Here is a 55035-nt window from a genome sequence, read left to right as displayed (position 1 = left end):
TGCCGCAGCAAGGGCGAAAAGCACCGTTGCGCCGGAATAAAGCACCACCAGCGCCGCTTTCGTCCAGGACCCGAACAGCCTTGCGGTGGAGCGAACCCCCACCAGCGCATCGTCTTCCTTGTCCTGATGGGCGTAGATCGTGTCATAGCCGATCGTCCAGAGAATGCCGCCGGCATAAAGCAGCAAAGGCGCCGTATCGAGCTTGCCGAACAGGGCGGCCCAGCCCATCAGCGCGCCCCAGGAGAAGGCAAAGCCGAGGAACAGCTGCGGCCAGTTGGTGTAGCGCTTCATGAAGGGATAGATGGCCACGACGAGCAGCGAGGCGAGGCCGAGAACGATCGTGAACAGGTTGAACTGGATGAGCACCAGCCCGCCCACGAGCGCCTGCAGCGCCATGAAGAGCTTGGCCTGTGCGCGGCTGACCTGTCCGGCGGGGATCGGCCGCGAGCGGGTGCGTTCCACCTGCGCGTCGATCTTCTCGTCCACAAGGTCGTTGTAGGTGCAGCCCGCCCCGCGCATGGCCACCGCCCCAATGAGGAACAGCAGGATGTGCCAGGGGTTCGGATAGGCATTTCCGGCCGCGACCGCCGCCAGCGCGGAGGACCACAGGCACGGCCACAGCAGCAATTGCCAGCCGATGGGCCGCTCCCAGCGCGCAAGGCGCGCATAAGGCCGGGCCCAGGCGGGCAGTTTGGTGTCGACCCAGTGACGCTTCACAGCATCGGAAACCGGGCCCGTGTCGCGGGTGCCGAAGATCTTGAGACTCATGCCCCTTCGTTACCACGGCCCTGCCGCCTCTGGCGAGCCCTTGGCGGCGGACAGAAGCCTTACGTCCGCCATGTAACCAGATCTTCCAATCCCGTTCCCGGCTGCCAGCCTCATCAAGCATGGGCAGTCATGGCGCCAGATCGTCTTCCTCACCGATCTGCCGCTCATAGACCGCAAGCGGGCTGCGGCCAAAACCCTCGGACAGGATCAATCCGGCCGCCACGGAATTCTGCGGCGCAGCAGCCTGGAAATGGCGGATGCCGAAATCGGCAAGATCGGCGCAGGCCCCGCGCAGAAGACGGCGGCCCAGCCCGCGCCCGCGGGCTTCCGGAGCGATGTAGAACTCGCCGAAGAGCGCCAGACGGCCGGCCATTTCCACCGAATGACGGAAGAATGCCACGGCATAGCCCGCAGGCTGATCCCGGAAATTGGCGAGCCACGCCCGGCCGAGATTGGCATCCACCATCAGCATGCGCAGCGCGCTTTCCTGCGCCCGTGTCATCGGCAGCCCCGTTTCACCGCGCATGCGGCCCGCGAGTTCGACAATACGCGGCGCCGTGACAGCCGTTCCGAGCATCAGTGAAAAGCCGCCGGGCCGCCTCATTCTGCCGCCTCCTGCCGCTCAGCCGATTGCCGCACCCGGCCCGCCGTGCTAATCCGCGCCGCAACTCTGGAAGGCCCAGCGGCGATGCCGCACAGACGTGAGAGCTTGCCCATGAATATTCTCCTCATCGGTTCCGGTGGCCGTGAACACGCCCTCGCCTATGCCATTGCCAAGTCGCCGCTGACCTCCCGGCTCTACGCCGCGCCGGGCAACGCCGGCATTGCCGAAGAGGCCGAACTCGTTGCTCTGGACGTTGCAGACCACGCTGCCGTGATTGCCTTCTGCAAGGAAAAGGCCATCGATTTCGTTGTCGTCGGCCCGGAAGGCCCGCTGGTTGAAGGCATCGTCGATGATCTGGCGGCGGCCGGCATCAAGGCCTTCGGCCCCTCAAAGGCCGCTGCCCAGCTGGAAGGCTCCAAGGGCTTCACCAAGGATCTCTGCGCCGAAGCCAATATTCCGACCGCTGCCTATGGCCGCTTTGCGGACAAGGACAAGGCGCTGGCCTATCTGCGCCAGCAGGGCGCGCCGATTGTGGTCAAGGCAGATGGCCTTGCCGCCGGCAAGGGCGTGGTCGTGGCCATGACGCTGGACGAGGCCGAGGCCGCCGTAAACGCCTGTTTCGACGGCAGCTTCGGCGCAGCCGGGGCGGAAGTGGTGATCGAGGAGTTCCTCACCGGCGAAGAGGCCAGCTTCTTCGTGCTGTCCGACGGCAGGACCGCCCTGCCCCTCGTGGCCGCACAGGACCACAAACGCGCCTTTGACGGCGACGAAGGCCCCAACACCGGCGGTATGGGCGCCTACACGCCTGCCCCCGTCGCCAGCGATGCCGTCATCGCCCGCACCATGGACGAGATCATCCTCCCGACCATCGAAACGCTGGCAAAACGCGGCACCCCGTTCAAGGGCGTGCTTTTCGCAGGTCTCATGATCGGCGAGAATGGCCCCAAGCTCATCGAATACAACACCCGCTTCGGCGACCCGGAATGTCAGGTCATCACCCTGCGCCTCAAGGAGGATCTGCTGCCGCTGCTGATCGCCACCGCAGACGGCACGCTGGACCAGCACACAGCCACCTGGAGCGATGACGTGGCCCTCACCGTCGTCATGGCCGCCAAGGGCTATCCGGGCGCCTATGAGAAGAACACGGAGATCCGCGGTCTTGAAGCTGCGGGCAAGGTCGAAGGCGTCAAAGTCTTCCACGCTGGCACCAAGGCCGACGGCGGGCGCATTCTGGCAACGGGCGGGCGCGTGCTCAACGTCACCGCCACCGGCAGGACCGTCGCCGAAGCCCGCGAGCGGGCCTACAAGGCCGTGGACCTGATCGACTGGCCCGAAGGCTTCTGCCGCCGTGACATCGCCTGGCGCGCCCTCTGAGGGCAGATGGCTCAGCACCGGACTGAAGAAGCCCGGCACGGCATCCGCTGTGCCGGGCTTCTTGTTTTCGTGAATAGGCATCTCCCTTGCGCCTGTCCCCCGCTGCGGCCATCCTGTCTTCAGCACAGGAAGGAGCCGGATGATGACAGCACCCGAGGCAGATCTTTTTCCCGGATTTGACGCCAGAATGATTGAGGCTGGCGATGTCCGCCTGTTCTGCCGCCTCGGCGGATCAGGGCCTGCCCTGCTGCTGCTTCACGGCTTTCCGCAAAGCCATGTAATGTGGCACCGCATTGCGCCGGAGCTTGCACGGCACTTCACACTGGTGATCCCGGACCTGCGCGGCTATGGCGCCAGCGAGGCCCCCAAAGGGGATGCAAGCCTTTATTCCAAGCGGCAGATGGCGCTGGACGTGGCTCAGCTGATGCGCGGCCTTGGCCATGACCGCTTCATGGTCTGCGGTCACGACCGGGGCGCGCGTGTCACCTACCGGCTGGCGCTGGATCATCCGGAAGCCGTCAGCCGCGCGGCCGTGCTGGATATTCTGCCCACCCATGACTACTGGGCCCGCATGGACCGGCAATTCGCGCTCAAGGTCTACCACTGGGCCTTCCTTGCCCAGCCTGCGCCCCTGCCCGAAACGCTGATCGGCGGCAGCCCGGACTATTACATCGATCACACCATGGCGAGCTGGACGGCGGAGCGAAGCCTTTCCGCCTTCAGCCCTGCCGCCATGAAAGCCTACCGGGACGCCTTCCGCCAGCCCGCCCGCATCCACGCCATGTGTCAGGACTACCGGGCAGGCGCCACAATGGATCTGGAGCATGACGGCGCCGACATCGCCGCAGGACGCCAGATCGCCTGCCCGCTGCTCGCCCTGTGGGGCACGTCAGGCATTGCGCCGGGCGCAGGCACGCCGCTGGATGTGTGGCGCCGCTGGGCACCGCAGGCGGAAGGTGATGGCATGACCGGCGGGCATTTTCTCGCCGAGGAGAACCCGGATGGAACGCTGGCGGCCCTTCTGCCGTTTCTGCAGGGAGGATAAACGGCGGGCGGTCCTGTCATCTTCCTGCCGGATAAATCACGCAAGACAGGCACAACCCTGATACAGGAATATCTCCCCGCGCAGATGCAGGAAGCGAGTTTCAAGATGACCTACCCCCGGATCGGCCTTGCCCTTGGCGGCGGCGGAGCGCGCGGCATGTCCCATATTCCGGTGTTTCAGGCCTTTGACGATCTGGGCGTGAAGCCCTGCCACATCACCGGCTCATCCATCGGAGCGCTGCTGGGCGCCGGTTATGCGGCTGGCCTGTCTGGCACGGAACTGCATGACTATGCGCTTGAAACCTTCCGCCACCGCAACGCGCTGATTGCCCGTCTGTGGCAGCTGCGGCCCAAACGCTTCACCGACATGTTTACCGGCGGGATTGCGCAGTTCGATCCGCTGAAGGTGGTCAATCTGTTTGCCGCAGATCTGATCCCGGATCACTTCGAGGATCTGAAGATCCCGTTGACGGTGCTCGCCACTGATTTCTATGGCTGCAGCGAGATTGACATCACCACAGGTCCGCTGCGCCCCGCCATTGCCGCCTCCATCGCCATTCCGGCGGTGTTCCGGGCGGTCGAGATGGGCGGCAAGGTGCTGGTGGATGGCGGCATCGCCAATCCCCTGCCCTTTGACATACTGCCTGCCGATTGCGGGATCACCGTTGCCGTCGATGTGGTAGGCGTGCCCGTGCCGCGGCGTACCCACAAGAACGCACCGGCCACTCTGGACTCCCTGTTCGGATCCTCACAGATCCTCATGCGTACAATTACTGCAGAAAAGCTCAAGCAAAAACGGCCGGATATACTTGTGCGGCCAGCCGTCGACGACATCCGCGTTCTCGACTTCATGAAGACCCGGATGGTGCTTGAATCCGCAGCTCCGCTGCGTGAGCTTGTGAAGAAGCAGCTCTCCGAACTGCTCGAAAAAGCGGCGTAACCCGCCAGAATTCGCGGATCCCGTGTATTCACAGAGTGTTTTGATATCTTTTCCTGCCATTATTTGACGCGGAATGCCAAATTAACCATTGTTTAATATGCAAGATTGAGAATTTTTTCTGTATCCAGAAGGAGAAACCGCATGACCCGCGTTGCACCCCGGTCCTTGGATGAGGACACCTGCCCGGTCTCGGAAGAGACCTTCCAGCACCTGATGCACCTGAATGCAGCCTCGGCCGCAAGCGCTGCCGGAGATCTGCCGGAGGAGCAGAAAGCCCGGCTTGCGGTGTTCTGCTACCGCAAGGCGCATCTGCGGCCCATCGGGCTGATGATCGCAGCAGGCTGCAGCCTGCGCGCGCTGCTCGACGAGGCCGGTCATGCCGGTGAAATTCTTTACCGCCAGTCCCGCGAGATGCAGGCCAGCCTGCCCTGCGACAAGTTCCAGCCTCAGCGCGGCACAAGGCCGCCGGTAACTCTCTGTGTAATCAAGGGGTAAGGTCTTTCCTCCCGCCTGCCCCCGACTAGCGCCGCTCCGTCTTCCCCCCAGCCAGACATCCGGAGCGGCGCTTTTTCTTTGCCTTCCCGCCCGGCTCTGACGCAATTGTGAGCTTGTCTGCGAGAGAAACTGGCCTAGGCTTTCCTGTGTCAACGCATCAGGACGGGGTGCGCCATGGTCAGGAAAACCTCCACAAGCCGCAGCAGGTCAGCCCGTTTTGAAGAGCTCCGCGGCAAGAACGAAGCCACCTGGCGCAAGCCGATCGCCCATGTCCGGTCTGCCGCGCTGCTTCTGGCGGGCCTGAGCCTTGCCACTCCGGCTGCCGCAAGCTGCCAATTGATCGCTTCCGGCCCGCAGGCGCCTCAGACCAGCGGCTGGGCGCTGCCCTCCGGCATCAAGGTCGCCAGCGCGTCGCCGGATCTCGTCCTGCAGTTGGCGCAGGCGCCCTCTCTGGCACTGGACGAGGTGGGGCTGCGCTACATCGGCCATGCGACTTTCGAAATCACCAGCCCCAAGGGCGTGCGCATCGCAACGGACTACAACGACTACGAAAAGCCCGCTGTGCCGCCGCGCGTTGCGACCATGAACAACGCCCATTCCACCCACTTTACCCCCAACCCGGACCCGTCCATCGAGCATGTGCTCACGGGCTGGAACCCGGAAGGTGGCCCCATTGATCACGACATCCGCGTTGAAGACGTGCGCATCCGCAACCTGCCGACCAACGCCCGCGGCTGGGATGGGGAAACGCGCGCCTTCGGCAATTCCATCTTCATCTTCGAACTGGCTGACCTGTGCATTGCCCATCTCGGCCACCTGCATCACCAGCTGACGCCGGATGATCTGGCCACGCTCGGCCGGATCGACGTGGTTCTGGCGCCGGTGGACAATGCCGCCACCCTGCGCCTCGACAGCCTGATGGCGGTGCTGGACGGCATCAAGCCTAGCGTCGTGGTGCCGATGCATTTCCACTTCGCCGGTGCGCTGGAGCGCTTTCTCTCCCGTGCGGCAAGCGACGGCTGGGCCGTGACGCCTTATCCGACATCTGCTGCCGTCCTTTCCCGTAAGACAATCCCCAGTGAGCGGACGGTCATGGTGATGATGCCGGGCGGCGGATAGTCCCCTTAATCCTCCCGCCTGCTGCGGAAGAAGTCCTTCAGCAGTTGCGAGGCCTCAGCTTCGGCAAAGCCCGAATAGACCTCCGGTGCGTGGTGGCACGTAGAGCTGGCGTAGAAGCGCACGCCATGATCCACGGCGCCGCCTTTTTCATCCCCCGCCCCGTAGTAGAGCCTGCGGATGCGGGCGAAGGAGATGGCGCCTGCACACATGGGGCAAGGTTCCAGCGTGACATAGAGATCGCACTCAGGCAGCCGCTGGGAGGCGAGTACCTCGCAGGCCATGCGGATGACCAGCACCTCGGCATGGGCCGTGGGATCATTAAGTTCCAGCGTGCGGTTGCCCGCCCTTGCCAGAACCTCCCCCTGGCGCACCAGCACGGCCCCCACCGGCACTTCACCGCGCGAGGCGGCCAAACGCGCCTCTTCCAGTGCCAGATCCATGAAGGACTGCACGGGGGCGGTGCGGTCTGCTGCCTTGGGTGGGTTCATGTCCGGTTACGCTGCTATCTGCCTGTCTTTCTGGTGCTTTTAGAGCAAAGCAAGGCGCGCGTCAGCCGCTCCATCGCTTGAGGCGTTTGCCAAGAGCTGCGAATTTTGTGCGGCAGCCGCATTTGCTTGATTCCTAAACCGTGCAAGCTCTGCTATGAGGCGGCCATGACCGGCAATAAAACTCCTTCCCGGCCCCGCGGCAATCGCCCCGGCGGCCCGTCGCGCCGTAACGATGGCGCAGGCTCTTCCTCTTCCGGACGCAACGGCAACCGCGCGCCCGGCAAAGGCTTTTCTGGCCCCCGCTCTTCCGGCCCCCGCTTCGGTGGCACGAGCGGCCCCCAAGGCGAACGTCAGGGTGACCGCCAAGTTAACCGTCAGGGCCGCGATGGCGGCTTTGGCGAACGCGGCTATGGCCCGCGTGGCGGTCAGCGCGGCGACCGTAATGACGGCGCCCCGCGTGGTGACCGCCCGCAGCGCGATGGCTGGACCCCGCGTGGTGGCGGCCGTCCCTATCGTGATGACCGGCCGATGCGCAACGACCGGCCCAAGCGCGCGGACAGCAAGCCTGCGCCCAAGCGCCAGGCGGCGCCCAAGCCGCAGGCGGTGCGCGTTGCGCCCGAAGTGTCGTCCCATGACGGCGAGCGTATCGCCAAGGTGATGGCCCGCGCCGGACTGTGCTCGCGCCGCGATGCGGAAGTGTGGATCACGAACGGCCGCGTCAGCGTCAACGGCACCGTGCTGACCACTCCGGCCATCACCGTGACGGAAGACGACATCATTCTGGTGGATGGCGAGCCGCTGCCGCAGAAGGAGCGCACCCGCCTGTGGCTCTATCACAAGCCGCGCGGCCTGGTGACGACCAACTTCGACCCGGAAGGCCGTCCGACCGTATTCGAGAAGCTGCCCGCAGACCTGCCTCGTGTGGTGTCCGTCGGCCGCCTTGACATCAACACCGAAGGCCTGCTGCTGCTGACCAATGACGGCGGCCTTGCCCGTGTGCTGGAACTGCCCTCCACCGGCTGGCTGCGCCGCTACCGCGTGCGTGCCTTTGGCGAGATCACGCAGGACCAGCTGAACGCGCTGGCCGATGGCGTTGCCATCGACGGCGTGCTTTACGGCGGCATCGAGGCTGTGCTCGACAAGACGCAGGGCGACAACGTCTGGCTGACGCTGGGCCTGCGCGAGGGCAAGAACCGCGAAGTCAAGCGCGTGCTGGAGCATCTGGGCCTGTCGGTCAACCGGCTGATCCGCCTGTCCTTCGGCCCGTTCCAGCTTCTCGATCTGCCTGAGGGCGAGGCCCGCGAAATCAAGGGCCGCGTGCTGCGCGACCAGCTGGGCGACAAGCTGGCGGAAGCCGCAGGGGCTGATTTCGAAGCTCCTGTGCTGACCCTGGCCGCTCCGAAGGAAGAGCCGAAGAAAAAGAAGCCGCAGCAGGGTCCCAAGACCCGCGGCGAGTGGATGACCGCCCGTGAAGGTGCACAAGCCGTGAACCGCCCCAAGGGCCCGCGCAAGCCGCGCCCTGAAGGCGGCGAGCGCAGCTTTGGTGCCAGAGAGGGCGGACGTGATGGCAGCCGGGCGGGTGGCAAGCGTGAGCGTGGCGAGAGCCAGCGTCCGCAGAAGATCTCCCCGCGCAGCCGCTTCCGCCTGACGCGTGAGCCTTCTGTGCGCAAGGCAGAAGACGAGCGTCCGCAGCGCGCCCCCCGCCCCCGCCGGATCTGGGGGGATGAAGGCCTCGTTGAGGACAAGCAGCAGGAACAGCGCACCGGCCGTGACCGCAAGCCCGCCTTCCGTGACCCGGATGACCGGCCGATCCGTCCCCGCGAGCGTTCCGAGCGCGGTGACCGGCCTGACCGTGGAAACCGTCCCGTTCGCAGCGGCCCCGGCGGGCCGAAACGCGGCGGTGGCGACGGCGGTGGCTTCAAGCCCCGTTCGCGCGGCTAAGGGGACCGGTGATGCGCATCGTTGCCGGACGGTTCAAGGGCGCAAGCCTTGCCACGCCGAAGTCGGACGCCACGCGCCCGACTTCCGACCGGCTGCGCGAAACCATCTTCAACATCCTGCTGCACGGCGTTGGCGCGGATCTTGAGGGCGCACGGGTGCTGGATCTGTTTGCCGGCACAGGCGCCCTCGGCTTCGAAGCCATCAGCCGCGGCGCAAAACACGCCACTTTCGTTGAGGAAGGCGCGGATGCGCGCGGCGTGATCCGCCGCAACATGGAAGCCTTCGGCCTCAACGGCGCCGCCAAGATCCTGCGCCGGGATGCCACAAAACTGGGGGCTGCCGGAACAATCGAGCCGTTTGACCTGCTGTTCGCCGACCCGCCCTATGACAAGGGCCTCGGCGAACTGGCCCTGACCTCTGCCCGTGAGGGCGGCTGGCTGGCCGGTGGCGCCATCTGCGTTCTGGAAGAACGGGCCGGCAACACGGTTGCGCTTCCGGCCGGTTTCGAGCTTCTCGATCAGCGCACAAGCGGCGACAGTCAGGTGCTCTTTGCGCGCTGCATGCCGTCATAGGGGCGCCTTCCCGCCGTCAGGGCCGTCTGGCGGCGCAGGAAGCTTCTGCCGCGGCCGGGTGCGCCGCAGGATCCGGCCCAACCGCACCGGGGCCCGGTCTTCCAATGTGTGAAACAGGCCATTCAGCCGCAGAAAGCGCCGCCGCAGCCGCCGCAAAAGGCGCACAGCCCAAGGGCTGGCGGCAAGGATCATCACCAGGCCAAGGACCAGCAAGGGCAATCCGGTTGGCAAGGGCAAGGGCAGAGTGAGCCCTCCTGCAAGCAGGAGCGGAAGCGCGGCCAGCCAGACAATGCTTTTCATTTGAACCTGAAGTGTCCCAGCCGGGTGGCGTCAGCCGCCTGCGGACAATGCCGCACCGCCTGCCGTGCCGCACGGCCTCCCTGCGGCGCTTCCATGCCACGCATGCAAGACAGGCAGATGACGGAAAAATCCTCCCGCCGGAAGCCCCCACGGCCAGATGCGCCCATCTCTTCATCACACGGCTAAAACAGAGGCACGCAGCATCTTACTTGACTGCCAGCGATCTCGGCTTTCTGCATCTTTTATAGCCGAAACAACCGCGGAAAAGCTGTTTCGTGTCTTTTTTGCATCTACGCGGCCAAATGAGTAAACAGCCTGTTTTGCCCGATTTTCTTTTTCAGGAGCCCGCGTATCATCCTGCTATTGAATGTCGACTCATGCGTCCCAGCGGCTCCGGCACGGACAGCTGGCTCATTGGGAAGGATCTCTGAATGCGCAGTGTACGCCTGATTTCTGCAATGACACTCCTGGCTGCCTCGTCTGCTGGCGCCCTTGCAGCCGATCTCCCGGTTGCTCCCGAGCCGGTTGATTACGTCCGTGTCTGTGATGCCTATGGGACCGGTTTCTTCTACATCCCCGGCACCGAGACCTGCCTGCGCGTGGAAGGCCGTGTCCGCGCCGAATACCGTTTCGACAATTTCGGTAACCGCGACAACTCCTGGGACGACCGCGCGGACTTCGGCACCTACACCCGCGCCCGCGGCACAATCCGCCTCGATGCGCGTACGAACAGCGAATACGGGCTCGTCCGTGCCTACATCGACACCTACTTCGAGAACAATTCGAACGACGGGACCGGTACTGGTACCACGCTGGAACATGCCTTTGTGCAGTTCGGCAACTTCACCTTCGGCCGCACCGCATCCATGTATGACTTCTGGACCGGCTATTCCTACGGCAACTTCCAGACCCAGTATACGGATGTGCGCAACTGGGTTGCCGCCTATACGGCCGACCTCGGCAACGGTCTGACCACCACGGTTTCGATCGAAGACGGCACCACCCGCCGCTGGAACCTTGAGGGCGGTTCCGCCACCTATGCCGGCCACCGCCTGCCGGATCTGGTTGCCAACCTGCGCATCGATCAGGCCTGGGGTTCCGCACAGATCATGGGCGCCCTGCATGAAACCCGCTTTGAAGACACCGATGCGAAGACCAAGGCTGGTTATGCCATTGGCGCGGGTGTGCAGATCAATGTGCCCTTCCTGGGGGCAGGCGATGCCGTCGCACTGCAGGCCATGTATGGCAATGGCGCATCCGGCTATGTTCTCGACAGCTGGGACGATGCCATCACCGACGCGACGCTGGATGGCACCAAGACCAAGACCACCAAGGCCTGGGGCATTGGTGCGGGTTATCTGCATAACTTCAATGAGCAGTGGGACGCCAACATTGAAGGCGGTTACTACTCGGCCGATGCGGCTGGCTCTGCCAACGACTTCAAGCAGTGGGGCGCCAACTTCAACGTCAACTGGAAGCCGGTTTCCGACTTTTCCATCGGCACCGAATTCGCCTACCGCAGCTTCGATTACAACCGCAACTCGGGCCGCCGTGACCGCGACGAGTTCTACACCACGATCCGCGTCGAGCGCGTGTTCTGATGATGAAACGGGTTGGCATGGTGCGCCTGCGCCATGCCCCGTCCTGACACAGTCCCTCCCAGGACGAGACCAGAGGGCCGCCACCGTGCGGCCCTCTTCTTTTTGGAGCAGGTCCTGCTCCGAAACGGACCGCTATTTCCGGCCGAACAGCTTTTCGATATCGGAAAGTTTCAGCTCGATCCATGTCGGCCGGCCGTGGTTGCACTGGCCGGAAAGAGGCGTTGCCTCCATCTCGCGCAGCAGCGCGTCCATCTCTTCCGGACGCATGCGGCGGCCGGCGCGGATGGAGCCGTGGCAGGCCATCGTCGCGGCCACGTGATCGAGCTTTTCCTTGAGGCCTGAGGCGGTTTCCCACTCGGTCAATTCGTCGGCCAGATCCTGCACCAGCGCACGGATGTTGAGCGATTTCAGCATGGCGGGCGTTTCCCGCACGGCAATGGCACCGGGGCCGAAGGGCTCCAGCACCAGCCCGGCAGCCTCCAGCTCATCCGCATGTTCGGCCAGCCGGTGCACGTCCTCCTCGGGCAGCTCGACGATTTCCGGGATCAGCAGCATCTGCCGTGGCACGTCACGGGCGGCCAGCATTTCCTTCAGCCGCTCATAGACCAGCCGCTCATGCGCGGCATGCTGGTCGACGATGACAACCCCGTCCATGGTCTGGGAGATGATGTAGGTCTCATGCACCTGCGCCCGCGCTGCCCCCAGCGGGCGGTGCATGTTCTCCTGGCCCGCCGGCTCGCTATGCGCCCGCGCATCGGCGGAGGGCATGACGATGTCAGCCAGGGCGGCCTGAGCAGCTTCGGCAAAGCCCTGTGCTCCGGCCGGAGCCGCATCGTCCTCCGGGGGCCGGTAGGCAGAACTGCGCCAGTCCCAGCCCCCCTGCGGCTGCGCAGGCCTTGGGGCGGGACGCCAGCCCCCTCCACCATAACTGGCCTGATAGGCGGCGGAGCGCTGCGGGCCGCTACCTGGCGCCTCACCCATGCCCGGCGCCATGCCGGTCCGCAGCGCCTCCATGGCTGCGGCAGCGTTGGAGGTGGACGACCTGTGCCCTGCCATCACCAGCGACTGCTTGATCGCCCCGACGAGCAGCCCGCGCACCAGTTGCCCGTCGCGGAAGCGCACATCTGCCTTGGCCGGATGCACATTCACATCCACCAGAGCCGGGTCCAGATCGATATAGAGCACCACCACCGGATGCCGGTCCCGGGCAAGCACATCCGCATAGGCGCCGCGCAGACCGGACAGCAGCAGCTTGTCGCGCACCGGGCGGCCATTGACATAGAAGAACTGCTGCTGCGCCGTGCCCTTGTTATAGGTGGGAAGGCCGGCAAAACCGGTCAGGCGCACGCCCTCCCGCTCTGCCGTGATCTCCATGGCATTGTCGAGAAACTCCTTGCCCAGAACCTGTGCCAGCCGCGCCATGCGCGGATTCTCGCCGCGCGCTGCGGGCCAGCTTTGCGCGGTCCGGTCCGAACCGGACAGCTGGAACCCAACCTCCGGATAGGCCAGCGCGATGCGGCGGACCACATCCGTCACGGCGGCGGCCTCCGCCTTGTCAGTCTTGAGGAATTTCAGGCGGGCGGGCGTTGCAAAGAAGAGATCGCGCACTTCCACCTGGGTGCCCTTGTGGCGGGCAGCCGGATGCACATCACTCTCCGTTCCGCCCTCGACCTCGATGCGCCAGGCATGGGGTTCCTGCGCATGCCGGGTGATGATGCCAAGCCTTGCGATGGAGCCGATGGAGGGCAGCGCTTCGCCCCGGAAGCCGAGGGTGCGGATGTCGAAGAGGTCTTCCTCATGCAGCTTCGACGTACAATGGCGGCGCACGGCCAGCGCCAGATCGGCTGCCGTCATGCCAAGGCCGTCGTCGGAGACACGCATCAGGGTCTTGCCGCCTGCAGCCGTCACAATGTCGATGCTGGAGGCGCCCGCATCGACCGCATTCTCCACCAGCTCCTTGATCACGCTGGCGGGCCGTTCGATCACCTCGCCTGCCGCGATGCGGTTGATCACCGCCTCGCCCAGTTGTCTGACTGCCATCTGCCTGTCCTGCGGCGCCTGTCTTAGGGCGCCAGTCTGCTGCTGTCTCTGTCTGATGCTATCTGTGTCCGGGCAGCTGTCATGCCCGGTTTCTCCCGCAGGCGGCTTCGTATATTGTCCGCCAGCCTGCGCGGGACAACCTCCCGATTCCCGCCAATGTTACCAGATCAGCCCGGAAGAGGCCTCCATGAACGCAACAGCCCCCTTGCTCATCCCCGGCCTCAGTGCCATTGCGCCTGATTACAGGGGCATTCTCAGTGATGTCTGGGGCGTGCTGCACAATGGTGTCGCCGCCTTTCCTGCGGCGCATGAGGCGCTGACCCGCTTCCGCCAGGAGCAGCGCGGCGCGGTGGTGCTCATCACCAACGCCCCCCGCCCGGCCGAACCGATCCACGAGCAGCTGGCCATGCTCGGCGTGCCGCGCCATGCCTACGATGATATCGTGACATCCGGCGACGTCACCCGCCACCTGCTGATCAGCAGCACGGAGCGCAAGTGCTTCCACATCGGCCCGGAGCGTGATCTCAGCCTCTATGACGGCACCGGCCTTGAAATTGTGAGCGAGTCAGACGCCGATCTGATCAGCTGCACCGGCCTGTTCGACGATGAAACCGAGACGCCGGACGACTACCGGGACCAGTTGCAGGCCCTTGCCGCCCGTGGGCTTCTGATGGTCTGTGCCAATCCGGATATCGTTGTGGAGCGCGGCGACAAGCTGATCTGGTGTGCCGGTGCCCTTGCCCGCCTCTATGAGGATCTGGGCGGCCGCGTCACCCTGCCGGGCAAGCCGCACAAGCCGATCTATGATGCGGCACTTGCCCGCCTGCAGCAGATTCAGGGCTCGGACTTCGACCGCTCGAAGGTACTGGCCATCGGCGACGGCCTGCCAACGGACATTCGCGGCGCAGACGCCCAGAACCTGGACGTGCTGTTCATCACCGGCGGCATCCATGCCTCGGATTTCGGCCCGGTCGAAACGCCGGATGAGGCGCTGATCCGCCGGCGCCTCGCGGAAGAGGGCTTCTCCGCCCGCGCCGCCCTGCCGCGCCTCAGCTGGTAACCGATCCAAAGCAAAGGGCCGCAGCGTCACCGCTACGGCCCTTCTTGATTCGAAGATCAGTCAGACGTCAGCCGAACAGCTTGTCGATGTCGTCCTGAGAACCGCCACCGCTCATCATGGCGTCAATATCGTCCTGCGACACGCCTTCACCAGCCAGCTGAGGGCCGTGGAGAATCAGCTCCCGCCTGCGGCGATCGGCTTCGGTTTCCTCGGCCGCCGGTTCCATCGTTTCCACAATGCGCAGCTTCTCAACGAAGGCGGAGACGCGCTGGTCGATGTAGTTGAGGGTGTCCACGACCTTGGAAATGCGCTGCCCGGTGATGTCCTGGAAAGCGCAGGCCTCGAAGATCTCGATCATCTTGCTGTTGACGAGTTCCTGATAGGCCAAGCTATCCGACGTGTCGGCGCCCATGATTTCCTCGGCAGCCGTCATGATCGTGTGCGTCGCCGATTCGGTCGCCTCGACGATGGCATCGAGTTCGCGCCCGGCATCGGGAATCTTCTGCTGCTTCATGTCATTGGCACGCAGCGCGGTGATTTCTTCCTTCATCCGCGTGATTTCGCCAGCGATTGCCTTCAGCTCGCCAGTCACTGCCGGCTGCACCGCCAGCAGAAAATCATGCATGGAGCCGCTCATGACTTCGGCAAGCTGCATGACATCATTCAGGCCAACTTCCCCGTCACGGTATTTGTTTTTTTCCAAAAACTCGATGACGCGGACCACGTTCTCTTTTGTAATTGTGGCCATTGTTCTGCCCTCCAGTTGGGTAGCCAGTACCGTTGACCCGTTCTGCTGCCTGGAACGGGACCTCCCTCTGCACCATTTTCCGGAGTGCCATCCGGGCAATGACAGACGTGAGAAAATCGGTCTGACCCGCCACTCAGGCGGACGTGGCTGCGAGAGGAGCAGCACAGTCCGCCGGGGTGAGCGAATTCTGTCAGTCTGCGAAGACCGCTTCGATCTTGCCCTTCAGCGTCTGCGCGTTGAACGGCTTCACGATATAGTTGTTCACGCCGGCCTTCTTGGCGGCGATCACGTTTTCGGTCTTGGACTCGGCAGTCACCATGATGAACGGCGTCTTGGAGAGACTTGCGTCAGCGCGAACCTGCTTGAGCAGCTCGTAACCGGTCATCGGTTCCATGTTCCAGTCGGAGATGACCAGGCCATACTTGCGCTGCTTCATCTTCTCCAAGGCTTCCGTACCATCGGCTGCATCGTCGATATCTTCAAAACCAAGCTGCTTCAACAGGTTCCGGATAATCCGGATCATGGTCTTGTAATCATCGACCACCAGGACCGGCATCGAAAGGTCAAGGGCCATTGTCTACTCCATACTGTCAATTACAGGGCCCACCCTCTGGGCCGGAAATGACGAGATCTGACGTTTCAGGAGGAAGACACGATGATCGTGTTCCCACCTCCCCATACTTGAGCAATCTAAGCGGTTCCCCTGAAAAGACCGTTAATAGCGCAAGGCATTTTCTTCCCCCAAAGGCGTATTGTGTCCGAGCACTCCGCCCCATAGCGTGCGTACCGGTATTTAAGGGCACGTTTCTGGTATTGGGAGGCAAAAATGCTTGAGCTGCGTCAGCTTTGCTACGAGGACCTGAGCGAGGGCATGAGCGAGACTCTGACGAAGCACGTGAGCGCATCTGATATTGTCGGCTTTGCCGAGGTGTCCGGTGACCGCAATCCTATTCACTTGTCTGAGCATTTTGCCGCACGCACGCCCTTCCGGACGCGCATCGCCCATGGGCTTTATACTGCGAGCCTTATCTCAGCCTTGCTTGGCACGCGCCTTCCCGGCCCCGGCGCGATTTATCTGTCGCAGACCCTGAATTTCAAGGCACCGGTGCGGATCGGTGATGACGTGACGGTGGAGGTGAAGGTCGCGGAGCTTCTGCCCAAGGGCAACCGTGCCCGGCTTTCCTGCATCTGCCGGGTCGGGGAGACGGTGGTTCTGGAAGGCGAAGCCATGGTCAAGGTCCCCGCCCGGGGGACCGAGCGGGACTTTCCCGGCCACCAGAGCTGAGGGTTCACGCAGCACGGACGGCGGCCAAAGTGCGCTTGACGAAAGGCCGTGAAAACGGCAGGGTCCGGCAAATCCTGGCGCAGGCATTTCCCACGCGTCAGGCCGCATGTTTCATGTCTGCTGCAGATCAGCCTGCAGTCCAGCCCGCAGGTTCTCATCTCTGATGACCGTTACGCCTTTCTCAGTTGTCGAGGATCTGGCCTCGTTACCGGCGCACCTCAAAGGCAGCGCCGTTGCCATTGGCAACTTTGATGGTGTGCACCGGGGCCACAGGGCCGTATTGCAGGCGGCGATTGATGAAGCACACGGCCACGGACGGCCTGTCATTGCCATGACGTTCGAGCCGCATCCCCGTTCGGTCTTTGCCCCGCATGTGCCGCTCTTCCGTCTGACACCCGCCCATGTGAAGGCGGAGGTGATGGAAGCGCTTGGCCTCGACGGGCTGATCGTCCTGCCCTTCACCCGCGATTTCGCCAGCCTTGAGGCAGAGCGTTTCGTTGAGGAAATCCTGATCGGCGCCCTTGGCATCCGTCACGCGGTCACCGGCTATGATTTCCACTTCGGCAAGGGCCGGGCCGGCACGCCGGACTTCCTGCGTGCCTCCGGCGAAAAGCACGGCTTTGGCGTCACCATCGTTACGGCGGAAAATGATGAGAGCGGCGAAGTGATTTCCTCCTCCCGCATCCGTGCAGCCCTTGCAGAAGGGAATCTGGCACAGGCCAACGGCCTGCTTGGCTACCGCTGGTTTGCCGAGGCCGAGGTGCGCCATGGCGAAAAACGCGGCCGCGATCTCGGTTATCCCACCGCCAACCTGCGCCTTGCCGATGACTGCACGCTGAAGCACGGCATCTATGCGGTGCGGGTGGAAGTGGACGGTCAGCGCCATGACGGCGTTGCCAGTTTCGGCCGCCGCCCAACCTTCGACAATGGGGCTCCGCTGCTGGAAGTGTTCCTGTTCGATTTTTCCGGCGATCTCTATGGCAAGACGCTGCGGGTGCGATTCGTCTCCTACCTGCGGGCCGAGGAGCGTTTTGACAGCAGCCAGGCACTGATTGCGCAGATGGACCGGGACAGCGCCGAAGCCCGCGCGGTCCTTGCCAGCATACAGCCCCTGTCGGCCCTCGATCTGGCGCTTGGCGCCGTGCCCCTGTCATGACGGGCGCACCTCCGCCTGCCAGCCGGATTTCAAGAAAGGCCGATATTCTGCAGGGCATCCTGCTGATGACGCTGGCGATGATCATCGTGCCGGGCATGGACACGGTGGCGAAATACCTGTCTGCCACGGTCGCGCCGCTGCTCATCGGCTTCGGGCGTTTCTTCTTCCAGGCTGTCTTTACCCTGCTCGGCGCATTGATGATGACCGGCGGCCTACGCACCCTGATGCCGAAGCGCTGGGGCATCAACATGCTGCGCGGCATTTTTCTGGCCGGCGCCACCTTCGCCTTCTTTACTGCCTTGAAGGTGATGCCGGTTGCCGATGCGATTGCCATCTTCTTCATCCAGCCGATGATGCTGACAGCTCTTTCCGCAATTTTCCTGAGGGAGCAAGTCGGTCCGCGCCGCTGGGCGGCCGTGGTGGTGGGACTGATCGGGGCGATCATGATCATCCGGCCGGGCTTTGATGCCTTTGGCGCGGCCGCACTGCTGCCGATGGTCACCGCCTGCCTGTTTGCGCTTTACCTGCTGACGACCCGCATTCTGGCGGGTGAGGACAGCATGCTCTCCATGCAGTTCACGACCTCGCTGGGGGGCGGCCTGACGCTGGCCATCGTCATTACGGTGATTGCCGCTTTCGGCGTGGAGACGACGGGCATTATCGTGGCTATGCCCAACAGCATCGAAATGTCGCTGCTCTTTGCCATCGGAGCCATTTCCTTCGTCTCGCATGGGTTGATCGTGAAGGCTCTGGCCCTGGCGCCAGCGTCGGTCATTGCTCCGTTCAACTATCTGGAAATCGTCAGCGCCACCCTGTTCGGCTTTCTGGTCTTCGGCGATTTTCCCGACCTGATGACCTGGGCCGGCATCGCGCTGATCGTTGCCAGCGGCATCTACATTGCCCACCGGGAGCGCATCCGCAAGGAAACCTGACCCGGCAGGCAGGGGGCATGCCGCCCGCATTTGCTGCTTTATTCAGAGGCTTTTGACTGGTACTAGAGCGGCCATGACAGTCATTCTTCCTGCCGGCAGCCTTTCCGGCCCCGCGATGTCACGAATTAGCTGCCCGGCCTTCGGCTGACGCGATGGCGCGCCGAGGGACCGGGATCCCTTCGTGGCGGGACGCGGCATGGCCGCCTCCCCTGACAGTTGGCAAGGCGCCCGCCTTGCCCTTCCTGATTTTTGCGGATTGCATGCAATGACCGAAACGACTGCCCGTGACTATTCCACGACGCTGCACCTGCCCGAGACCGATTTCCCGATGCGCGCCGGCCTGCCGCAGAAGGAGCCGGAAATCATCGCGCGCTGGAAGGCGATGAACCTCTACAAGCGCCTGCGTGCCGCCTCTGCCGGCCGCCGCAAGTTCCTGCTGCATGATGGCCCTCCCTACGCCAACGGCAACATCCACATCGGCCACGCGCTGAACAAGACGCTGAAAGACATCGTCACCCGCTCCATGCAGATGATGGGTTTTGACAGCAACTATGTTCCGGGCTGGGACTGCCACGGCCTGCCGATCGAGTGGAAGATCGAGGAAGAGAACTACCGCTCCAAGGGCAAGCAGAAGCCGGACCTGAAGAACTCCGCCGCGATGATCGCCTTCCGCCAGGAATGCCGCAGCTATGCGGAGCACTGGGTCGGCATCCAGCGCGAGGAATTCCGCCGCCTCGGCATCGAGGGCGACTGGGAGAACCCGTATCTGACCATGAATTTCGAAGCCGAAGCGGTGATCGCTTCCGAGCTGATGAAATTCGCCACCTCCGGCCAGCTCTACCGCGGCTCCAAGCCGGTGATGTGGTCCGTCGTCGAGAATACCGCGCTGGCCGAAGCCGAAATCGAATATCAGGACTATCAGTCGGACATGATCTGGGTGAAGTTCCCGGTGATCGAGGCTGGCAGCCTGGACGAGGCAGCCGCCGAAGATCTGCTGGACGCTGCGGTCGTCATCTGGACAACCACGCCCTGGACCATCCCCGGCAACCGCGCCATCTCCTACTCTTCCGCCATTTCCTACGGCCTTTATGAGGTGACGCAGGACGGCCTTGCCGATGACAACTGGGTGCAGAAGGGCGACAAGCTGATCCTTGCGGACAAGCTGGCGGCCGATGTCTTCAAGAACGCCCGTATCACGGATTTCACGCTTGTCCGGCCGGTCACTGCCGGCGAACTGGCAGCCATGACCTGCGCCCATCCCTACCGGGATCTGGAGCTTGGCGGCTATCAGTTCGATGTGCCGCTGCTCGATGGTGATCACGTCACCGATGACGCCGGTACGGGCTTTGTCCACACCGCCCCCAGCCACGGCGCCGATGACTTCGAGATCTGGATCGCCAAGCGCGCCGAACTGGAAGAGCGCGGCATCGAGACGGCCATCCCCTTCACCGTTGCCGATGACGGCTTCTACACCAAGGATGCGCCGGGCTTTGAGGGCCATCAGGTCATCACCCACAAGGGTGAGAAGGGCACTGCCAACAAGGCCAATATCGAGAAGCTGAAGGAAGCGGGCGCGCTGATCGGCCTTGGCCGCCTCAAGCACCAGTATCCGCATTCCTGGCGCTCGAAGAAGCCGGTGATCTTCCGCAACACGCCGCAGTGGTTCGTCTACATGGACCGAACACTGGACGGCCCGGGCGACACGCTGCGCAGCCGCGCGCTGAAGGCCATCGACGAAACCCGCTTCGTGCCCGCCTCCGGCCAGAACCGCCTGCGTTCCATGATCGCGGGCCGCCCTGACTGGGTGCTCTCGCGCCAGCGCGCCTGGGGCGTGCCGATCACCGTGTTCATCCACAAGGACACGGCGGAAGTGCTGAAAGACGAAGCCGTCAACGCCCGAATCTTCGAGGCCTTCAAGGCGGAAGGCGCGGATGTGTGGTTCGCCGAAGGCGCCAAGGAACGGTTCCTGGGTGCGGACTACAAGGCCGATGAGTGGGTCAAGGTCGACGACATCCTGGATGTCTGGTTCGACAGCGGCTCCACCCATGCCTTCTGCCTGGAGAAGCGCCCCGATCTCAGCCCGAAGCGCAAGGTTGATGGCGGCGACGACTACGTGCTCTATCTCGAGGGCTCGGACCAGCATCGCGGCTGGTTCCATTCCTCGCTGCTGGAGAGCTGCGGCACCCGTGGCCACGCGCCCTATGACGCAGTGCTGACCCACGGCTTCACCATGGCCGAGGACGGGCGCAAGATGTCCAAGTCCTTGGGCAATCAGGTGTTCCCGCAGGACGTGATCAAGCAGTATGGCGCCGATATCCTGCGCCTGTGGGTGGCCTCCGGCGACTACGCCGAAGACCAGCGCATCGGACCGGAGATCCTCAAGACCTCGGTGGACAGCTACCGCAAGCTGCGCAACACCCTGCGCTGGATGCTGGGAACCCTTGCCCATGCCACCGGCGAGGAAATCGCGCTCAAGGACATGCCGGAGCTGGAGCAGCTGATGCTGCACCGCCTCGCCGAGCTGGATGCCCTCGTGCGCAAGGGCTACGAGGACTTCGACTACAAGAAGGTCTTCCACCACCTCTTCACATTCATGACGGTGGAGCTGTCAGCCTTCTATTTCGACGTGCGCAAGGACACGCTCTACTGCGATCCGGCCTCTTCGGTGCGCCGCAAGGCCGCCCTGCAGGTGGTGGAGCAGCTGTTCACCTGCCTCGTCACATGGATGGCACCGATGCTGCCCTTCACCATGGAGGAAAGCTGGCTGGCCCGTCACCCGGGTGAGGACAGCTCGGTGCATCTGCAGCAGTTCCCCGCCGTTCCGGCAGAGTGGCGCAATGAAGCGCTGGCGGCCAAGTGGGAGAAGATCCGCGAAGTCCGCCGCGTGGTCACCGGCGCGCTCGAAATCGAGCGCCGCGAGAAGCGCATCGGCTCGTCCCTGGAAGCTCACCCGGTGGTGCATGTCACCGACGCAGAGCTGATGGCGGCCCTTGCCGGTACGGACATGGCGGATGTCTGCATCACCAGCCAGTTCACGCTCACCGGCGAGGCAGCACCGGAAGGTGCCTTCACGCTGGATGACGTGAAGGGCGTGGCCGTGGTGCCAGGTCTTGCACAAGGCACGAAATGCGCCCGCTCGTGGAAGATACTTCCCGAGGTGGGCTCGGACCCGGACTATCCGGACGTGACCCTGCGCGATGCAGCAGCCCTGCGCGAATGGGACGCAGCCAACACGGCAGCCTGAACAAGGCTGGAAACGGTGAAGGACGAAGAATGAGCAAGGTGGCTCCCCCGTCAGGTTTTACCCGCAGATGGCTGTGGGGGCCGCTCAGCCGGATGGTGGCGGTGATTGCCGCCATCATCTTTGCCGCCGATCAGGTGAGCAAGCTCTGGCTGCTGTTCGTCTATGACCTGCCCCGGCAGGGCAACATGGATCTGCTGCCGTTCCTGGAGCTCGTCACCGTCTGGAACCGGGGCATTTCCTACGGGCTTTTGCAGCAGGAGACGGATCTGGGCCGCTGGGCTCTCGCCATCTTCACCGTTCTGGCAGCCATTGCGCTGTGGGTCTGGGCGGTGCGCAGCAACAGCAAGTTTTCCGGAGTGAGCCTGGCGCTGATCATCGGCGGCGCACTTGGCAATGGGGTTGACCGTTTCGCCTATGGCGCGGTCTACGACTTTCTCCACATCCACTTCGGCAGCTTCTCGTGGTATGTCTTCAACATTGCGGATGCTGCAATCGTTGCCGGAGTGGCTGCTCTCCTGTATGACGGTTGGCGAGGAAGCCCCAATAAAGCCTCAAAGGGCGGTTCTAAAGGCCGCAAAGCGGGATAATTGGGACAGCGGGTGCGAGCGGGCAGGCCTGAAGCCGCCTTTGCAGCCTTGCGCTCACAGGAAACGGGATAGGTTACGTGCGGTTCAAGTTTTCTCTGGCAAGTTCCCGGACCGTAAGCCTCGGCGGGCTGCGTGGTGTCGTATCTGCTGTCATGCTGGGCGCTCTGGCGGCTGGCTGCGTGACAAACTCCTATGGCGAGCAGGAAGCCGTCGACAAGGTCGCCGTCCGCAAGATCATGGAAGGCATTGGCGCGGTCGATCCGCAGGCCAAGCCGATCGAATACAAGCCGCGTGCGCCGCTGGCCATGCCGGCCAAGCTGGACCAGTTACCTCAGCCTGAAAAGCCGGTGACCGAGACAGCGGCCAACTGGCCGGCGAAGGAAGACAAGTCACTGCAGGAAGTGCGCGCTGTCTATGCACAGCCCGGCCGCGGCAGCGATGGCGAGTTGCTCACTCCCGAACAGATGCGCGGCGTGCAGATTACCGGCGCGCAGCGCCAGGCCAAGACTGCTGCCGATGTGCGCGATGACGAGATCATGGACGGCGCCCGCATGACGCCGGCCGAAATGAAGAAGCAGAGCCAGGGGCCGCTGACGCGTGTCGACACGTCAGATCTGTTTGGTCCCGATGGCAAGCCCGTCCGCCGCTACCTGGTGGAGCCGCCGATCGCCTATTCGACGCCTGCCGGCAATGCACCGCTGGCGATGCCGAATGACCGCCAGCAGATCCAGGACCGCAAGCAGGCGGAAATGGACGGCGCGCGCATCAAGCCGAACTGCACCCCTACGCCGAAAGAAAGCTGCCTCTTCTGAGGCTGGCAGAACCGGCAGAGATCTGACGGCGGCCATTGGCCGCCGTTTCTGTTTGGCCCGTTCCCTACATGACGAAAATTTAAGACGCCGGGGCCACGCCAGCGCCTATATTGCAGGCGACGCATTCATCGGCCGGCGCGACCGGATTCGCGCCCCCAGTTCCATTCCGGGAGATCCCCAAGATGACACTTCCCGCTGCGAGACGGCGCGGCCTTCTCTTCGCCACAGCGCTGTCCTGCCTTGTTTTGGGCTCCGGCCTGTCCCTCGCCCAGACTGCGGCCGGAGCGCCGCCGGTCATTGCGCCGAACCTGTCCAGCTTCACGCTGGACAACGGCCTTGAGGTGGTGGTGATCCCCGATCACCGCGCCCCCGTGGTCACCCATATGATCTGGTACAAGACGGGCGCCGCCGATGAGCCGGCCGGCCAGTCCGGTGTTGCCCACTTCCTTGAGCACCTGATGTTCAAGGGAACAAAGGACAATCCGGACGGTATCTTTTCCAAGATCGTCTCCGATATCGGCGGGCAGGAAAATGCCTTCACCAGCAACGACTACACCGCCTATTTCCAGCGCGTGGCCAAGGAACACCTGCCGCGCATGATGGAACTGGAAGCGGACCGGATGCAGAACCTCGTCCTCACCGACGAGGTGATCAAACCGGAACAGCAGGTGGTGCTGGAAGAGCGGCGCATGCGCGTCGATGCCGATCCTTCCTCACGTCTGCAGGAGACGCTTTCCGCCATCACCTATGTGAACCATCCTTACGGATCGCCGGTGATCGGCTGGCAGAGCGAGATCGAGGCGCTGAACCACGACGCCATCATCTCCTTCTATGACCGCTTCTACACGCCCAACAATGCCGTTCTGGTTGTGGCCGGCGATGTGGAAGCGGCCGATGTGCGCAAGCTTGCCGAGGAAACCTATGGCAAGCTGCCGCGCAGGGCAGAGCCAGGTCCGCGTATCCGCCCCGTGGAGCCTCCGCTCAGCGGCAAGCGCAGCGTGCATCTGGAGGATGAGCGCGTCCGCCAGCCGTCCGTTTCCGAAAGCTGGCTGGTGCCGAGCCAGGCGACCGGCAAGGACCGCGAGCCGGAAGCCCTTGAATTGCTGGCGCAGATCCTCGCCGGCGGCCCGGCCAGCCGTCTGCACAAGGAAGCGGTGCTGGACAAGCAGGTGGCGATCAGCGTCGGCGCCTATTACCTCGACACCTCGCTCGATACGACCCGTTTCATCATCTATGGCTCGCCGCGCGGCGATGGCACGCTGACAGGGCTGCAGGACATCTTCGAGCGCACGATCCGGGACATTGCCGAAAATGGCGTGACGGATGAGGAACTGGTCCGCGCCAAGCACTCCCTCATGTCCTCCGCCATTTATGCGCAGGACAGTCAGGTCACCCTCGCCCGCCTGTTCGGCGCCGCACTGACCAGCGGCCAGACCATCGAGGATGTCCAGACCTGGCCGGCCCAGATCGAAGCGGTCACCCCGGCTGATATTCAGAAGGTGGCGCAGGATTATCTGCTGCAGGATCCGGTCACCGGCTATCTCACCGCCCCCGGCCAGTCGCCGGATGCCGCCGTCCGCGACCAGAAGTCCTGAACCGGCTTGTTTGACAAGGACATATGCGCATGACGCAGTTTTTTGCTCCTGCCCGTTTTGCACGGGCCCATTTCACCCGGGCTGTTGCGGGCATCGGTCTTCTTGTGCTGGGTGCCCTGCCTGCGGACGCGACCACCATCGAAAGGGTTATCAGCCCCGGCGGCATCGAAGCCTGGCTGGTGCAGGATGAAACCTTGCCGATGATCTCGATGAATTTCGCCTTCGACGGCGGCTCCGCACAGGATCCGGACGGCAAGGAGGGCCTCGCCAATCTTCTGGCCAGCACCATGGACGAAGGCGCCGGGGACCTCGACAGCGAAGCCTTTCAAGGCAAGCTGGAAGAACTGGCCGTTTCCATCCGTTTCAACAGCGGCAAGGACCAGCTGTTCGGCACCCTGCGCACGCTCACAGGCACGCAGGACGAGGCTTTCGATCTGCTGCGTCTTGCCATCAACGAGCCACGCTTTGACGAGAAGCCGGTGGAGCGGGTGAAGTCGCAGATCCTTGCCGGCCTGCGTCAGAAGCAGGAAGACCCGGACGCCATTGCCTCCGAGGCTTTCCGTGACGCTGCCTTCGGCGGCCACCCCTATGGCAAGCCGGAGGAGGGCACGGTGGAGACGGTGGAAAAGCTCTCCCCGGCAGACCTCAAGGACCTGCACGGACGCCTTCTCTCCCGCCACAGGCTCGCCATTGGCGTTGTCGGTGCCATCGACGCGAAGACGCTCGCACCGCTGCTGGATGAGGTGTTCGGCAAGCTGCCGGAGAAGAACCAGCTGCCAGAAGTCGCGGATGTGGAGCCCAAAACGGGCGAGCGCATCTCCCGTACTCTGGACGTGCCGCAGACCACCATCCTCATCGGTCTGCCGGGCCTGAAACGGGATGATCCGGACTATCAGGCGGCCTTCGTGATGAACCACATCCTCGGTGGCGGCACTTTCACCTCCTGGCTGTTCGAGGAAGTGCGTGAAAAGCGTGGCCTGTCTTATGGTGTCGGCTCCAGCCTGGCTCCGGACGACCATTCCGCGCTGCTCGTCGCCTCGGCCGCAACCCGTGCCGACCGGGCGGAAGAGACCATCAGCATCATTGAGGAACAGTTCAAACGCATGGCGGAACAGGGCCCCACACAGGAAGAGCTGGACAAGGCCAAGAGCTTCCTGACCGGCTCCTACGCCCTGCGCTTCGACACATCGGGCAAGATCGCAGCCCAGCTGGTGGCCCTGAAACTGGCGGACCTCGGCATCGACTATTTCGACCGCCGCAATGCGGAAATCGAGGCGGTCACCCTCGAAGACGTCCAGCGCATCGCCAAACGCCTTCTGGAAGGCAAGACGCCACTGATCGTCACCGTTGGCCCGCAGGCCAGCTGACTTTCAGCAATGGATGAGTGAATGCCCAAGGGGCGGCCATCTGGCTGCCCTTTGGTGTTTTTGGGGGGTGGGCATCAGAAACCTTCAGCAAGCCCCACTTGCTCAAGTCTCCAAGCCTTCGTCATGCCGTGCCTCGTGCATACCGGCAGACCTTCAACTCGCAAGCCAAAACCGCTGAGCACAAGCGGAAAGGCAAGGGAGTGGATGCCATGACTTGATCATGGCATCCACGCCTTGCCCAATCCACGCGATTTTCCCCTCAAGTCAACGGTACAGTCCCCGTCGAATAAACTCGCAGCCTCATGCATTCAGGAATCGGCCAAGATCATACCATTCGGGATTTGTGGCTTCGATCAGTTCGACTTTCCAGGCTCGCGGCCAGCTCTTGATCGCCTTTTCGCGGGCAATTGCTTCCTCCGCCGTTCCATGCGGCTCATACCAGACGAGACGCTGAACCGAGTACCGGGCCGTGAAGCGGGAACCGGTTCCACTCTGGTGCTCATGCAGTCTCCGGGTCAGATCGTTGGTCACGCCGGTATAAACCGTCCCATTCTTGCGGCCGGCGAGGATGTAGACCCAGAAGCAGCGCATGATCTCCGGAACAATCCCAATGCGCAACTGCAATCAAAAAAAAGCATGTCACCCAGACCGCACCAATTCAAGCAGAAGATCATGGCCGCCTCCCCCAACCAGATACATTGAAAGTACCCATTTTAGCTAATATAGTGATTTTCATATCCAGCATGGAGATCAACATACGCACCTTCAGCGCCACGGAACTCGCCAACAAGACGGGAGACGTTTTTGCTGCAGCAGCGCAGGAGCTTGTTGCCATTCAGCGGCATGGCAAACCGCGTTTCGTGATGCTGTCAGCGGAAGAATACGAACGCCTGACGTCGCCGCACGGCACGCGCCGGGCCGTTCACGTGTCTGCGCTGACAGACAGCGAAGCCAGCGATTTGCTCACAGCCCTTGCGGACAGCATGAAGGATGACTGAGCGCCCTGCTCCTCCGCTGCCCGAGCCCGGAGATCTTTGGGACTACCCCTATCTCTGGGCATGGCAAGCAGAACGGGGCGAGTAAGAGGGACGGAAGAACCGCCCTTGCGCTGGCAGTGCGCAAGCACCAGGGCCAGACGGAAGTGATCCTGCTGCCGGTCACTTCGCAGCAGCCACCGGCGGAACGCTCATGTGTCGAGGTTCCCGAAATTGAGCGCAAGCGCGCTGGACTGGACGAGCTGATCCGGCTTTGGGTGATCTGCAATGAATTTAACGCCGATCTGCCCGAGCAGTTCTACTACTTCGAACCACACGGCCGCTTGGGTGCCTTCAGCCGCAGCTTCACGAAGATCCTGCAGGGAGCGCTGGCGAAGGCAATCCGGAGCAGGCGGACAATAACCATCAACCGCCGCTAATCTCCGCTCCTGCAATAAAAAAGGCGGCCCGCAGACCGCCCTTTCTTCCTGTTACAGCACTGTGTGTCTCAAGCTTCCGGGATCAGCTTGCCGAGGCGGGAGATGCCTTCCTCGATCATCGTCTCGTTGGCGCAGGAGAAGCTGAGGCGCAGGGTGTTGGCGCCGGAGCCATCGGCGAAGAAGGCCTTGCCGGGCACGAAGGCGACCTTGACCGTTTCCAGCGAGCGGGCGAGCAGTGTTGCGCCGTCCAGCCCCTCCGGCAGGGTAACCCAGACGAACATGCCGCCATCCGGGCGCGACCAGCTGCACCCTTGCGGCATGTGGCGGCTGAGCGCGTCCAGCATGCAGTCGCGGCGCGCCTGATAGGCCTTGCGGATCGTTTCCACCTGCGTGTCGAAATAGCGTTCGGCCACATCGGCCAGCACCATCTGGTTGATGGTGGAGGTGTTGAGGTCTGCCGCCTGCTTCATCAGCACCAGACGGCTGATGACGGGGGCCGCAGCGCAGATCCAGCCCACGCGCAGGCCGGGCGAAAGCGTCTTGGAGAAGCTGCCGCAATAGATCGTGCGCGCTGCATCAATGTGCCCGCAGCGGGCAATGTCTAGCGCCAGCATCGGCGGTACCGGCTCGCCATCATAGCGCAGCGACTGATAGGCGGCGTCCTCGATCACCGGAATGTTCAGCTCACCCGCCAGATCCAGGATGCGTTCGCGCGTCTGCCGGTCCAGCGTCTCACCCGTGGGGTTGGCGAAATCGGCGGAAGCATAAGCGAATTTCACCGCGCCGCCCCGCTCCTGCGCCGCCTTGACGAAGTCCTCCGCCGGGCGGTTGCCGAGCGGGATCAGGCGGTCATAATGCGGTTCATAGGCGTTGAAGGCCTGCAGCGCACCCAGATAGGTCGGCCAGTTGACCAGCGCCGTGTCACCTGGCGAAAGCAGCAGCTTGCCGAGGTAATCCAGCCCCTGCTGGGAGCCGGAGGTGATGATGATGTTTTCCACCTGACAGCTGATGCCGAGGCTGGCCATGTAGCCCACCAGCCACTTGCGCAGGGACAGATTGCCCTCGCTGACCGAATATTGCAGCGCGGTGCCTGCACCTTCACCGGTCAGCACACGGGCATAGCTTTCAGCGAATACGTCCTTGGGGAAGAGAGCTGGATCGGGGATGCCGCCTGCGAAGGAAATGATGTCGGGGCGGTCAAGCAGTTTCAAAAGTTCACGGATTTCCGAAGCGCGCATCCGTTTCGAGCGCGTCGCGAAAACATGTTCCCAGTCCAGCATGGGGGTCTCTTCCCGGCGTTCTGCGGGCCTTGGAATCCGGCCCGTCTGATCGGCTGACAGAACCACAGGCGTTCAAAAACGTCAATATTGCTTACCTATAAGCAGCAAAAATTCTTCTCACGCCCTGCTGACGCAATTTTGTTGATGGCAACCCCACCCATGACCCGTCTGGCGCAGATGCCCCGGACGCCCTATCTCTCTCAGCAGATCAAGATCGCAAGGACCAAGTCATGAGCCGAATCGACGACAGCCGCCCCTTCATCCCCCTGCGCATTGCGGTGCTGACCGTTTCGGACACGCGGCAGATGGAGGATGACCGCTCGGGCACGGTGCTGGTGGAGCGGATTGCGGGCGCTGGCCACACGCTGGCGGACCGGCGCATCGTGCCGGATGACATCGATGCCATCCGGGAGGCCGTGCGCGGCTGGATTTCGGACAGCACCGTGGATGTGGTGATCACCACCGGCGGCACAGGCTTCACCGGGCGCGATGTGACACCGGAGGCCATTGAGCCGCTGTTCGAGAAGCGGATGGAGGGCTTTTCCTATGTCTTCCACCGAATTTCCTATGAGAAGATCGGCACCTCGACCGTGCAGTCACGGGCGACGGCGGGCGTTGCGGGCGCGACCTATATCTTCGTTCTGCCCGGCTCACCGGGCGCCTGCAAGGATGCCTGGGACGGCATTCTCAAGTGGCAGCTCGACTACCGCCACATGCCCTGCAACTTCGTCGAGATCATGCCGCGCCTCGATGAGCATCTGAAGCGCGGCAAGCTGCAGCAGGCCTGACGTCAGGTTCCGGATGCGGCCTGAGTATTTTCATGTTGTGAGGGAAATAACTTGTGGTGGAACTCACCCGTGCAAGCGCGCCGCAAGAGTTGGCGGCACGCGCAGCGCGGCAACGGCCATGCGCGCAGCGGCGCGGCGAAGGCCCGTCCGCGCCTCCACGCCCGGCATCCCGGCAATGGCGCTGCTGCGCAGCAGGCGGATACGGCTGCGGCCAATGCGGCGGACCAGATCGAAATCCGCCATCCCGGCCAGATCCCGATGGCCGCCCAGCTCCTCGTAGAACCTGCGTGAAATCAGCAGCCCCTGATCCGCGTTCGGCATCGCCAGCATGCGGCTGCGGAGCATCGCGCCAAACTCGGACAGACGCGCCCCGAAGCCGAAGGCATCCAGCTTCAGCCGGAAAGCGGCTGCGCAGCGGTTCGCCTGACCGGAGCGCTCCGCCCGCTCGATGAATGTCTGCACATCCTGATGCCAGCCGTGTTCCAGCACGGTGGAGGCAGTGAGAAACAGCAGCCAGGGAGACTTGCGCGCCAGCGCCGCTCCGTGCGCGAAACGTGCGCCCTCCCCCTTCGCCAGCACCTCGAACTCGCAACCGGCCGCATCCGCGACCTTGTGCGTGGCATCGGATGAGCCGCCATCCACAACCAGAACCTCGCGCACGAGGCCATCCGCCGCGCCCGGCACAAGGGCCGTCAGCGCATGTGCCAGCTGGGCTTCATTGTCATGTGTGGCAAGGACAACACTGATCATGAAACGGGTTGTAGCGCCTTTTTGGGGGTCTGGCGAGAGAGGCCTTGCCCGGCTTGCATTTTCAGCTAATGTTCCACTTATGTTCTCATTGGAGAGTCGCTTAAGCATGGCGCGGATTGATCAGACAGAACAGGATACCCGGGAAGCTGCCATGGCCGCATTACGCCTCGATGAGGATCTGCGGCGCGGGCGCGGGGCTGCGCTCAACATGCCCGGCCGCTTCGAGCGCCAGCTGCGCGAAGGCTTTGATGACGGCTGGGAGACGCCGGATGATCTGCCGCCGCTGAAGACCACGGTGCAGGAAGAAAAGGCCCGCACCATCATCACGCGCAATTCCTCGCCCGACATTTCCTTTGACCGCTCGATCAACCCCTACCGGGGCTGCGAGCATGGCTGCATCTACTGCTTCGCCCGGCCCAGTCACGCCTTCATGGGCCTTTCCCCCGGCCTTGATTTCGAGACACGGCTCTTTGCCAAGCCCAATGCTGCGGAACTGCTGGAGCGGGAGCTGGCACGGCCCGGCTATCAGGTGCGCACCATCGCCATCGGCACCAACACGGACCCCTACCAGCCCATCGAGCGGCGCTACAAGCTGATGCGGGAGATCCTGACGGTGCTGGAGACCTACAATCACCCGGTCGCCATCGTCACCAAGTCGGCGCTGGTGCTGCGCGATGCGGACCTCCTGTCGCGCATGGCGGAGAAGGGGCTGGCCAAGGTGGCGCTGTCCATCACCTCGCTCGACAAGGACCTGGTGCGCACGCTGGAGCCCCGCGCCAGCGCCCCGCACCGGCGTCTTGGCGCGCTGAAGGGGCTGTCGGAAGCCGGCATCCCGGCTTCCGTGATGATGGCGCCGGTGATCCCGGCCCTTACGGACAGCGAGATCGAGGCTCTTCTGGAGGCAGCCGCAGAACATGGTGCCACTGAGGCCGGCTACATCCTGCTGCGCCTGCCGCTGGAAGTGTCCGAACTGTTCCGCGACTGGCTGCTGCGCAACCGGCCGGACCGCTACCGCCATGTGATGAACATCCTGCGGTCCATGCGCGGCGGCAAGGACTATGACGCCGAATGGGGTCAGCGGATGCGCGGGCTCGGCCCCTATGCCCAGCAGATCGGCCAGCGCTTCAGCCTCGCCTGCAAGCGGCTGGGGCTGAACCAGCGGCGCAAGAAGCTGAACACGGAGCTTTTCACCCCGCCGCAGGTGGGCGGCGTGCAGCTCTCCCTGTTCTGATCTGCGACGGGACAGGTCCTTGCTCTTGCATTGCCGCCGGGAATCATCACGATCCGCTCCATGAGCAAGGCCCCCTCCCTTTTTGATCTGCGATTCGGCGACACGCTGGACGCCGCACTTGAAGCCGGACATGCCGCAGGCCTCGGCGGCGCGCTTTGCGGCGTGGACGAAGCCGGGCGCGGACCGTGGGCCGGACCGGTCGTCACCGCTGCGGTGATCCTCGACTACTCAAACTTGCCGGTAGGCCTGAACGATTCCAAGAAGCTCACCGAGAGCCGGCGCAATGCCCTCTATGACGAGATCTGTGCCAGGGCTTTCGTCAGCGTTGCCAGCAGTTCGGCCGCCACAATCGATCGGGTGAACATCCGTGCCGCAACGCTGGACGCCATGCGCCGTGCCGTGGCCGGCCTCTCCCGGAAAGCTGGCTATGTCCTGGTGGATGGCCGCGATATGCCGCCTGGGCTCGGGGTGGACGGGCAGTCGCTGGTCAAGGGCGACGGGCGGTGCCTCGCCATTGCTGCTGCGTCTATCGTTGCCAAGGTCACACGTGACCGGATGATGGAACGGGCGGACGGGCTTTTTCCCGGCTATGGCTTTGCCGTGCACAAGGGCTATGGCGTGCCCGCCCATGCCGCCGCCCTTGCGGCGCTCGGCCCCTGCCCCCTGCACCGCATGTCATTCCGGCCCGTGGCCGCTGCCGTGCGGGACTGAGCTTCACCTTACCCAACAAAAAAGCGGCCCGCAGGGGCCGCTTTCATGAGATCAGTGATCCGGCAGGCTTCAGTTGAGGCCAGCCTTGACCTGCTCGATGCTCTTGGCCGTCAGGCCCTCGGCAACGGAACCCGTCACCTTGGCCACCAGCATGCTTTCAGCAGCGGCGATCGCCAGATCAGCAGCCTTTGCCTTCACTTCCGCGATGGCATGGGCTTCGGCCTGGGCAATCTTGTCTTCGGCAGATTTGGTGCGCCGGGCAATCAGCTCTTCCAGAGACCGGGTGGTCTCCAGCGTCAGCTGCTCTGCCTCTGCACGGGCTTCAGCCACGATTGCTTCAGCTTCCGCTTCCGCCTCATGACGGCGGCGCTGATAGTCGGCCAGAAGCGCCTGAGCTTCTTCACGAAGCTTGCGGGCCTCTTCCAGATCCGTGCGGATCTTGGTTGCGCGGCTGTCAAGCGCTGCCGTGATCTTGCCCGGAACACCGAGCCAGGCGATCAGGACAAAGAACAGGATCAGGCCGACCAGTGCCCAGAATGATGCATCCATGACCGGTCTCCTTACTTCGCCGCAGACTGAACGGCAGCGTCTGCTTCAGCCTTGGCCGGAGCCACGCCGATCAGAGCTTCCACCAGGGCGGAAGATGTCTCGCTGGCGATTTCACCAACCTGGGCCAGAGCCTTGTCCTTGATGGACGAGATATGCGCATCGGCCTCTGCGAGCTTGGCCGCAAGGCCCTGCTCGGCGGTGGCGCGGCGTGCATCCGTCTCAGCCTTGAGCTTTTCACGGGTGTCCTGTGCGATAGCGCGTGCACGGGCACGGGCTTCGGACAGGGCCTGCTCGTAAGCGGCAATGGCTTCGTCGGTCTCCCGCTTCAGGCGCTCGGCTTCCGACAGGTCACCCGCGATGCGGTCGTGACGGTCCTCGAGAATGCCAGCGATACGCGGCAGAGCCACGTTCTTCATGATCCAGTAGAAGATCAGGAAGGTGACGAACAGCCAGAACAGCTGCGAGACAAAATGGGTCGGGTCGAACGGCGGGAAACCTGCCCCGTGTTCTGATGCCGGAACGTCCAGGATAACCTGCCCGTCCACAGTAGTATGGGTTTCGCCTGCCATTATCGCCTCCGGATACCGGGAAGGCGGCGCAGGTGCGCCGCCCCCGGTCTCATTCGTTCCAATACGCCGTTAGGGACGATTAGACGGCGAACAGGAGCAGAAGGGCGATCAGCAGCGAGAAGATGCCCAGAGCTTCGGTCACGGCGAAGCCGAACACCAGACGGCCGAACTGGCCATCAGCAGCGGACGGGTTGCGCAGGGCGCCCGACAGGAAGTTGGAGAAGATGTTACCCAGAGCCAGGGCGACGAGGCCCATGCCGAGAGCGGCGATACCAGCGCCAATGAACTTTGCTGCTTCTGCTTCCATGACACGTGCTCCTAATTGACGTTTGTCAGCGTTGTCAGGCGACCATTCAGGTCACATGAGTTGGTGAGTTTAGTGAGACGGATGAAGGGCGTCGTTGAGGTACATGCAGGTCAAGAGCGTGAACACATACGCCTGCAGGAACGCAACGAGGAACTCCAGTGCCGTCAGCGCCACCGTCATTCCAAGCGGAAGGACGGCCCCGAACATGCCAGCTGCACCCATGGCGCTCATGCTGACAACGAACCCGGCGAACACCTTGAGGGTGATATGGCCCGCCAGCATGTTCGCAAAGAGACGAACAGAGAGGCTGATCGGGCGGGAAAGGAACGAGATCACTTCGATCGGCGCAACAATCGGCACCAGCGCGCCCGGCACACCAGCCGGAACGAAGAGATGCAGGAAGTGCAGGCCGTGACGGGCGAAGCCGTAGATCGTGACCGTCAGAATCACGAGCATCGCCAGGGCGAAGGTCACGATGATCTGGCTGGTGACCGTGTAGAAATACGGGAACATGCCGAGCAGGTTCGCGACCAGCACGAACATGAACAGCGAGAACACCAGCGGGAAGAAGCGCATGCCTTCCGTTCCGGCGCCGTTGCGCAGCATCCCGGCCACGAACTCGTAGCTGAGTTCAGCCATGGACTGCCAGCGGGACGGGATCAGGCCGCGGCTGGAAGACGAGAAAATCAGGAACGCCGCAGCGGCAATGACCGTCACCACCATGAACAGGGCAGAATTGGTGAAGGACAGATCGATACCGCCGACCTCGATCGGGACGAGCGTCTTGATATGAAACTGATGGATCGGATCGTTCGCCACCGGTCAACCTTCGTTCTATCGTTCACAAAGCGCTGTTTGCGCGGGCTCTTAGTCGTCGCACCGCCGTCACGTCAAGTCACTTTCGGGGAGAATTCTGCGAAGACTCGTCAGAATCTTCATCTTCCCCACCCGGTGTGACTGGCTTGCGCCAGGCCTCCCCCTGCTCAGGCACCACTCCGGCCGACCTGAGCACATTGAGAATCCCCGCGCCGAACCCCAGCAGAATGAAAACGACAAGCCCGAAGGGCATCGTTCCCAGCCACTGATCCAGGAGCCAGCCAATCATGCCGCCCGCCACGATCCCGGCAATGAACTCCGAAGAGAGCTTCATTGCCTGTGCCATGCCGGCCGTCGAACTGCGGCTCGCCTTTGCCTCTGCGCGTATTTCGCTTTGGCGGCGCCTTTCCAGCAGCTGATTGAGCTTCTCCCGTCGAGACGACAGGTCAGCTTCGGAAATTTCAGAGGATCCCTCTTTGGCATCCCCTTGTTGCGGCGAACGGTCCATAGGCCCCTCACATTCAACAAAGGAAACGCCGGTCCTCCGTCGCCCCCTTAAGCCGGGCGCACAATAGTCGGCACCACCTGCCCTGTCAAGAACATGGGTTAGGAATTCAACTTATTGAAACGATTGATTTTTCTGCTTCCGAGAACAAGTTCCAGCGCGACTTTTCCGCGCCATTTGCCCTTACCTTGCCACAGTTCGGTGCTGCGTCATACCGCGTCGCGGAATCGCTCTGCCGTTTCAAGGTCCACGGACACCAGCTGCGACACCCCGCGCTCGGCCATGGTGACGCCGAACAACCGGTTCATCCGCGCCATGGTGATCGGGTTGTGGGTGATCACGACGAAGCGGGTTTCCGTCCGCTTCGCCATTTCTTCCAGGAGGTCGCAGTAGCGCTCCACGTTGGCATCGTCCAGCGGCGCATCCACTTCGTCGAGCACGCAGATCGGCGCCGGATTGGTGAGAAACACGGCAAAGATCAGCGCCATGGCCGTCAGCGCCTGCTCCCCGCCGGACAGCAGTGTCATGGTCTGCGGCTTCTTGCCCGGCGGGCGGGCGACGATCTCAAGGCCGGCATCCAGCGGATCATCGCTGTCCACCAGCTGCAGTTCCGCCGTGCCGCCGCCGAACAGATGGGTGAACAGCCGCTGGAAATGGCCGTTGACGATCTCGAAGGACGCGAGCAGGCGCTCGCGCGCCTCGCGGTTGAGGTTGGAAATGCCGGTCCGCAGGCGCTTGATGGCCTCGATCAGATCATCACGCTCGCGCACAAGTGTCTCGCGCTGCGTGTCGATTTCCGCCAGCTCGTCATCGGCGCGCAGGTTCACCCCGCCCAGCCGCTCGCGCTCGGCCTTGAGCCGTTCGAGCTTGCGCTCCATGCTTTCCGGGTCCGGCAGCGGTGCCCCTTCGGTGAAGCCTGCCAGTTCGGGCAGCTGGTTCAGCGGCACATCCAGCGCCTCGGAGATGCGGCCGATAACCGTCTCCACACGCTCGCGGGCAGCAGCCACACGCTCTTCGGCGCGCACATGGCCTTCGCGGGCGCGGAACAGGACTTCCTGCGCCTCCCGCGCCATGCGGTCCACGTCCGAGAGGGAGGCCTCGGCCTTCACAAGTGTGTCATCCGCCTCCTGCTTGGCAGCTTCCGCCTTGGCAATCGCGCTGAAAAGGTCGCGGCGGCGGCTCTCGATGTCCTCCGGCGCTTCGATAAGCTCCTGACGCTCATCCTCCGCCTCGCCCATGCGGGCGCGCAGGGTTTCGATCTGGGAGGCGGCATTGGCGGCGCGGCTGCGCCAGCTTTCATGCTCGCGGGCAATCGCCTCCAGCCGCCGGTCGCGCATCTGCTTTTCACGGGCAATGCCATCGGCCATTACCCGCGCTTCGGAGAGGGCGCTGCGGGCTGCCGCCAGCTGGGTATGAAGCTGATGGATCTCCTCCGTCAGCCCGCCCGAATCGGGCAGCTCCTCAAGCCGTTCAGCCGCTTCCTCGACTCGTTCGGCAGCTTCTTCAGCCTCCGCAGACAGACGCCGTGCCAGATCTTCTGCCCCTTGCAGGCGCAGCGCCAGCTGGGAGAGCGCCCGTTCTGCCGCCATCAGCGCTTCACGGGCCTCGCTCAGCGCCTTCTGATGATCGCGCAGCTGCTGGCGCGCCGCCTGCTCCCGGTCTGCGGCCTGCTGCACACGGGCAGAAGCTGCCTCCAGCGCCTCGCGGGCTGCCTCCACCCGCTCTCCGGCAATGCCGATCTCACCGGCCAGAGCCGCCAGACGGTTGCGCTGCGCCAGCCTCTGGGCAGCCGGCGTCGGGGCATCAGCGGCAACGGTGAAGCCATCCCAGCGCCACAGATGCCCCTCGCGGGAGACAAGCCTCTGGCCAGGCTTCAGCAGCGCCTGAAGGCGCGGGCCATCTTCAGCCGGAACCACACCGATCTGCGCCAGACGGCGGCGCAACTCGGCGGGAGCGTCAACGTCTGACGCCAGCGGGCTTGCGCCGGATGGCAGGGGAGAATCACCAGCTGCCGCACTTTCAGCCGTTCCGGACCAGCGCACGGGCGCGCCTTCATCCAGCGAGGCTTCCAGATCATCCCCCAGCGCTGCGCCCAGTGCCGTTTCCAGGCCGGGCTTCACGGTCATGCGGTCCACCACGGGCGCATGCGCACTGGCGGCCACCATGTTGAGCACGCTTTCCAGCGTGCGCGCTTCGGTTTCCAGCCGCTGCAACAGGCGCTCGGCCTCAGCCAGAGGCGCACGGGCGCCCTGCTCCGCCTCGCGGGCATTGCGGGTCTCCTGCTCCGCCGTCTCCAGCCGCTCCTCGGCCTCCAGAACGGCGGCTTCGCACAGCTCTACTTCTTCGGCGCGCCCGGATACGCCGTCGGCGGCATCCATCTCGGCCCGCAGCGCCTCATACATACGCAAAGCGTCCGCGGACTGGGAGCGCAAGCGCTCGGCCTTGCCCCGCGCTTCATCCAGCGTGCGCTGCATCTGCTGGCGCTGCGCTGTCACCCGCGCTTCGGCGGCGGTCTTCTCGTTCAGAACCTCTTCGAGATCGCGCACCTTACGGCCCGCGTCCTCGACACGCTCTGCAGCCAGTTCGGCGCGTTCGGCGGCGGTTTCGCCCTCTTCCAGCAGTTCGGCCCGCTCTTCTGCCAGCCGCTCCAGAACCTCGCTGTTTTCCTCGATCATCCGCTCTTCGCGGGCAAGGTCCTCTGCCAGCTGAACAAGACGGCGGTTGAGGTCCACCAGCTTTTCGCGCACGCGCCGGTCTTCGGCATCCAGCTCGTTGCGGGCGATGACAAGCCGCTGCAAGGCAGCCCCGGCGCGCGCCGCAGCATCGCGGATCTCCGGCAGGCGGTGGGCTGCAATCGCCTGCGTCTTGGCGGCCTCTGTCTGCGCTTCCGCTGCAGCCACCACCTCGGCACGCGAGGCGGTGAACATGCGGTCCGCCTCCTCCAGACCTTCACGGGCCTCATTCAGGCGCAAGTAAAGGATGGCAGCTTCCGCTGAGCGGATTTCGGCAGACAGATTGCGGTAGCGCGAGGCCTGCCGGGACTGGCGGCGCAGGCTGTCGAGCTGGCCGTCGATCTGCACCAGCACGTCTTCCAGACGTTCGAGATTCTGCTCCGCTGCCCGCAGCCGGATCTCCGCCTCGTTGCGGCGGCTGTGCAGGCCCGAGATGCCGGCCGCCTCTTCCAGGATCTGGCGGCGGGAGGTGGGCTTGGCGGAAATCAGCTCGCCGATCTGCCCCTGCCGCACCATGGCGGGAGAGCGGGCGCCGGTGGAGGCATCGGCAAACAGCAGCTGCACGTCACGGGCGCGAACATCGCGCGAGTTGATGCGGTAGACGGACCCTGCCTCACGCTCGATGCGGCGGCTCACTTCCAGCGTGTCACTGTCGTTGAAGCCGGTGGGCGCCTTCCGGTCGGCATTATCAAGAAACAGCGTTACTTCCGCCGTGTTGCGGGCCGGACGGTTGAGGCTTCCGGAGAAGATCACATCGTCCATGCCGGAGGCGCGCATGTTCTTGTAGGAGTTTTCCCCCATCACCCAGCGCAGCGCCTCGACAAGATTGGACTTGCCGCAGCCATTGGGGCCGACAACGCCGGTCAGGCCGTCGCCGATGACGAATTCCATCGGCTCGACGAAGGACTTGAACCCGGCCACGCGCAGCTTGGTGAACTTCACGCCGCGCCTCCAACAGTGAGGAGGAGGGAACGATTGTTCTCATGGCAAGTCAGCTCCGCCCCCCTCCCCCAACGTGGGGAGGGGCTGGGGGGCGGAGAGACAGCCGCAAAGCTGTGGTCACGCAACATCACCGCCCCAGCCAGGGCACGGCCATCCCGCACCGGCCAAACGGCCGGGCAGGCAGAAGCCATTACCCTGTCGAGCATTTCTGTCACGCGCATGCGCCCCCGGAAAGATGCCGTCCGCCCAGGAAGCCGGATGGCTGCAGGACACGGCTCCCCAGCCATGCCCTTTGGGGCAGACTCCGGCTCACGAGTGGGGCTCTTGTCAAGGAAAAGCCGCTCCTGCCCGCGCAGATCAAACCGCCAATTGCGGGAATAGCGGGGAAAACGGCAATAAAACACCCCGCCGCAGGCTGGCTGCGGCGGGGCGGAAGCTCAACTGGCCCCTTGGGCTCACAGATGCTTTTCGATGACCTTGGCAAACTCATCGAAGGAGGACGCGCCGACAATACGCTCGCCGTTGACGAAGAAGGTCGGGGTCGAATTGACACCGAATTCCTTGGAAGCCCGCTCCTGCACGGCGGTGATGCCATCGAGAAGCTGCTGGTTGCCGAGGCATGCCTCGAAGCTTTCCTGCGTGAAGCCGAGCTGCTTGGAGAAATTCAGCATGGCGTTATAGGGGTCCTGCGTGAAGGCCCAGCTGCGCTGATCGGCGAACATGGCCGACAGGACGTCAAAATACTTGTCCTGCGGCGCGCAGCGGGCCAGCATGAAGCCACCGGAGGCAACGGGATCCAGCGGGAACTCGCGCATGATCATCTTGGCCTTGCCCGTGTCGATATACTGCTTCTTCAGCTCTGGCAGGGTGTTCTTGTGGAAGTTGGCGCAATGGCCACAGGTCAGGGACGCGTATTCGATGATGGTCACCGGCGCATCTTCGTTGCCGAGCACCATGTCACCGAGGGGGCCCGGCTCCATCAGCTTCGCAACATCTGCCGATTGGGCAACGGCCGGGACGGAGGTTGCCAGGGCGGCGGCAAAGGTGGTTGCGGCGGCGCTGGCCAGAAGCTGTCTGCGGGTAAGGTTCACGATCATATCCTGCCTGATACTGTTTGGCGGTCGCAGTCATGTGCCCGCTTGCAAGGGACACGTCAACCGGACAGTGCAATTGTGGCAGCAGTGGGAAACACACATGTCCGTGATATCGAAAGCCTGCCGCAGTGGCAGAAAACCGCATGGCAAGCGGTGTTTTGTCCTGTTGAAGGCTCTGCTCAGCTGCCGGAGGAGCGGGCGATGACCTGCCTGCCAAGGGTCTCCAGCGCCTGGCGCAGGCCCTTGTGTTCCAGCCCGTCAAGCTTGGCATCCAGCTTCTTCTGCTCGTCATCCGTCAGGGCGCGCAGGGGGGGCCGCTGCTTCTTCACCGGCACGGTCACCGGCTTCTGGACGATGCGGATGCGGCCGATTGCAGCCCAGCCGAAATAGGCGTTGATGCGCTCCAGCACGATGGGCATGTCATGGGTCAGCATCAGGGCCGTTGCACCATCTGTGTTGACCACAAGCGTTGCGGGCTCCGGCACGCCCGGGCCATCCCGGTCCGGTGAGCGCGGCCAGATCAGCCGTTCGGGCCGCACCCTTTCACCGTAGCGGTCGCCCACTATATCCGGCCAGCTGGCCACCAGATCAGACGAGGCAAAGCCGCGCTTGCGGAAGACGGGCTCCATAGCCTTGCCGATCAGATCGGCAAGCGGGCGCGACTGCACCCGTCCCTGTCTGCCTGATCCGCCCAAGCTGCTCATCGGTCTGCCCAATTCCTTCTGCGGCCGGGCCTTGCGCCCGTATATAGCTGTCAAACTCCTCCTTGCAGTTTGCGCCGAAATCAAGACCAGCCTCTTAACGCCTTAATGGCGGGGCATTTTCACCTGCTTTTCCCCAGCTGCCGCACAGGGCAAGCCTTGATTTACCGCCGCTCCCGGCCAAGCTTTGCGCCATGGACGCATCATCTCCGCCGCTTCTGCAGGATCAGGCCGCCGCTCAGCGCGCGCAAGAGCTTCTGGCCTGGTACGACCGCAACGCCCGTGCCCTGCCCTGGCGCGTGCCCCCGCATGAGCGGGCGGTGGGCGTTGTCCCCGATCCCTACAGGGTGTGGCTGTCGGAGATCATGCTGCAGCAGACCACCGTTGCAGCCGTGAAGGACTATTTCCTCGCCTTCACCGCCAGGTGGCCAAAGGTCACGGATCTGGCCAAGGCTGAAACCGATGACGTGATGAGGGCCTGGGCCGGGCTCGGCTATTATTCCCGCGCCCGCAACCTCAAGGCATGCGCGGAAAGGATCGCGTTTGAGCTTGGCGGCCGTTTTCCAGAGACGGAGGAAGGCCTGAAGGCCCTGCCCGGCATCGGGCCCTATACGGCGGCGGCCATCGCCGCCATTGCCTTTGACCAGCGCGCTGCCGTGGTGGACGGCAATGTGGAGCGGGTGTTGTCGCGGCTGCATCTGATCGAAGAGCCGCTGCCGGGCGCAAAGCCCGCCATCCGCGCGGCGATGGATGCGCTGACCCCTGAAAAAAGGCCGGGTGACTTTGCGCAGGCCGTGATGGATCTGGGCGCCACCATCTGCACCCCGCGCCGCCCCGCCTGTGCCCTGTGCCCCTGGAGCGCGCCTTGCGAGGGCCGCCGCCAGGGCATCGCCGATACCTTGCCCCGCAAGGCTGCAAAGGCGGAAAAGCCGACGCGTCGGGGCGCGGCCTTCGTCATGCTGCGGGATGGCGACGGCGCGCTGGCCCTGCGCAAGCGCCCGCCCAAAGGACTTCTGGGCGGCATGGCCGAAGTGCCCGGCACGGTCTGGAGCACGGATTTTACCGAAGAGACGGCGCTTTCATCCGCCCCGCTCAAGGCAAGCTGGCACCAGCATCTGGGCGTTGCCACCCACACCTTCACCCACTTCCATCTGGAGGTGACCGTCTACAGCGCCACATTGCCTGCAGGCACGCCTCTTCCCGAAGGCTGCTGGTGGTCAGAACCGGGCGATGTGGAGGGCGAAGCCCTGCCGGCCGTGATGCGCAAGATCATCTCGCACGCCCGCCGGTGAGGCCTGCGGACGCGGACATTTTCCTTTATAGATCAAGACTTTGCGATTTTTCTTGCTTTTTCCATGCCGTCAGGATTGATCGCGCACCATTTCGCGTCGATCAGAAAGTCATCGGCACATGTTCAAGCATACTGTGAAGGACGTTTTCACCCCTGCCGAATGCGCAGAGATCATAGCCCTGGCCGAGAATGCGGAGATGACGGACGGGGGCTTGGTCGGCGGTGTGCAGCACACCATCCGCCGCGCACGGATCTCCTGGCTCGATGATCAAGGCAGCGCTGCCTTTGTCATGGACCGCATTCTTGCAACGGTCGCGGCCGCCAACCGCGAGGCCTTTCGGTTCGACATCACCGACTTCAAGGAGCGGCTGCAGGTCGCCGCTTATGACGAGACGGATGAAGGCCACTACGACTGGCATTCCGACATTGGCGACGGCCCCATCGCCCGCCAGCGCAAGCTCACCATCGTTGTTCAGCTGACACCGCCCGCGCTCTATGTCGGCGGCAGCCTCGACATCAACATCGGCAGCGCCGAATGGTCAGCGCCCCGGGACCAGGGCTCGGCTACCCTTTTCGCCAGTTTCATGCTGCACCGGGTTGCCCCCGTTACCCGCGGGCGGCGCTACTCGCTGACATGCTGGTGCCATGGGCCATCCTTCCGCTGACGCTACGTCACGCCGCAACACAGAAAAAACTGCATTTTCACCGCTGCGGGGACTGGACACAAAACATAGAATTATTCTAATGTAGATCCAGTTCAACCCCACTGAATGAAGTGAGTCTCATCATGAAGGGCAATCCCAAGGTTATCGACTGCCTCAACGAGGCCCTGTTCCTCGAACTGGGCGCCATCAACCAGTATTGGCTGCATTACCGCCTGCTGGATGACTGGGGCTATACGCGCCTCGCCAAGAAGGAGCGCGCCGAGTCGATCGAAGAGATGCAGCATGCGGACAAGATCACGTCGCGCATCATCTTCCTTGAAGGTCACCCCAACATGCAGAAGCTGGCCCCCCTGCGGATTGGCCAGACCATCAAGGAAGTGCTCGAGTGTGACCTCGCCGGCGAATACGACGCCCGCACCTCCTACGCCAAGTCCCGCGAGATCTGCCGCGAGGAAGGCGACATCGTTTCCATGCAGCTGTTCGAAGAGCTGCTGAAGGACGAGGAAGGCCACATCGACTTCCTCGAAACCCAGCTTGAACTGCTTGGCCGCATCGGCGAAGAGCGCTACGGCATGCTGCAGGCAGAACCGGCCAACGAAGCCGGCGAATAAGTATCAGGCCCCAAAGATCATTCAGAGACCCCAAGAAGCGCGCTGGCCCCGGCCGGCGCGCTTGTTTGTTTGGTGCCATTCTGTTTCCGCAAAGCCAGCCGCCCCCGCCGCGCCGTCCCGGACGCAGCGAGGCGAAGATTCGGGACCCGTCAGGCGGTCACGGCCTCGGATACCTGACAGGTCCCGGCACAAGGCCGGGACGGCGCGGGTGGATGCTCTGAGGAAACAACAACGCAAGCCGCTTGCGCGTCTGCATCTCAGCTTGCGCGCTTGCGCGGCAGCATTATCAGCTTGCGCGCTTGCGCGGCAGCATTATCAGCTTGCGCGCTTGCGCGGCAGCATCATCAGCTCGCGCGCTTGCGCGGCGCGGGTGCAGGCATGCCCTGGAGAACCTCTGCGCGAACCGGGCGCGGCGGAGAGAAGAGATGCCCCTGCGCCATGGAGACATCAAAGTCCAGAAGCTCCAGCACCTGCGATTCCGTCTCCACATGCGAGGCAATCAGCGTCATGCCGTAGCGGTGCAGCAGATTGCCGAAATCGCCCGGATGGATATGCCCGTGATCGGAGCTGCGGCGGCCAATGAGATAATCCGCATGCAGCTTGGCATAGCGGAACCCGCGCTCGGCCAATGACTTGAAGTCCATCTTCAGGTCATGGATCTGGTCAACGGAGAAATGGAAGCCGATCTCGGCCAGCGCGCCGAGGCTTTCCATCTCCACAACGCCCATCTGCGCCACATCGTCCTGCGTGAACTCGAGGATCAGCAGGTCGCTGAAGCTCTTGTTGTTGCGCACGAACTCCAGGAAGCCGGGGAAGAACGTCTCGTCCGCCAGCGAAATGGAGGAGACATTGCAGAACAGGGCCGCATCGCGGTTGCGCGTCGTCAGGCGGCGGATCACCTGCACGGAGCGGAACAGCAGCAGATTGTCGATGCGCGGGATCAGGCCGGAGCGGATCGCCTCCGGCAGGAAGACGGCCGGTTCCAGAACCTGATCGTTGCCGTCTCTCAGGCGCGTGAAGGCTTCATAATATTTCACCCGGCGCTGCGGCAGGGTGACGATCGGCTGCAGGAACAGATCAACGCGGTTGGCATTCAGCGCCGAGCGGATCATCTCGCGCATGGCCGGATCGGCCTTTTGCGAAACCGGCGCCTGCGGCTGGAATGCCGGGCGCGGCGGCTCCGGCTCGTTGCGGAAGCCGGGCTGCTCGAAACCGCCGAACACAGGCTCGATCCGCCCGCCGGGCATATGCTCGGGCTGATGCTGATGCGGCTGATGCGGCGCGTGCTGCGGCTCCGGCTGGCGCTGCGGCTCGGGAACATGATGCCCCTGATGCTGCGGCTGATAGGCCGGCTGCTGCGCTGCATGGGCCCGCGGCTGCTGGGGAACGTCCTGATAATAAGGCTGCTGGGCGTAGGCCGGCTGCTGATATTTAGGCTGCTGGGGCGCAGCGAGCTGCGGCTGCATGTGCTGCGGCGCCTGCTCATAAGGCTGTCCATGATAGGCAAGGCCCTGCACGGGGGCCTGGCCGCCAATGGCGCGCTGGTCCTCGATGCGGGTCTCCATGTCGGACATGGCTTCCGCCATCTGCTTGACCAGCGTGCCCAGCACCTCGATCTCGGCGAACAGCGGATCGATTTCCTCACGGGTGCGGCGCGGGATGGTGTGTTCGACGCCCGTCAGGCGGCCCTCGAGATTGTTGACGTCCTCATCCAGCTCCAGCAGCCGGTCTTCCAGACGTTCGATAACGTCGCTGACCTCGCCCCGGTCGCGGCCACGGCCCAGCACCACCTGCACCACGATCATGGTGCACATCAGCGCAAGCGACAGCGACAGCGCTTCCCCCGGCGGACGGCCAAACTGATAAACGAGCACAGCGGCGGCCGACAGGGCAATCACACCCATACAGATCAGAATGATGATGGTCGCTAAACGCCCCATGCCTTTGACCGCACTACCCCGAATCAATACTCTGTTAACGATTTTGCCCGAAAGCCGCTGCAGTTCCGACTCTCGAAGCCAGCCTTTACGGGGAAAACTTTGCCTAGTTCTCCTTAAGGCGCATTAATAATGGTTAACAGTGCGGCGCTGCGGCCTTCCTGCAACGCAACAACGGCCAGCCGCAAAAAACCTTGCAATTCGCTGCGGGAGCCATAGCCTTATCATCAGGGGCTGAAACGGGAGGCCCGCTATCTCTTGAACAAACGGGGAGATTGGCGGAGTGGAAGGACAGTCGGCCAGTGAACGGGAACCGGAAGCGCGCCTTGCCCGCGCAGGCGGTACCGTTCGGCCCGCATCCGGCTCCGGCAACAGCCCGCAGCCAGCCGTCAACCGCGACCTCGTCCGCCTCGCCCTGCACAAGATCACCGGCAGTCCGGAATTCTCGGCATCCCAGCAGCTGCGCCAGTTCCTGACTTTCGTGGTGGAGGCCTCCATCGCCGATCCGCCGGTCCCCCTGAAGGGCTATACCATCGCCACCCAGGCACTGGGGCGGGACGACAGTTTCAACCCTGCGACAGACCCGATCGTCCGGGTGGAGGCGGCGAGACTGCGCAAGCGCCTTGAGGATTATTATGCGGGCACCGGACACGGCGATCCGGTGCGCATCATCATCCCCAGAGGCAGTTACCAGCCCGGATTTCACCTTATGCACGCGCCAGAGGGCAGTACAGCCCCGCAAGCAGGGCCGGAGGCAAGCCCAGAACCGCCCCTCCGGGGTGATCCGGCACTGACGCCTCCCACCTCTTCCGCAAAGTTGCTGGAAACACCGCAAGCGCGCAGCTTTCCGGCCATTCTGCTGCGTCCGGTGGTGTTCTTTCCGCTGATGGCGATCGCCTTCGCCGCAGGTTACGCCGCCGCACACCTTTAGCCGGTTCCAGTCATCGAAAGCACCGCCGTATGGTGTGGTTCTGGCCGGGGCCGCGCGGCACCACAGAAAATCCCGCAGAGAAATCAACCATGAAATCCTGAGGCCCCCGGCCGATTGGATGGCGTTGCCGTCACTATTTACGAGGCTGACAACGCTTTGTTTACCACGTTTGCACAACACTCTGCCGACAGTTCAGACAAGACCTGCCTGAAGACATCTGACAAGAGCGGGAGTGACCCGGGGATGGGGAGCCTTCAGGACCTCACAAGGTCCATTCATGTGCGCGTTCTTGACGCAAGCCCGGCGGATGCAACCCGTGCAGCCACGGTCTGTGCGCGGCTGAGCGGTGCTGTTGCCGAGCCGCTGGTTTATTCCGACCCGCGCCAGTGCCTCGATGCGCTGAGCGACGCCTCGGCCGATGTGCTGATCATCGACATCGAGACGGCCGGTGGCGACGAGGCGCTTGCCCGTTTTGCCGTGCGCAGCCCTGGCGCGATCATCATCGCCACCAGTTCCCACGGCTCCATCACGCAGGCCATGAATGCCATGCGCGCCGGAGCACACGACTTCATCGCCAAGCCCTTTACGCTGGATGCCTTGATGAGCAAGGTGCAGGCCCAGCTCGACGGCCGCCGCCCGCAGCTTCAGCCCCAGTCCGCACGCCGGGATACCCCGGCCATGCGCCTGATGGATCCGGCCTCCCGCGCCCCCATCGGCCGCTTCACCGGCACATCAAAGCTGATGACGGACGTCTACAATCAGATCGGCCGCCTTGCACCGTCTGACGCTCCGGTCTTCATCACGGGTGAATCCGGCACGGGCAAAAGCCTGTGCGCCGAGGCGATCCACGTCCTGTCTGGCCGGGCCGGCAACCGCTTTGTCTCTATCAACTGCGCCGGACTTTCGGTGGAGCGGATCGACACGGAGCTGTTCGGTGATGGCAGCGAGGCCTATCCAGGCGCTACGGCACAGGCGGCCGGGGGCACACTGTTCCTTGATGAGGTAAACGAGCTGGACCTGTCGCTTCAGGCCAAGCTTCTGCTGCTGCTTCAGGACAAGGGGCTGGCGAAGCCGGAGGACGGCGCGCCAGCCAGCCTGCGCATCATGTGTTCTTCCAGCCGCGATCCTCTGGCGGAAGTCGCCACGGGCCGTCTGCGGGAAGACCTTTATTACCGGCTGAACGTGCTGCCCGTGCATCTGCCGCCCCTGCGCGAGCGGCGCGAGGACATCCTGCCGCTGGCGCTGGAGTTCCTCACCCGCTTCGCCGGAGAGGACCGCAGATCCTTCCGCGGCTTTGATGCCGACGCGGAAGCGCGGCTTGAGGCTTATGCCTGGCCCGGCAATGTGCGCCAGCTGGAAAACACCATCCGGCAGATCGTGGTGATGAACAATGGCACGGCGGTCACCTATGACATGCTGCCGCATTTCATCCGGGAGGCCTCTGCCCGCGCCCGGCTGGGCAGTGATGAAGCCCGCGAGCGCCGCCGCCCCGCACGCGGCGCCCGGCCGCTGGCAGCCATAGAGCCCCTTTGGGCGCAGGAGCGGCGGATCATCGAGGACGCACTGGATGCCTTTGACGGCAATATCGCACTGGCTGCTGCGGCCCTCGAGATCAGCCCCTCGACCATCTACCGCAAGAAGCAGTCTTGGTCGGAGCGCTCTGCCGCCATGTGAGCGCAGGACGCGCGGCGCAAGCCCCCCGAAAGTCCGAAAACCCGAATCCTCCGGCCAGACAGGCCGGAGGATTTTTCGTTTGGTCCGGCATTGACAAGGCCCGCAGGCGATCCTAAATCGGAGGCTGTTAGCACTCGCTGTTGAGGAGTGCTAACAAGACGCGGGGCAACCCGCGATCTCTCGAGCCATCAACATTATGGATTGCGTGCTGCTTTTATGGGGGCACGCCGCATGAGAGGAAAGAGCCAAATGACGTTTCGTCCGCTGCACGACCGTGTCGTTGTTCGTCGCGTAACCTCCGAAGAGAAGACCGCCGGCGGCATCATCATTCCGGACACCGCCAAGGAAAAGCCGCAGGAAGGCGAAGTCGTCTCCGTCGGCGCTGGTGCCCGCAAGGATAACGGCGAACTGATCCCGGTTGACGTTAAGGCTGGTGACCGCGTGCTCTTCGGCAAGTGGTCCGGCACCGAAGTCAAGATCAACGGTGAAGACCTGCTGATCATGAAGGAATCCGACATCATGGGTGTGATCGCCTGATCAGGCGGACCTCCGGATTCCACTGACATCAACCCAAATTAGAGTGAGACGATAAAATGGCTGCCAAGGACGTAAAGTTCAGTGCTGATGCCCGCGAAAAGATGCTGCGCGGCGTCGATATCCTCGCAAACGCTGTCAAGGTGACACTCGGACCGAAGGGCCGCAACGTGGTCCTCGACAAGGCCTTCGGCGCTCCGCGCATCACCAAGGACGGTGTGTCGGTTGCCAAGGAAATTGAGCTGGAAGACAAGTTCGAGAACATGGGCGCCCAGATGGTGCGCGAAGTGGCCTCGAAGACCAACGACATCGCCGGTGACGGCACCACCACCGCCACCGTGCTGGCCCAGGCCATCGTCAAGGAAGGTGCCAAGGCTGTTGCAGCCGGCATGAACCCGATGGATCTGAAGCGCGGCATCGACCTCGCTGCTGCTGAAGCCGTGAAGTACCTGGTATCGGTTTCCAAGAAGATCACCACCTCTGAAGAAGTCGCTCAGGTCGGCACCATTTCCGCCAACGGCGACGTGCAGGTCGGCAAGGACATTGCCGAGGCCATGCAGCGCGTCGGCAACGAAGGCGTGATCACCGTCGAGGAAGCCAAGTCTCTCGAGACCGAGCTGGAAGTCGTCGAGGGCATGCAGTTCGACCGCGGCTACCTGTCCCCGTACTTCGTCACCAACGCCGAAAAGATGCTCGCCGAACTGGAGAAGCCCTACATTCTCCTGCACGAGAAGAAGCTCTCCAACCTGCAGGCCATGCTGCCGGTTCTCGAAGCTGTGGTGCAGTCGGGCAAGCCGCTTCTCATCATCGCTGAAGACGTCGAAGGCGAAGCTCTGGCGACCCTCGTCGTCAACAAGCTGCGCGGCGGCCTCAAGATCGCTGCCGTCAAGGCTCCGGGCTTCGGCGACCGCCGCAAGGCCATGCTGGAAGACATCGCCATCCTGACCGGCGGCACGGTGATCTCCGAAGACCTCGGCATCAAGCTGGAGAACGTCACGCTCGACATGCTCGGCCGCGCCGAGAAGGTCTCCATCTCGAAGGAAAACACCACCATCGTTGATGGTGCTGGCTCCAAGGAAGACATCGCTGGCCGCGTTGCACAGATCAAGGCGCAGATTGAGGAAACCACCTCGGACTACGACCGCGAGAAGCTGCAGGAGCGTCTGGCCAAGCTGGCTGGCGGCGTCGCTGTCATCCGCGTCGGCGGTGCGACCGAGATCGAAGTGAAGGAAAAGAAGGACCGCGTCGACGACGCCCTGAACGCCACCCGTGCGGCCGTCGAAGAAGGCATCGTCCCGGGCGGCGGCACCGCGCTCCTGCGCGCCAAGGCTGCTGTCGAGAAGCTGTCTTCCGACAACGCTGACATCCAGGCCGGCATCAAGATCGTCCTGCGCGCTCTTGAAGCCCCGATCCGTCAGATCGTCGAGAACGCCGGCGTGGAAGGCTCGATCGTCGTCGGCAAGATCCTGGAGAACAAAGATGTCTCCTTCGGCTTCGACGCCCAGTCCGAGACCTATGTCAACATGATCGAAGCCGGCATCATCGACCCGACCAAGGTCGTGCGCACTGCCCTGCAGGACGCCGCGTCCGTCGCAGGTCTGCTGATCACCACCGGCGCCATGGTTGCCGAGCTGCCGAAGAAGGACTCTCCGGCAATGCCGGGCGGCGGCATGGGCGGCATGGGCGGCATGGACTTCTAAGAAGTCCATAAAGGCGCCCATCAGATTAAATCCTGTGCCCGCCACGCGGGCACGGGGGGCGGCATGGACTTCTAAGAAGTCCAAACGCTTCAGACATACGGGAAGGGCGGTCTTCGGGCCGCCCTTTTTGCGTGGCCGCCCACAAATCCCCTGCCGGATTATATTCACATCCCTCCCCCGCCAGCGTCCTTCAAGGCAGGACAGCTGGTGCAGGGATGGTCATGAATATTCAGGAAATTCTCGCCGAGAGGTCGGTCTGGACCTCGGACTTCATGGAAGCCACCGCCCATCTGGGGGCGCATGTGGCGGAGCCGTTTCTGACGACGGTCAATCTGGTGACGATCCACCAGATGACGCGGGCGGCGAAGATCGGGCTGGTGACCGCCTGGCAGGAGGACCCCGGCCTTGCGGAGGATCTGGGGGCGAGCTGGGCGTGGAGCCTGGAGGACCGGCACTATCTGGTGCGCGCCCTGCGGCTGGAGCGCGAGCGGCATCTGGGACTGAGCTATTTTCCCTTTGAAGTGGATGGCATCCGCAGCCTCATCTCGGCGGCAGAGGCCGCCTCCCACGGGCACCGGCATGTGCATCCGGTCTTCGTGCTCTACACCAGCTTCACCGGGCCAGAGCACCGGATGAGCGAAGGCTGCCTGTTCATCGATGCGCGGCGCATGCAGGACTTCCTGTTCAACCGCAACCGCCTGACGCTTCGCCCGGCCATCGTCACGCTTGAGGAGGCCCGGCATGCGGGCGCACGGCCCTGGTATGAAATGTTTCCGCTGTAGTGAGGCGGGATGCTCACGCGCCCTGCCCTGCCTGCGTCAAGGCAAGAGACAGACCAGCGCAGGGAGCAGTCCATGTCTCTTACCGACGTTCTCAAGACCCAGTCTACCTGGACCTACAACATCATGAAGGCCTCTTCCAATCTGGGCGAGGTGATCCGGGAAGACGCGATCACGAGTGTCAATCTCGCCGTGATCAATGACCAGTCCACCGCCCAGAATCTCGGCCTCGGCACGACAAGCCTGCAAGGCGCCAAGCTGGAGATCGAATTCGGCGGCGACTGGATCTGGAACTACAAGGGCTCCGTCCTGCTGGTGCAGGCGAAGAAACTCGATGTCGTGAACAGGTTCCCGTTCTACACGATCGACATCAACCAGATGAACACCCTGATTGCCACCACAAAGAACGGCTACTTCGGCGACAGCCCGGCCATCGGGCTCTACGTTTTCTACAACAGCTTTTCGGACGAAAACCCGGCCGATTTCGGCTGCACGATGATCAATGCCACAACGCTGCAGACACAGCTGACGCTGACAGGCCAGATCAACCAGAAGACAGCGCAGGTGTCTCCGGCTCAGATGAAGACGGCCGGCTGGGCCCCCTGGTGGCAGATCTTTGCGTGATCGGCCCATGTCATGAAGACCGGCCCGGCCTTGGCCCGGGCCGGACTGCCCCTTGTTTCTCAGCCCCGCGCCGGAATATTGACCGCCTTCTGGCTGGCCGGGCGGGCCATGCAGGCCTCGAACCAGCGCAGCACGTTCTTGCGGGTGGCAAGGTCCACGTGCTCTGCAGCCTCATAGAACCCGGAGAGGGTGCGCAGCCAGGGCCATGAGGCCATGTCGGCGATGGTGTAGTCCGCGCCCATGATGAACTCGCGGCCTTCAAGGCGCTGATCGAGCACACCCAGCAGGCGCTTCACCTCGTCGCGGTAACGCTCGAACGGGCGGCGGTCCTCATATTCGCGGCCCGCGAACTTGTGGAAGAAGCCGAGCTGGCCGGACATGGGGCCAAGACCGCCCATCTGCCACATCAGCCACTGGATGGTCTCATACTTCCGGGCCGGATCCTCCGGCAGGAATTGTCCCGTCTTTTCCGCAAGGTAGATGAGGATGGCACCCGATTCCCAGATGCCGAAAGGCTTTCCATCCGGGCCATTGGGGTCGATGATGGCGGGGATCTTGTTGTTCGGGTTCAGAGACAGGAACTCGGGTGTCATCTGGTCACTGGAGCCGAAATCCACCAGATGAGGCTCATAGGCAAGGCCCGCTTCTTCCAGGAAGGCGCTGACCTTGATGCCATTCGGCGTCGGCAGGGAGTAAAGCTGGATACGGTCAGGATGCTGGGCCGGCCACTTCCGGGTGATCGGAAAATCCGCAAGGCTTGTCATGTTCGGGCTTTCGCTCTTGTGCCAAAGGGCGGGAGGGGAGATAAGACGCGAGGCAAGGCACCCCGCTTGACTAACTTAAGCATCCTGTCCGCCCTGCCAAGACCGTACCCTGTCAGAATTTCCAAACCTGCGGCTGAGAAACGGCCACATATCACGAGAGGCCCTTGCCATGATGGATGAAGACCGCGTCGTGAATCTGGAAATCGGCCTTGCCCATGCCATCCGCACCATCGACGACCTCAACGCCGTGGTCATCGAGCAGGGCAAGCAGATCGAGCGGCTGACGCGCAAGCTGAGGGAAATGACGGACCAGATCGACGAACTGATCGAGACGGGCATTTCCGCCCATCCCGTCACCCGCCCGCCACATTATTGAGTGCGAACACTCAATTGTTCACGAAGCCATCGATCATCGAGACGATGGACTGGCTTTGCGCGGTTTTCGCATTGGCATGCGGGTTCGTTACCGGGAACAGATTGAAGAACTCGCGGGCGTAATATTCGTTGCCGCTGGCGATTTGCGGACCCGCGACATCATAATTGTTCGTCGCAAAGGACGCATTCTGCTGGTATTGGCCAAGCCAGTCATACTTGTTCCAGATCGTGGCACCAGCCACATTGCCAGCCAGAGAAGCAAAGCTCTGGCCGGCGTACCAGTTGGCAAGCGCGGCCGGTGTCATCAGCGTATGGCCCGTATGCACCTGGTTGCGCGCCGTGGGCACCAGCGCAATGCTGGCGGCATAGGCAGCTCCCGTACCCTGCGCCGCCGCAACCTGATTGGGCTGAATGCGGAAATCCATCAGACAGAGCGGCCTGAGGCGCTTGTTGATGTTGGATGGAAAGAACGAACTTTCCCAACCTGCATTCTTGCGCGCCCAGAATGTGCCCTCGAGCGCCCCTGCATTCACATAGTAGAGGCCGGTCGGGCCCGTTGCCTGCGAACGCCCATTCATGTCCACCAGATCGCCTGTCGTGATCGCCTGCGCATTTGCAATCATGGCGGCAATCGTCGCCTGAAAATCAGCAAGGGAAACACCGAGGCGGACAAAGACATAATACTTGCTCTTGTAGACCGGCCCCTGAACATGCTGAAGACTGGACGAAAGCGCCGTACGCGGATTGCTGATCTGATTGATCATCCCCGCCACCGCAAAATAGACGCGCGTGCGGGCCGTAGCCGCCAGAAAGCCAGCCTGATGCAACGGCCTGAACCGGGTCGTATTGTCCGACCCCGCCAATCCGTAATAGGTGCTTGGCAACTGAGTGCCCTGCAACACGAGATGGTCCTCGTAGTTGCTGCTTTCCGCCCGAGGGTCCAGCCGCACGGTGCCGAAGCCCGCATTGTTGGCATTGATCATCTGCAAGGTGGCATCGTTCTGTGCGGGCATGTGTCTCTCCCGGAAAGGGCGGCGGCTCGGCCGGATTTTCGCTCTGTCAGCTAGACGCAGAGCGGGAGGCAGACGTGAAATTCCCGCTGATTGACCCCGCAAAAGCTTTGTGCCATAAAGCCTGCATCATCAAGAGAAGGGCTGGCGCCCTCGCCAACCTGCCCGGCCGGGCAAGGTGGTCCCCGCAAAGGGATGTGGCCATGGGGAAACCCAAGGCAACCAAGCGGTCAGAACGTCAATGCGCCAGTCCTCCTCGGGCAACCGAAGGAGGATTTTTTAATGTCGAGAAGAGAGAGTAACGCCGTGAACGCATCCGTCCAGATTGTCCTGGCCGGGGCACAGTTGAAGGACCTGGCCGCACCTGCTGCCCGTTCTTCCCTGACCGCCTCGGAGTTTTATGTCCTGCAGCGCCTGCGTCAGTTGAAACTGACCGCCGCGCTCCGCCGTACACATGCGCCGCTGACCTCAGAGATGCGCAAGACACGGGTGGAAGGGCTGATCGCACTGTGGAACACTGGCTGTTCCAAAGCGGTCGACGAGAGCCTTTACGCCGATCTCGAGCGTCGCGCCCGGCAGAGCTTTCCCGGCTGAACCGCCGCGGAACCCGTTCCCGAACCACGCTATTTTCACGTGCCATGGCTGAAAAGCCTTGCGCTTCATGCTGTTCCACCTGCCCCAGGCAGGCCACAAGCCGGTCAGGACTGCCTGACCGGCTTCTTCTTTCTGTTCATCATGGCAAGACGAAACTGGAGAGGCTTTCACCAATGAACTGATGCCAAGGCTTTCGACGCCGACGCATCACGCCTTGAAATCGCTCAGGCGCCGCACGGGCTTGACCGCCTCTCAATGAGACCGGTTCACCGGAGGGTGGCCTCAGCACTCCGCCGGAACCGGACGCGGACGGCCATCCTCATCCACGGCGACAAAGGTGAACATCGCTTCGGTCACCTTTTCCCGCTGGCCATAGCGGTGGCGCAGGGCCCAGGCTTCCATGTTGATTTCCATGGACGAGCGGCCGATCCGGCCAACGCGCGTGTAGATGCACAGCACGTCACCCACATGCACCGGGCGGATGAATTTCATCCGGTCGATGGCAATGGTCACCACGCGGCCGCTGGCGCGCTGGCCGGCGGCAATGCCGCCTGCAAGGTCCATCTGCGACAGCACCCAGCCGCCGAAAATGTCGCCCGAGGCGTTGGTATCGGCCGGCATGGCCATGGTCCGAAGGGTCAGATCACCGGTTGGCTGTTCGGTTTCTGCGTCCGAAGTGGCTGTCACATGGCTCTCCATGAAAGACGGTGGGGAGGAAAATCAGAGGGTTGCGGCCTGCTTGAGCACTTCGGGGCGCTCCAGGCAGTAATAACCGGAAATTCGGCTGATGGTGCCGAGCCGCTTCCAGTCGTTCAGCACACGGCTGACATTCTCCCGCGCAGCGCCTGCCATATTGGCAATCTCGGACTGGCTGAGCTTGTAGTGAATGAGGATGCGGCCGTTATCCAGCGGCTTTCCGAAGGTCTCCGACAGTTGCATCAGCGTCTGAGCCACACGGCCCGGCAGCGGCAGGAAGGAACGGGCGGCCAGAACATCGTTGGACTGGCGCAGCCGCTTGCCGACGATGGACAGCATGTGCCGGTAGAGCTGCGGGTTTTCATCGGCAAAGCGCTCGAAAGCGGACT

Annotated in this window: 55 protein-coding genes and 1 riboswitch (2 of these 56 running past the window's edge); of the genes, 33 read left to right on the top strand and 22 right to left on the bottom strand. The window is 63.2% G+C overall.

All coding sequences use genetic code 11. The annotated features are described in order from the left end of the window. Positions 1 to 768, bottom strand: the 5' portion of a protein-coding gene (gene ubiA, locus ASC48_RS07370; RefSeq protein WP_055455100.1) for a 4-hydroxybenzoate octaprenyltransferase. 186 nt of this gene lie to the left of the window's left edge; 768 of the gene's 954 nt are visible here — the first part of the coding sequence; it begins with the start codon at positions 766 to 768; its stop codon lies beyond the left edge, outside the window. Positions 769 to 895: 127 nt separating this feature from the next. Continuing rightward, positions 896 to 1372 carry a GNAT family N-acetyltransferase gene (locus ASC48_RS07365; RefSeq protein WP_055455099.1) on the bottom strand — a complete coding sequence of 159 codons (477 nt, stop codon included), beginning with the start codon at positions 1370 to 1372 and terminating at the stop codon, positions 896 to 898. A gap of 111 nt (positions 1373 to 1483) precedes the next feature. On the opposite strand from ASC48_RS07365, the gene purD reads away from it, so the two are divergent. From purD to ASC48_RS07340, 5 genes are all read left to right on the top strand, one after another. Then, complete coding sequence (purD, locus tag ASC48_RS07360; protein ID WP_055455098.1) at positions 1484 to 2746, top strand: phosphoribosylamine--glycine ligase; 1263 nt, start codon at positions 1484 to 1486, stop codon at positions 2744 to 2746. 142 nt (positions 2747 to 2888) lie between these two features. Continuing rightward, positions 2889 to 3791, top strand: a complete 903-nt coding sequence (locus ASC48_RS07355; protein WP_055455300.1) for an alpha/beta fold hydrolase — start codon at positions 2889 to 2891, stop codon at positions 3789 to 3791. 105 nt (positions 3792 to 3896) lie between these two features. Further along, on the top strand, positions 3897 to 4730 hold the full coding sequence (locus ASC48_RS07350) for a patatin-like phospholipase family protein (RefSeq protein WP_055455299.1): 834 nt from the start codon (positions 3897 to 3899) through the stop codon (positions 4728 to 4730). Positions 4731 to 4871: 141 nt separating this feature from the next. After that, positions 4872 to 5225, top strand: a complete 354-nt coding sequence (locus ASC48_RS07345; protein ID WP_050471993.1) for a hypothetical protein — start codon at positions 4872 to 4874, stop codon at positions 5223 to 5225. Between the two features lie 174 nt (positions 5226 to 5399). After that, the gene (locus tag ASC48_RS07340; protein WP_208975586.1) at positions 5400 to 6344 is read left to right on the top strand and encodes an MBL fold metallo-hydrolase; all 945 of its coding nucleotides are present in this window, start codon (positions 5400 to 5402) and stop codon (positions 6342 to 6344) included. Between the two features lie 5 nt (positions 6345 to 6349). Here ASC48_RS07340 and ASC48_RS07335 read toward each other — a convergent pair whose 3' ends face one another. After that, on the bottom strand, positions 6350 to 6832 hold the full coding sequence (locus ASC48_RS07335) for a nucleoside deaminase (protein ID WP_425270007.1): 483 nt from the start codon (positions 6830 to 6832) through the stop codon (positions 6350 to 6352). Between the two features lie 165 nt (positions 6833 to 6997). Between ASC48_RS07335 and ASC48_RS07330 the strand changes: the two genes are divergently transcribed. The 3 genes from ASC48_RS07330 to ASC48_RS07315 all read left to right on the top strand — a co-directional run bounded on the left by ASC48_RS07330 (position 6998) and on the right by ASC48_RS07315 (position 11246). After that, the gene (locus tag ASC48_RS07330; RefSeq protein WP_082440019.1) at positions 6998 to 8773 is read left to right on the top strand and encodes a pseudouridine synthase; all 1776 of its coding nucleotides are present in this window, start codon (positions 6998 to 7000) and stop codon (positions 8771 to 8773) included. 11 nt (positions 8774 to 8784) lie between these two features. Next, positions 8785 to 9345 (top strand): 16S rRNA (guanine(966)-N(2))-methyltransferase RsmD, encoded by a 561-nt coding sequence (rsmD, locus tag ASC48_RS07325; RefSeq protein WP_055455097.1) that lies wholly within the window; start codon positions 8785 to 8787, stop codon positions 9343 to 9345. A 731-nt stretch (positions 9346 to 10076) separates the two neighbouring features. Beyond that, entirely contained in the window at positions 10077 to 11246 is a 1170-nt protein-coding gene (locus ASC48_RS07315) for a porin (protein ID WP_055455095.1), read from the top strand. Positions 11247 to 11378: 132 nt separating this feature from the next. Here the strand turns inward: ASC48_RS07315 and mutL are convergent, their stop codons facing one another. Then, positions 11379 to 13286 (bottom strand): DNA mismatch repair endonuclease MutL, encoded by a 1908-nt coding sequence (gene mutL, locus ASC48_RS07310; protein ID WP_055455094.1) that lies wholly within the window; start codon positions 13284 to 13286, stop codon positions 11379 to 11381. Positions 13287 to 13473: 187 nt separating this feature from the next. Between mutL and ASC48_RS07305 the strand changes: the two genes are divergently transcribed. Continuing rightward, entirely contained in the window at positions 13474 to 14346 is an 873-nt protein-coding gene (locus ASC48_RS07305) for a TIGR01459 family HAD-type hydrolase (RefSeq protein ID WP_055455093.1), read from the top strand. Between the two features lie 67 nt (positions 14347 to 14413). On the opposite strand, the gene ASC48_RS07300 is transcribed toward ASC48_RS07305, so the two are convergent. After that, positions 14414 to 15094: a protein phosphatase CheZ gene (locus ASC48_RS07300; RefSeq protein ID WP_208975585.1), complete on the bottom strand. Its 681-nt coding sequence runs from the start codon at positions 15092 to 15094 to the stop codon at positions 14414 to 14416. A gap of 190 nt (positions 15095 to 15284) precedes the next feature. Further along, positions 15285 to 15668 (bottom strand): response regulator, encoded by a 384-nt coding sequence (locus tag ASC48_RS07295; protein WP_019963146.1) that lies wholly within the window; start codon positions 15666 to 15668, stop codon positions 15285 to 15287. Between the two features lie 252 nt (positions 15669 to 15920). Between ASC48_RS07295 and ASC48_RS07290 the strand changes: the two genes are divergently transcribed. The 8 genes from ASC48_RS07290 (at position 15921) to ASC48_RS07255 (ending at position 26072) form a co-directional block, all read left to right on the top strand. Beyond that, on the top strand, positions 15921 to 16379 hold the full coding sequence (locus ASC48_RS07290) for a MaoC family dehydratase (RefSeq protein ID WP_019963147.1): 459 nt from the start codon (positions 15921 to 15923) through the stop codon (positions 16377 to 16379). A 163-nt stretch (positions 16380 to 16542) separates the two neighbouring features. Beyond that, a complete protein-coding gene (locus ASC48_RS07285; protein WP_055455092.1) occupies positions 16543 to 17535 on the top strand; it encodes a bifunctional riboflavin kinase/FAD synthetase in 993 nt (330 codons plus the stop codon). Further along, a complete protein-coding gene (locus tag ASC48_RS07280; protein WP_055455091.1) occupies positions 17532 to 18467 on the top strand; it encodes a DMT family transporter in 936 nt (311 codons plus the stop codon). Before ASC48_RS07285 ends, ASC48_RS07280 begins: the two co-directional genes overlap by 4 nt. Positions 18468 to 18732: 265 nt before the next feature. Further along, entirely contained in the window at positions 18733 to 21711 is a 2979-nt protein-coding gene (ileS, locus tag ASC48_RS07275) for an isoleucine--tRNA ligase (protein WP_055455090.1), read from the top strand. A gap of 92 nt (positions 21712 to 21803) precedes the next feature. Next, positions 21804 to 22298 carry a signal peptidase II gene (gene lspA, locus ASC48_RS07270; RefSeq protein WP_082440018.1) on the top strand — a complete coding sequence of 165 codons (495 nt, stop codon included), beginning with the start codon at positions 21804 to 21806 and terminating at the stop codon, positions 22296 to 22298. Positions 22299 to 22375: 77 nt separating this feature from the next. Beyond that, positions 22376 to 23110, top strand: a complete 735-nt coding sequence (locus ASC48_RS07265) for a hypothetical protein (RefSeq protein WP_208975584.1) — start codon at positions 22376 to 22378, stop codon at positions 23108 to 23110. A 182-nt stretch (positions 23111 to 23292) separates the two neighbouring features. Continuing rightward, positions 23293 to 24705: a M16 family metallopeptidase gene (locus ASC48_RS07260; protein ID WP_072242549.1), complete on the top strand. Its 1413-nt coding sequence runs from the start codon at positions 23293 to 23295 to the stop codon at positions 24703 to 24705. A 29-nt stretch (positions 24706 to 24734) separates the two neighbouring features. Further along, on the top strand, positions 24735 to 26072 hold the full coding sequence (locus ASC48_RS07255; RefSeq protein ID WP_055455293.1) for a M16 family metallopeptidase: 1338 nt from the start codon (positions 24735 to 24737) through the stop codon (positions 26070 to 26072). 300 nt (positions 26073 to 26372) lie between these two features. On the opposite strand, the gene ASC48_RS07250 is transcribed toward ASC48_RS07255, so the two are convergent. Next, positions 26373 to 26663 (bottom strand): GIY-YIG nuclease family protein, encoded by a 291-nt coding sequence (locus ASC48_RS07250; protein ID WP_055455088.1) that lies wholly within the window; start codon positions 26661 to 26663, stop codon positions 26373 to 26375. 152 nt (positions 26664 to 26815) lie between these two features. Between ASC48_RS07250 and ASC48_RS07245 the strand changes: the two genes are divergently transcribed. Continuing rightward, the gene (locus ASC48_RS07245) at positions 26816 to 27070 is read left to right on the top strand and encodes a type II toxin-antitoxin system Phd/YefM family antitoxin (RefSeq protein WP_208975583.1); all 255 of its coding nucleotides are present in this window, start codon (positions 26816 to 26818) and stop codon (positions 27068 to 27070) included. Positions 27071 to 27186: 116 nt separating this feature from the next. After that, a complete protein-coding gene (locus tag ASC48_RS07240) occupies positions 27187 to 27486 on the top strand; it encodes a hypothetical protein (RefSeq protein ID WP_055455087.1) in 300 nt (99 codons plus the stop codon). A gap of 68 nt (positions 27487 to 27554) precedes the next feature. On the opposite strand, the gene ASC48_RS07235 is transcribed toward ASC48_RS07240, so the two are convergent. Next, positions 27555 to 28766, bottom strand: a complete 1212-nt coding sequence (locus tag ASC48_RS07235; protein ID WP_055455086.1) for an aminotransferase-like domain-containing protein — start codon at positions 28764 to 28766, stop codon at positions 27555 to 27557. Between the two features lie 230 nt (positions 28767 to 28996). On the opposite strand from ASC48_RS07235, the gene moaB reads away from it, so the two are divergent. Further along, complete coding sequence (gene moaB / locus ASC48_RS07230) at positions 28997 to 29554, top strand: molybdenum cofactor biosynthesis protein B (protein WP_055455085.1); 558 nt, start codon at positions 28997 to 28999, stop codon at positions 29552 to 29554. Between the two features lie 63 nt (positions 29555 to 29617). Here the strand turns inward: moaB and ASC48_RS07225 are convergent, their stop codons facing one another. Then, positions 29618 to 30304 carry a glycosyltransferase gene (locus ASC48_RS07225; protein ID WP_055455084.1) on the bottom strand — a complete coding sequence of 229 codons (687 nt, stop codon included), beginning with the start codon at positions 30302 to 30304 and terminating at the stop codon, positions 29618 to 29620. 106 nt (positions 30305 to 30410) lie between these two features. On the opposite strand from ASC48_RS07225, the gene ASC48_RS07220 reads away from it, so the two are divergent. Continuing rightward, positions 30411 to 31535, top strand: a complete 1125-nt coding sequence (locus ASC48_RS07220; protein WP_055455083.1) for a PA0069 family radical SAM protein — start codon at positions 30411 to 30413, stop codon at positions 31533 to 31535. A gap of 60 nt (positions 31536 to 31595) precedes the next feature. Continuing rightward, entirely contained in the window at positions 31596 to 32246 is a 651-nt protein-coding gene (locus ASC48_RS07215) for a ribonuclease HII (protein ID WP_055455291.1), read from the top strand. A gap of 69 nt (positions 32247 to 32315) precedes the next feature. Here ASC48_RS07215 and ASC48_RS07210 read toward each other — a convergent pair whose 3' ends face one another. From ASC48_RS07210 to ASC48_RS07175, 8 genes are all read right to left on the bottom strand, one after another. Continuing rightward, on the bottom strand, positions 32316 to 32795 hold the full coding sequence (locus ASC48_RS07210; protein WP_055455082.1) for a F0F1 ATP synthase subunit B family protein: 480 nt from the start codon (positions 32793 to 32795) through the stop codon (positions 32316 to 32318). Positions 32796 to 32806: 11 nt separating this feature from the next. After that, a complete protein-coding gene (locus tag ASC48_RS07205) occupies positions 32807 to 33364 on the bottom strand; it encodes a F0F1 ATP synthase subunit B (protein ID WP_055455081.1) in 558 nt (185 codons plus the stop codon). 79 nt (positions 33365 to 33443) lie between these two features. After that, complete coding sequence (locus ASC48_RS07200; protein ID WP_019963171.1) at positions 33444 to 33671, bottom strand: F0F1 ATP synthase subunit C; 228 nt, start codon at positions 33669 to 33671, stop codon at positions 33444 to 33446. 69 nt (positions 33672 to 33740) lie between these two features. Then, complete coding sequence (locus ASC48_RS07195; protein ID WP_055455080.1) at positions 33741 to 34490, bottom strand: F0F1 ATP synthase subunit A; 750 nt, start codon at positions 34488 to 34490, stop codon at positions 33741 to 33743. A gap of 76 nt (positions 34491 to 34566) precedes the next feature. Continuing rightward, positions 34567 to 34995, bottom strand: coding sequence for an AtpZ/AtpI family protein (locus ASC48_RS07190; protein WP_055455079.1), 429 nt, complete (start codon positions 34993 to 34995; stop codon positions 34567 to 34569). Positions 34996 to 35201: 206 nt separating this feature from the next. Then, a complete protein-coding gene (gene smc, locus ASC48_RS07185; RefSeq protein WP_055455078.1) occupies positions 35202 to 38666 on the bottom strand; it encodes a chromosome segregation protein SMC in 3465 nt (1154 codons plus the stop codon). 455 nt (positions 38667 to 39121) lie between these two features. Next, positions 39122 to 39763: a DsbA family protein gene (locus ASC48_RS07180; RefSeq protein ID WP_055455077.1), complete on the bottom strand. Its 642-nt coding sequence runs from the start codon at positions 39761 to 39763 to the stop codon at positions 39122 to 39124. Positions 39764 to 39939: 176 nt separating this feature from the next. Continuing rightward, positions 39940 to 40464 (bottom strand): DUF721 domain-containing protein, encoded by a 525-nt coding sequence (locus tag ASC48_RS07175; RefSeq protein WP_055455076.1) that lies wholly within the window; start codon positions 40462 to 40464, stop codon positions 39940 to 39942. Between the two features lie 191 nt (positions 40465 to 40655). On the opposite strand from ASC48_RS07175, the gene mutY reads away from it, so the two are divergent. The 3 genes from mutY (at position 40656) to bfr (ending at position 43028) form a co-directional block, all read left to right on the top strand. Beyond that, positions 40656 to 41753: an A/G-specific adenine glycosylase gene (gene mutY, locus ASC48_RS07170; RefSeq protein ID WP_055455075.1), complete on the top strand. Its 1098-nt coding sequence runs from the start codon at positions 40656 to 40658 to the stop codon at positions 41751 to 41753. 118 nt (positions 41754 to 41871) lie between these two features. Then, positions 41872 to 42417, top strand: a complete 546-nt coding sequence (locus tag ASC48_RS07165) for a 2OG-Fe(II) oxygenase (protein WP_055455074.1) — start codon at positions 41872 to 41874, stop codon at positions 42415 to 42417. A 122-nt stretch (positions 42418 to 42539) separates the two neighbouring features. After that, positions 42540 to 43028, top strand: a complete 489-nt coding sequence (gene bfr, locus ASC48_RS07160; RefSeq protein ID WP_055455073.1) for a bacterioferritin — start codon at positions 42540 to 42542, stop codon at positions 43026 to 43028. Between the two features lie 344 nt (positions 43029 to 43372). Here the strand turns inward: bfr and ASC48_RS07155 are convergent, their stop codons facing one another. Next, complete coding sequence (locus ASC48_RS07155; RefSeq protein ID WP_055455072.1) at positions 43373 to 44968, bottom strand: EAL domain-containing protein; 1596 nt, start codon at positions 44966 to 44968, stop codon at positions 43373 to 43375. Positions 44969 to 45248: 280 nt separating this feature from the next. Here ASC48_RS07155 and ASC48_RS07150 point away from each other — a divergent pair, with 280 nt between their 5' ends. The 6 genes from ASC48_RS07150 (at position 45249) to ASC48_RS07125 (ending at position 51207) form a co-directional block, all read left to right on the top strand. Next, complete coding sequence (locus ASC48_RS07150; protein ID WP_055455071.1) at positions 45249 to 45896, top strand: hypothetical protein; 648 nt, start codon at positions 45249 to 45251, stop codon at positions 45894 to 45896. Positions 45897 to 46139: 243 nt separating this feature from the next. Further along, positions 46140 to 47570, top strand: coding sequence for a sigma-54-dependent transcriptional regulator (locus ASC48_RS07145; RefSeq protein ID WP_055455070.1), 1431 nt, complete (start codon positions 46140 to 46142; stop codon positions 47568 to 47570). Positions 47571 to 47819: 249 nt separating this feature from the next. Next, positions 47820 to 48107 (top strand): co-chaperone GroES, encoded by a 288-nt coding sequence (gene groES, locus ASC48_RS07140; RefSeq protein WP_019963183.1) that lies wholly within the window; start codon positions 47820 to 47822, stop codon positions 48105 to 48107. 56 nt (positions 48108 to 48163) lie between these two features. Beyond that, the gene (gene groL / locus ASC48_RS07135; RefSeq protein WP_055455069.1) at positions 48164 to 49804 is read left to right on the top strand and encodes a chaperonin GroEL; all 1641 of its coding nucleotides are present in this window, start codon (positions 48164 to 48166) and stop codon (positions 49802 to 49804) included. A gap of 221 nt (positions 49805 to 50025) precedes the next feature. Then, positions 50026 to 50586, top strand: a complete 561-nt coding sequence (locus ASC48_RS07130) for a hypothetical protein (RefSeq protein WP_141658894.1) — start codon at positions 50026 to 50028, stop codon at positions 50584 to 50586. Positions 50587 to 50658: 72 nt separating this feature from the next. Next, positions 50659 to 51207, top strand: coding sequence for a hypothetical protein (locus ASC48_RS07125; protein WP_055455067.1), 549 nt, complete (start codon positions 50659 to 50661; stop codon positions 51205 to 51207). Positions 51208 to 51266: 59 nt separating this feature from the next. Here ASC48_RS07125 and ASC48_RS07120 read toward each other — a convergent pair whose 3' ends face one another. Then, positions 51267 to 51971: a glutathione binding-like protein gene (locus tag ASC48_RS07120; RefSeq protein ID WP_055455066.1), complete on the bottom strand. Its 705-nt coding sequence runs from the start codon at positions 51969 to 51971 to the stop codon at positions 51267 to 51269. A gap of 169 nt (positions 51972 to 52140) precedes the next feature. On the opposite strand from ASC48_RS07120, the gene ASC48_RS07115 reads away from it, so the two are divergent. Further along, on the top strand, positions 52141 to 52347 hold the full coding sequence (locus ASC48_RS07115; RefSeq protein WP_050472026.1) for a SlyX family protein: 207 nt from the start codon (positions 52141 to 52143) through the stop codon (positions 52345 to 52347). A 10-nt stretch (positions 52348 to 52357) separates the two neighbouring features. On the opposite strand, the gene ASC48_RS07110 is transcribed toward ASC48_RS07115, so the two are convergent. Continuing rightward, a complete protein-coding gene (locus ASC48_RS07110; RefSeq protein ID WP_055455065.1) occupies positions 52358 to 53359 on the bottom strand; it encodes a hypothetical protein in 1002 nt (333 codons plus the stop codon). 121 nt (positions 53360 to 53480) lie between these two features. Continuing rightward, positions 53481 to 53592, top strand: a riboswitch (SAM-I-IV-variant riboswitch). A gap of 70 nt (positions 53593 to 53662) precedes the next feature. On the opposite strand from ASC48_RS07110, the gene ASC48_RS07105 reads away from it, so the two are divergent. After that, a complete protein-coding gene (locus tag ASC48_RS07105; protein WP_050472028.1) occupies positions 53663 to 53950 on the top strand; it encodes a hypothetical protein in 288 nt (95 codons plus the stop codon). 282 nt (positions 53951 to 54232) lie between these two features. Here the strand turns inward: ASC48_RS07105 and ASC48_RS07100 are convergent, their stop codons facing one another. Further along, positions 54233 to 54649 (bottom strand): acyl-CoA thioesterase, encoded by a 417-nt coding sequence (locus ASC48_RS07100; RefSeq protein ID WP_019963192.1) that lies wholly within the window; start codon positions 54647 to 54649, stop codon positions 54233 to 54235. 21 nt (positions 54650 to 54670) lie between these two features. Then, positions 54671 to 55035 carry the 3' portion of a Crp/Fnr family transcriptional regulator gene (locus ASC48_RS07095; protein WP_050472029.1) on the bottom strand. 325 nt of this gene lie beyond the right edge of the window, so the window shows 365 of its 690 coding nt (coding positions 326-690); the start codon falls outside the window, past its right edge; the stop codon is at positions 54671 to 54673.

Source organism: Pannonibacter indicus (assembly GCF_001418225.1).
In the GTDB taxonomy this organism is placed as follows: Bacteria; Pseudomonadota; Alphaproteobacteria; order Rhizobiales; family Stappiaceae; genus Pannonibacter; species Pannonibacter indicus.
This window is presented reverse-complemented; position numbering and strand designations above follow the sequence as displayed.

What these genes read in the sequence shown, in the direction of transcription:
- ASC48_RS07365 (WP_055455099.1), bottom strand. Translation starts at nt 1,372, where the DNA reads ATGAGGCGGCCCGGCGGCTTTTCACTGATGCTCGGAACGGCTGTCACG.
- purD (WP_055455098.1), top strand. Translation starts at nt 1,484, where the DNA reads ATGAATATTCTCCTCATCGGTTCCGGTGGCCGTGAACACGCCCTCGCC.
- ASC48_RS07355 (WP_055455300.1), top strand. Translation starts at nt 2,889, where the DNA reads ATGACAGCACCCGAGGCAGATCTTTTTCCCGGATTTGACGCCAGAATG.
- ASC48_RS07350 (WP_055455299.1), top strand. Translation starts at nt 3,897, where the DNA reads ATGACCTACCCCCGGATCGGCCTTGCCCTTGGCGGCGGCGGAGCGCGC.
- ASC48_RS07345 (WP_050471993.1), top strand. Translation starts at nt 4,872, where the DNA reads ATGACCCGCGTTGCACCCCGGTCCTTGGATGAGGACACCTGCCCGGTC.
- ASC48_RS07340 (WP_208975586.1), top strand. Translation starts at nt 5,400, where the DNA reads ATGGTCAGGAAAACCTCCACAAGCCGCAGCAGGTCAGCCCGTTTTGAA.
- ASC48_RS07335 (WP_425270007.1), bottom strand. Translation starts at nt 6,832, where the DNA reads ATGAACCCACCCAAGGCAGCAGACCGCACCGCCCCCGTGCAGTCCTTC.
- ASC48_RS07330 (WP_082440019.1), top strand. Translation starts at nt 6,998, where the DNA reads ATGACCGGCAATAAAACTCCTTCCCGGCCCCGCGGCAATCGCCCCGGC.
- rsmD (WP_055455097.1), top strand. Translation starts at nt 8,785, where the DNA reads ATGCGCATCGTTGCCGGACGGTTCAAGGGCGCAAGCCTTGCCACGCCG.
- ASC48_RS07315 (WP_055455095.1), top strand. Translation starts at nt 10,077, where the DNA reads ATGCGCAGTGTACGCCTGATTTCTGCAATGACACTCCTGGCTGCCTCG.
- mutL (WP_055455094.1), bottom strand. Translation starts at nt 13,286, where the DNA reads ATGGCAGTCAGACAACTGGGCGAGGCGGTGATCAACCGCATCGCGGCA.
- ASC48_RS07305 (WP_055455093.1), top strand. Translation starts at nt 13,474, where the DNA reads ATGAACGCAACAGCCCCCTTGCTCATCCCCGGCCTCAGTGCCATTGCG.
- ASC48_RS07300 (WP_208975585.1), bottom strand. Translation starts at nt 15,094, where the DNA reads ATGGCCACAATTACAAAAGAGAACGTGGTCCGCGTCATCGAGTTTTTG.
- ASC48_RS07295 (WP_019963146.1), bottom strand. Translation starts at nt 15,668, where the DNA reads ATGGCCCTTGACCTTTCGATGCCGGTCCTGGTGGTCGATGATTACAAG.
- ASC48_RS07290 (WP_019963147.1), top strand. Translation starts at nt 15,921, where the DNA reads ATGCTTGAGCTGCGTCAGCTTTGCTACGAGGACCTGAGCGAGGGCATG.
- ASC48_RS07285 (WP_055455092.1), top strand. Translation starts at nt 16,543, where the DNA reads ATGACCGTTACGCCTTTCTCAGTTGTCGAGGATCTGGCCTCGTTACCG.
- ASC48_RS07280 (WP_055455091.1), top strand. Translation starts at nt 17,532, where the DNA reads ATGACGGGCGCACCTCCGCCTGCCAGCCGGATTTCAAGAAAGGCCGAT.
- ileS (WP_055455090.1), top strand. Translation starts at nt 18,733, where the DNA reads ATGACCGAAACGACTGCCCGTGACTATTCCACGACGCTGCACCTGCCC.
- lspA (WP_082440018.1), top strand. Translation starts at nt 21,804, where the DNA reads ATGGTGGCGGTGATTGCCGCCATCATCTTTGCCGCCGATCAGGTGAGC.
- ASC48_RS07260 (WP_072242549.1), top strand. Translation starts at nt 23,293, where the DNA reads ATGACACTTCCCGCTGCGAGACGGCGCGGCCTTCTCTTCGCCACAGCG.
- ASC48_RS07255 (WP_055455293.1), top strand. Translation starts at nt 24,735, where the DNA reads ATGACGCAGTTTTTTGCTCCTGCCCGTTTTGCACGGGCCCATTTCACC.
- ASC48_RS07250 (WP_055455088.1), bottom strand. Translation starts at nt 26,663, where the DNA reads ATGCGCTGCTTCTGGGTCTACATCCTCGCCGGCCGCAAGAATGGGACG.
- ASC48_RS07245 (WP_208975583.1), top strand. Translation starts at nt 26,816, where the DNA reads ATGGAGATCAACATACGCACCTTCAGCGCCACGGAACTCGCCAACAAG.
- ASC48_RS07235 (WP_055455086.1), bottom strand. Translation starts at nt 28,766, where the DNA reads ATGCTGGACTGGGAACATGTTTTCGCGACGCGCTCGAAACGGATGCGC.
- moaB (WP_055455085.1), top strand. Translation starts at nt 28,997, where the DNA reads ATGAGCCGAATCGACGACAGCCGCCCCTTCATCCCCCTGCGCATTGCG.
- ASC48_RS07225 (WP_055455084.1), bottom strand. Translation starts at nt 30,304, where the DNA reads ATGATCAGTGTTGTCCTTGCCACACATGACAATGAAGCCCAGCTGGCA.
- ASC48_RS07220 (WP_055455083.1), top strand. Translation starts at nt 30,411, where the DNA reads ATGGCGCGGATTGATCAGACAGAACAGGATACCCGGGAAGCTGCCATG.
- ASC48_RS07215 (WP_055455291.1), top strand. Translation starts at nt 31,596, where the DNA reads ATGAGCAAGGCCCCCTCCCTTTTTGATCTGCGATTCGGCGACACGCTG.
- ASC48_RS07210 (WP_055455082.1), bottom strand. Translation starts at nt 32,795, where the DNA reads ATGGATGCATCATTCTGGGCACTGGTCGGCCTGATCCTGTTCTTTGTC.
- ASC48_RS07205 (WP_055455081.1), bottom strand. Translation starts at nt 33,364, where the DNA reads ATGGCAGGCGAAACCCATACTACTGTGGACGGGCAGGTTATCCTGGAC.
- ASC48_RS07200 (WP_019963171.1), bottom strand. Translation starts at nt 33,671, where the DNA reads ATGGAAGCAGAAGCAGCAAAGTTCATTGGCGCTGGTATCGCCGCTCTC.
- ASC48_RS07190 (WP_055455079.1), bottom strand. Translation starts at nt 34,995, where the DNA reads ATGGACCGTTCGCCGCAACAAGGGGATGCCAAAGAGGGATCCTCTGAA.
- ASC48_RS07180 (WP_055455077.1), bottom strand. Translation starts at nt 39,763, where the DNA reads ATGATCGTGAACCTTACCCGCAGACAGCTTCTGGCCAGCGCCGCCGCA.
- ASC48_RS07175 (WP_055455076.1), bottom strand. Translation starts at nt 40,464, where the DNA reads ATGAGCAGCTTGGGCGGATCAGGCAGACAGGGACGGGTGCAGTCGCGC.
- mutY (WP_055455075.1), top strand. Translation starts at nt 40,656, where the DNA reads ATGGACGCATCATCTCCGCCGCTTCTGCAGGATCAGGCCGCCGCTCAG.
- ASC48_RS07165 (WP_055455074.1), top strand. Translation starts at nt 41,872, where the DNA reads ATGTTCAAGCATACTGTGAAGGACGTTTTCACCCCTGCCGAATGCGCA.
- bfr (WP_055455073.1), top strand. Translation starts at nt 42,540, where the DNA reads ATGAAGGGCAATCCCAAGGTTATCGACTGCCTCAACGAGGCCCTGTTC.
- ASC48_RS07155 (WP_055455072.1), bottom strand. Translation starts at nt 44,968, where the DNA reads ATGGGGCGTTTAGCGACCATCATCATTCTGATCTGTATGGGTGTGATT.
- ASC48_RS07145 (WP_055455070.1), top strand. Translation starts at nt 46,140, where the DNA reads ATGGGGAGCCTTCAGGACCTCACAAGGTCCATTCATGTGCGCGTTCTT.
- groES (WP_019963183.1), top strand. Translation starts at nt 47,820, where the DNA reads ATGACGTTTCGTCCGCTGCACGACCGTGTCGTTGTTCGTCGCGTAACC.
- groL (WP_055455069.1), top strand. Translation starts at nt 48,164, where the DNA reads ATGGCTGCCAAGGACGTAAAGTTCAGTGCTGATGCCCGCGAAAAGATG.
- ASC48_RS07130 (WP_141658894.1), top strand. Translation starts at nt 50,026, where the DNA reads ATGAATATTCAGGAAATTCTCGCCGAGAGGTCGGTCTGGACCTCGGAC.
- ASC48_RS07125 (WP_055455067.1), top strand. Translation starts at nt 50,659, where the DNA reads ATGTCTCTTACCGACGTTCTCAAGACCCAGTCTACCTGGACCTACAAC.
- ASC48_RS07120 (WP_055455066.1), bottom strand. Translation starts at nt 51,971, where the DNA reads ATGACAAGCCTTGCGGATTTTCCGATCACCCGGAAGTGGCCGGCCCAG.
- ASC48_RS07115 (WP_050472026.1), top strand. Translation starts at nt 52,141, where the DNA reads ATGATGGATGAAGACCGCGTCGTGAATCTGGAAATCGGCCTTGCCCAT.
- ASC48_RS07110 (WP_055455065.1), bottom strand. Translation starts at nt 53,359, where the DNA reads ATGCCCGCACAGAACGATGCCACCTTGCAGATGATCAATGCCAACAAT.
- ASC48_RS07100 (WP_019963192.1), bottom strand. Translation starts at nt 54,649, where the DNA reads ATGGAGAGCCATGTGACAGCCACTTCGGACGCAGAAACCGAACAGCCA.